This is a genomic window from Streptomyces sp. RB17, assembly GCF_009604455.1.
Lineage (GTDB): Bacteria > Actinomycetota > Actinomycetes > Streptomycetales > Streptomycetaceae > Streptomyces.
This window is the reverse complement of sequence record NZ_WEGL01000003.1, coordinates 1-56,833: the sequence shown is the minus strand read 5'-3', so window position 1 is coordinate 56,833 and position 56,833 is coordinate 1. Positions and strand designations below refer to the sequence as shown.

Below are 56,833 nucleotides of genomic sequence, written 5' to 3'. Positions count from 1 at the left end.
AGGTCACCGGGTTCTTCGACAGCCGCATCACCGCCAGGACGATGCCCAGGACGATGCCGATCAGCATCGACAGGACCGTCAGCAGGAGGGTCTTGCCGACACCGGTCATGATCCGGTGGTCGAAGAAGTACTCCGGCACCGCATGCCAGTTGATCTTTCCCTGGCTGAAGGCGTAGATGATCGCCACGAGTATCCCGATGGCGATGAGGGCGGATATGTACCGCCCGTAGTGCCGGACCGGGACGGCCCTGATGGCCTCCGGGCCGGCCGGGGGAACGGGGTTTTCCCCAGCGCCCTCCCCGGGGCCCTTTCCGGCCGTCTTCTCGATGTCAGTCACGCGTGTTGCCTCTCAGTGGCCGCTTCTGCCTCCGCTGCTTCCGCGGGTCACTTGCCGCCGTTGATCGCGGACTCCTTGACGGCGCCGTCCTGGGCACCCCACTTCTGGAGGATCTTGGCGTACTCGCCGTTCTTGATGATCGCGTTCATCGCGGCCTGCAGCGCGTCCCGCAGCTGGGTGTCCTTCTTGGCCACGGCGATGCCGTACGGCGCCGCCTCGACCTGCTGGCCGACGACCTGGAAGTCCTTGCCGCCGCCGGAGGTCTTCACCGCGTACGCGGCGACCGGGAAGTCGGAGGAGGCCGCGTCCACACCGCCCGAGCGCAGCCGGGTCTGGGACTGCTGGTCGTCGTCGAAGGGCTCGATGGTGAGCTTCTTGCCGCCCGGACACTTCTTGGCCTCCTGCTTGGCCAGGTCCTCCGAGACGGTGCCGCGCTCCACGGCGATCTTCTTGCCGCACAGGTCCGACCAGCCGTTGATGCCCTGGGTGTCGCCCTTGCGGGTGTAGATGGAGACACCGGCGGTCAGGTAGTCGACGAAGTCGACGCCCTCGCCGACCTTCTTGCCCGTGTCCGGGTCGACGCCCTCCTGGCGGTTCTTGTTGTCGGTCATGGCCGACATGGCTATGTCGTAGCGGCCCGAGCGCAGGCCGGTGAGCAGGGCGTCGAACGTGCCGTTCTGGAACTCCAGCGTCACGCCGAGCTGCTTGCCCATGGCCGCCGCGAGGTCCGGGTCCAGACCGACCGCCTTGCCGGAGGAGTCCTTGAACTCCACCGGGGCGTACGCGATGTCCGAACCGACCTCGATCTTGCCCTTGTCCCGGATCTCCTTCGGGAGCTTGTCGGCCAGGGGGGCACCGGCCGTGGACGCGCTGTTGGAGCCCTTGTCGTCGTTCTTGGTCTGGTCACCGCAGCCGGTGAGCAGCAGGGCGCCCGCGACCGCGATCACACCGGCCGCTGCCAGACGGGAGCGTGCGGCGTTCGTACGACGGGTGGAGCTTGCGGTCATCGTGGTTCCTCCGGCGGATGGGAAAGGTGCCGATGGTCAGCGAGAGCACACACCTTCGGGTGTCGCGACCTCGTGGGTTTACCGCATCTTGCCATTCGGACTACGCCATCCAGGGGGGCCGACATGTCAAAATCGGATAACGGGTCACCCCCGAACCGCATCAGGTCGGTACATCCTTGGTCGTTCACCACCGAACCATCTGCGGGAATCCAGTCATCCGGCCGGAGAATCTTCGGCACGTCTCACGATGTGGTCAGCGCGGGCGCCTGCGTACCAGCGTCTTCACGCGCCCCGCGCGGTTGTCAGCCGCGTGTCACCTCGGTGTGGCTTTCCGGTTCCGAGATGTGACCTTGCACCTAATGGACTCGTCGTGGGCACCGTCCGTCCGGTAAGAAGGTTCTTTACACCCCTCATCCGGGGCTCAGGGCGCGTGTGCGGCGCGCCCGTCGCGTATGGCCCGTACGTATCAGCAATCGGGCGGTACGCGGTGCCCGCCCACCCCTCACCAGGAGTGGTCGACCCTCAAACCATGCATACCTAAGGGGTACAACAAAGTGGCAGCGGAGATCGTCAATCCTCGCAGCGACAGCAAACCGGACCAGGACGGCGGGGCCGAGCCCCTCGATTCCTTCGATCCGGTGTTCGCGCTGCACCGCGGCGGCAAGATGGCTGTGCAGGCCACCGTGCCGGTCCGCGACAAGGACGACCTTTCCCTCGCGTACACGCCCGGCGTCGCGCGCGTGTGCACCGCGATCGCGGAACAGCCGGAGCTGGTCAACGACTACACGTGGAAGTCGTCGGTGGTCGCCGTCGTGACCGACGGTACGGCCGTGCTCGGACTCGGGGACATCGGTCCCGAGGCCTCCCTCCCGGTGATGGAGGGCAAGGCGATCCTGTTCAAGCAGTTCGGCGGCGTCGACGCGGTGCCGATCGCGCTCGACTGCACCGACGTGGACGACATCGTCGAGACCGTCGTCCGGCTCGCCCCGTCCTTCGGCGGAGTGAACCTGGAGGACATCTCGGCACCCCGGTGCTTCGAGATCGAGCGCCGGCTCCAGGAGCGCCTGGACATCCCGGTCTTCCACGACGACCAGCACGGTACGGCCGTCGTGACGCTCGCGGCGCTGCGCAACGCGGCGCGGCTCAGCGGGCGCGAGATCGGGCAGCTGCGGGCCGTCATCTCGGGCGCCGGCGCGGCCGGTGTGGCCATCGCCAAGATGCTGGTCGAGGCCGGCATCGGCGACGTGGCGGTGGCGGACCGCAAGGGCGTGGTCTCGGCCGACCGGGAGGACCTGACCCCGGTCAAGCGGGAGCTCGCGGGCTTCACCAACAAGGCCGGCATCAGCGGCTCGCTGGAGGACGCCCTCGCGGGCGCGGACGTCTTCATCGGCGTCTCCGGCGGTACGGTCCCGGAGGAGGCCGTGGCCTCCATGGCCGAGGGCGCCTTCGTGTTCGCGATGGCCAACCCGAACCCCGAGGTGCACCCGGAGGTCGCCCACAAGTACGCGGCCGTGGTCGCGACCGGGCGGTCCGACTTCCCGAACCAGATCAACAACGTGCTGGCGTTCCCGGGCATCTTCGCGGGCGCGCTGCAGGTGCGGGCGACTCGGATCACCGAGGGGATGAAGATCGCTGCCGCCGAGGCGCTGGCCGCGGTGGTGGGGGATGACCTTGCCGCCGACTATGTGATTCCGTCGCCGTTCGACGAGCGGGTCGCTCCGGCGGTTACCGCGGCGGTGGCGGCCGCTGCTCGTGCCGAGGGCGTTGCTCGTCGCTGACGTTGCGTTGAATGGCCCCGTCCGTTTGGGCGGGGCCATTTTCTTTCCCGCCCGCATCTGGTGCTGCCGCAGGTGGCCTTGACGGGTCGGTGCCGGGCTGCGCTGCATGGGTGGCCGTGGGCAAGAGGGCATGTGTCACAGGCCCCCGCGGTTCCGTCGGCTGGTTGGCGCACCTATCGTCGGCTGCATGTTCGCTGCCTACGCCGCCCGAATCGACCGCGACCAGCCGCTCGACGGCCTGGAGTTGGGGGAGCGTCCGGCTCCCGAGGCCCGGCCCGGCTGGAGCACCATCACGGTGCGTGCCGCCTCCCTCAACCACCACGACCTCTGGTCCCTGCGGGGCGTCGGCCTCGCGGAGGACAAGCTGCCGATGATCCTCGGCTGCGACGCCGCCGGCGTCGACCAGGACGGCAACGAGGTCGTCCTGCACTCCGTCATCGGCCAGACCGGCCACGGCGTCGGCCCGGACGAGCCGCGCTCCATCCTCACCGAGCGCTACCAGGGCACCTTCGCCGAACAGGTCGCCGTGCCGACCTGGAACGTGCTGCCCAAGCCCAAGGAGCTGTCCTTCGCCGAGGCGGCCTGTCTGCCGACGGCCTGGCTGACCGCGTACCGGATGCTGTTCACCAACGCCGGGGTACGGCCCGGGGACTCGGTCCTCGTGCAGGGCGCGGGCGGCGGTGTCGCCACGGCCGCGATCGTGCTCGGCAAGGCGGCGGGGCTGCGCGTGTTCGCGACCAGCCGGGACGAGGCCAAGCGGAAGCGGGCGCTGGAGCTCGGGGCCGTGGAGGCGGTGGAAACCGGGGCCCGGCTGCCGCAGCGGGTGGACGCCGTCATCGAGACCGTCGGCGCCGCCACCTGGTCCCACTCGGTGAAGTCGCTGCGGCCCGGCGGCACGATCGTCATCTCCGGCGCCACCAGCGGGGACCGGCCCGCGCACGCCGAGCTGACCCGGATCTTCTTCCTCGAACTGAAGGTCGTCGGCTCCACCATGGGCACCAAGGAGGAGCTGGAGGACCTGCTCTCCTTCTGCGCCGCCACCGGGGTACGGCCCGTCATCGACGAGGAGCTGCCGCTGGACCGGGCCCGAGAGGGCTTCGAACGGCTTGCGTCCGGCGAGCAGTTCGGGAAGATCGTGCTCACCAACTCCTGAGGTCCTTCGGGACAGCGGTCGTCGGGCGGGTCCGGGTGTCCGGGCCCGCCCTTTCGCATGCCGGGCCATGTCAACCGGGGTTGACATGGGGGTGATGTCAACGTAGGTTGACATCATGACCGAAGCAACCGATCTTGCCGAGCGCGCCGGCGACCGTGATCCGCGGGTCGGACTGCGGGCCGTGTCCGCGCTGCGCAGGCTGCTGGAGCAGCTGGAGGCGGTGCAGGTGCGCAGTGCGCGCAATCAGGGCTGGTCGTGGCAGGAGATCGCCGCGGAGCTCGGCGTCAGCAGGCAGGCCGTGCACAAGAAGTACGGGAGGCAATGATGTTCGAACGCTTCACCAAGGACGCCCGCGAGGTCGTGAAGGGCGCGCTCGTCCACTGTGAACGCTCGGGTGAACAGACCGTCGGTGCCGAGCACCTGCTGCTCGCCCTTCTCGACCGTGAGGGCAGCCGTGCCTCCTTCGCGCTGGCAGCGCTGGGGCTCGGGGAGCGCAAGGCGTCCGTACGGGAGGCGCTGGACGAGGCGCGGCGGCGGGCCGGGCTGTCGCGGGCCGACTCGGACGCGCTGGCGGGCCTGGGGATCGACGTGTCGGAGATCGTCGCCCGGGTCGAGGAGGCGCACGGTGCCGGGGCGATGTCCGGCGACCCGGAGGACCGGCGCCGGTGGCCGGGACGGCGGCCGGGCTTCGGCCGGGGTGCCAGGAACGTCCTGGAGCGCTCGCTGCGGGTCGCCGTCGGGCACCGCGACCGCCACATCGGGGACGAGCACCTGCTGCTGGCGCTGACCCTCCTGCCCGGGGTGGTGGGCGAGGTGCTGGCGGACCACGGGGTGACACACGCGTCGGTGACCCGCGTGCTGTACGGCGCGGGGGAGGCACAGGCCGGCTGAGGCGCGGCTCGGCCGAGGCACCGGCCGGTCGCCGTCCCGCCTTCGCGGTAGGCAGCGGCCGGGGGATGGGCAGGCGTTCCCCCCGGACCGGCTGCCCGCCCCGCCCCCCTGCGCCGCCAACCCGCCCCGCTTGCTCAGGGCTCAGGCCGGCTGCTCGCCCTGCTCCCCTGTGCCGGCAACCCGCCCCACATGCTCGGGCCGGCCCGCTCTGCTCCCTCCGGTGGGGTGCCCGCCCTGGCTGGCTGCCTGCCCTGCTCCCTCTGGCTGCCTGTCCTGCTTCCTCGGGCCGGCTGCTCGCCCTGCTTGCCCAGGCCGGCTGTCCGCCCTGCTTCCCCCGGCGGTCTGCTCGCCCTGCTCCCCCGGGTGGGCTGCCTGTCCTGCCCTCGGGCAGGCAACCCGCCCTGCTTCCCCCGGCGGTCTGCTCGCCCTGCCCCCCCGGGTGGGCTGCCTGTCCTGCCCTCGGGCAGGCAACCCGCCCTGCTTGCCCAGGCCGGCTGTCCACCCTGCTCCCCCCGGCGGGCTGCCCGCCCCGCTCCCCCGGGTGGGCTGCCTGCCCTGCTTCCTCGGGCGGGCTGCCCATCCTGCTTCCTCGGGCCGGCTGCTCGCCCTGCTTGCCCAGGCCGGCTGCTCGCCCTGCTTGCTCAGGCCGGCTGCCCACCCTGCTTGCTCAGGCCGGCTGCCCACCTTGCTCCCTCGGGCCGACGGCCGTCCTCCCCGTCAGGCCTTCGGTGTCCGCAGGAGTGCGCCGATGTGGGCCGCCGCTGTGGACAGATGGCGGCGGGCCTCCCGGAGCTGGGTGGGGGTGACTCCGTGGTCGCGGGCCGCGTCGCGGATGTCGTCGCGGAAGCGGTCCAGGAGACGGTCCAGGTCGCGCGCCGGGTCGCCGGTGGCGTCCTCGTGGGCCCAGGTGGGTTCGTACTCGGCCGGGAAGTCCTCGTCGGGGGCGACGTAGTGCGCGTCCGACGGTGTGTCGGCGGGCTTCGCGGCCGGTTCCCCGGGGGTGCGGGGGGAGCCCCAGGCCTTGCCGAAGTCGCCCAGTTCCCTGGCCAGTTCGGACAGGCCCTCGCGGACGCCCGTCGGCCAGTCGCCCTGGGCGAAGTGGTCCTGGACGCGGTCCTGGACCTGGCGGGCGATGCGCTGCATCTCCTCCTGCGCCTGGGCCCGCGCCCGCGCCTGTGCCTCCTGGGCCTGACGGCGGGCCCGCTGGGCCTCCTCGCGGGCCCGGCGGCTCTCGTCCTTGGCGCGGCGGGCCTGTTCCTTCCACTCCTGCTTGACCCGGCGCATCTCCTCCTTGGCGGTCTTCCAGGCCTCCTTGTCGCCGAGGTCGCCGTACTCCCCGTAGGAACCCGCGCCGCCGCCCGCCTTCGCGCCGCGACGGGCCTCGGACGCGGCGGCGCGCATCTCGCGGCGCAGATCGCCGGCCGCACCGCGCACGTCGGCCTTTATCTCGGCGGCCAGTTCGGCGACCGACTCGCGGATCTCCAGCTCCAGGTCGGCCAACTCACCGCTGCGGTCGGCCAGTTCGGCGCGGCCCGCGTCCGTGATGGCGTACACCTTGCGGCCGCCCTCGGTGGTGTGCCTGACCAGGCCCTCGGCCTCCAGCTTGGCCAGCCGGGGGTAGACCGTGCCCGCCGAGGGCGCGTACAGCCCCTGGAAGCGTTCCTCGAGGAGCCTGATCACCTCGTAGCCGTGGCGCGGGGCCTCGTCGAGCAGCTTGAGCAGGTACAGGCGGAGGCGCCCGTGGGCGAAGACGGGGGGCATGTCAGAGCACCTTCTTGTCGGTCGTGCCGTCGGCCGGGGCGTCGGTGCCGTCGGAGGCGTCGGCGCCCTGGCCGGAGACGGAATTGTCCCCCGGAGCGGCCGCGGCTCCGGCGGCGGGGGCGGTGCCGGCGTCCCGTGGGGTCCCGGAGGGCTCGGTGGGCCGGGTCCCCCACGAGGTGTGCGCCTCTTCCTCCTCGCGCGGCGGGCGGCGCAGCAGGGCGATCGAGCCGGAGACCGTGGTGGCCCGCAGCCTGCCCGTGCCCGCGCCGAGGCGGCCGGTGATCTTGTGGGCGCCCCACTGGCCGTGCACCCGCAGTCCGTCGAAGGCGTTGGAGATCGTGCCGCTCGCCGTGTTGGCCTCCACCTCGGCGTCCGCCGGGTGCGGCAGGCGGATGGCGATCTCACCGGAGACGCTGGTGAGGCTGACCTCGGTCGGGCCGTCCGGGTCCAGGTCGATGATCATGGAGCCGCTGACGGAGTCGGCGCGGACGGAGCGGCCGGAACCCTCGACCACCGTCAGGTCCCCCGAGACCGAGTTGAACCGCAGGTCGCCGGTGACCGCCTGGGCCTCCAGGTTGCCCGACACGGTGTCCGCGCGGACCGGGCCCGAGACGCCGACCAGAGTCGTGTCACCGGTCACTCCCTTGACCACCGCTGGGCCGCGGATGCCCGAGACGACCGCACCGGCGCCGACCACGCCCACCTCGACGCGGGTGTCGGCGGGCACCGCCAGGGAGACGACCGCGCTGCGCCGCCAGCCCTTGCGGTCGAGCCACTTGAGGAAGCCCTTCCAGGGCAGGTCCTCGTAGGCCACCGTCAGGGTGTCGCCCTGCTGGGTGACCACCAGGGGTGGGCCTTCGATCTCCGAGATCTCCAGGCGGGCGGAACCTTCGTCCGTGCCCACCACGTTCACCGTTCCGTTGACGATGCGGACCTGGAGGTCGCTCACGCGGGAGTCGAAGGTCAGCTTCTGGGGCTCGTCGACGGACCACTCGGGCATGGGAGACCTCCTAGGGCCAGGCACGGGTATGACACGCCATATCGCGTCCTCTGTGAAACACGATATATCGTGGCCGTCGGAAGTCAAGGCACTCTTTCGCGTGAGTGCCCACGCCTCATATCGGGCGTGAGGTGGGCGAACTGCCTAGCGTGTGGGCATGCCGACGGACGCGTTCCAGGGCGGACAACGGGCCGCCGCCGCCACCGGGGCCCTGCTGCTGTGCCGGGCCGAGCCGGAGTCCGTCGCGCTTCTCGCCCCGCTGCTGCACGAGCGGATGGCGCTCCTGCGCGCGGGCGAACGCTGGACCGTCCTGGTACCGGAGGGGCGTCCTTTCCGGGGGACCGGTGCCGGGAGCGACCCGGTCGACCGGGTGCTCACCGGATGGGCCTCAGCGCTCGCCGTCGGGTCGTCCTGGCCCGTGCTCGCGCTGTGGTGGGACGCCGACCGGGTCGGTTACACCCTCGCGTCGGGCTTCCGGCGCCCCGTGGGGTACGTCTGGCTGGCCGACGGCAGGCCGGCGGGGGAGGACGAGGCCATGCGGACCTTCGCGGCTCGGCTGGGGCTGGATCCGGTGCTGGACGTCCAGGCCCTGGACGGGCTGACGGCGCCGGCCTCCGACGCGGACGGGCGGGCACGGATGCGGGGGCTGATCGCCGTCCTCACGCGCGCGGGTGTCGCGTTGCCCGCGGGTCTCGTGCCGGGGGAGAGCGCCGAAGGGCTGCTGGAGGCGGCGGCGGGGGCGTCGGGCGGGGTGCGGTGGGTCGAGGGGGCCGGGTGGCGGGAGGCGGTGGTGCGGACGGAACCCGTGCCGGGTGAGACGAGCCGCGGCGCAGAGCCCGGGCTCGGCGTGTGGTTGCCGGGTTCGGGCGATCCGCGGGCTCGGTGGCTCGGGATGGCACAGGTGGGGGTGGGAGCGCCGGTCACCGTGTGGGGGATCTGGCGACGGAGCGCGGGATGGGTCGCGGCGGGGGTACTGCTGCTGGCCCACGGCGCGCTGGGGATGGCGTACGAGGGAATGCGCGGGCATGGCTGACAGCGCGCCCCGGGGCCACGGCGCGGTGCGCTGCCGCCGGTCGGCCTCCGGGGTGCCCTGAGCTGCGCCTGAGCGGGGGCGGGGCCAGAGGGGGTATCCCCAGTGCGCACCCGTGCCGCCCTGGCGGAGGCACGACTGCCCACAGCCTCCGGACCCCTGACGGTCCACCCCCGAACATTGCATACGCTGTAGTTGCAGCCATCACCGGCACGGATGTTCACGCAGGAGACGCACCCCATGTACTTCACGGACCGCGGTATCGAGGAGTTGGAGAAGCGGCGCGGCGAGGAGGAGGTCACCTTCGAGTGGCTTGCCGAGCAGCTGCGCACGTTCGTGGATCTCAACCCCGACTTCGAGGTGCCCGTAGAGCGGCTGGCCACGTGGCTCGCCCGGCTCGACGACGAGGACGACGAGTAACGACTCTCGACCACGTCCACGAAGCGGCAGAAGAGGCAAAGGGCCCGGTACCGAGGAAGAACTCGGTACCGGGCCCTGAGCGTCGGCTGAACCGGCGGAGGCCTACGCCTCGAACACCTCACGCACCAGCTGCTCCTGCTCGGCCTGGTGGCGCTTCGCGGAGCCCACCGCCGGCGAGGAGGAGTGCGGACGCGAGATGCGCCGCAGGCGCTCGCCGTGCGGGACGTCCGCGCCGACCGCGAGGTCCAGGTGGTCGATCAGGTTGAGCGCGATGAACGGCCACGCACCCTGGTTCGCCGGCTCCTCCTGCGCCCACAGGTACTTCTCGGCGTTCGGGTACTTCTTGATCTCCGCCTGGAGCTCGGCACCCGGCAGCGGGTACAGCCGCTCGATGCGGATGATCGCGGTGTCGGTCACGCCGCGCTTCTGCCGCTCGGCCTCGAGGTCGTAGTACAGCTTGCCGGCCACGAAGACGACCTTGCGGACCGCGGCCGGGTCCGCCGTCGCGTCGCCGATGACGGGACGGAACTGACCCGACGTGAACTCCTCCGTCTTCGACGCGGCGGCCTTCAGGCGCAGCATCGACTTCGGGGTGAAGACGATCAGCGGCTTGTGGTGCGGGTTGTGCACCTGCCACCGCAGGAGGTGGAAGTAGTTCGACGGCAGGGTCGGCATGGCGACCGTCATGTTGTTCTGGGCGCAGAGCTGGAGGAACCGCTCGACACGGGCCGAGGAGTGGTCCGGGCCCTGGCCCTCGTAGCCGTGCGGCAGGAGCAGGGTGACGCCGGACGTCTGGCCCCACTTCTGCTCGGCCGCCGAGATGTACTCGTCGACCACCGTCTGGGCGCCGTTGACGAAGTCGCCGAACTGCGCCTCCCACATCACGAGCGCGTCGGGGCGGGCCAGCGAGTAGCCGTACTCGAAGCCCATGACCGCGTACTCGGACAGCAGGGAGTTGTAGACGTTGTAGCGCGCCTGCTCCTCGGCGAGGTACTGCAGCGGGGTGTACTCCTCGCCCGTCTCGCGGTCGATGAGGACCGCGTGGCGCTGGCCGAAGGTGCCGCGCTGGGAGTCCTGGCCGGACAGCCGGACCGGGGTGCCCTCCAGCAGCAGGGAGCCGACCGCGAGGGTCTCGCCCATGCCCCAGTCGATCGTGCCGTCCTCGACCATCGTCGCCCGGCGCTGCAGCTGCGGCAGCAGACGCGGGTGCACGTGGAAGGAGTCCGGGATGTTGACCTGGGACTCGGCGATGCGCTTGACGACCTCCGAGGAGATCGCGGTGCTCACGGCGACCGGGAAGTCCGCCTGCGGGTCCGACACCGGGCCGGTGCCCTGCTGGGCCGTGACGGCCTCGCGGACCTCCGTGAAGACCTTCTCCAGCTGCCCCTGGTAGTCCTGCAGGGCCTGCTCGGCCTCTTCCAGGGTGATGTCGCCGCGACCGATCAGGGACTCGGTGTAGAGCTTACGCACCGAGCGCTTCTTGTCGATCAGGTCGTACATCAGCGGCTGGGTGAAGGCCGGGTTGTCCGACTCGTTGTGACCGCGGCGCCGGTAGCAGATGAGGTCGATCACCACGTCCTTGTTGAACGCCTGGCGGAACTCGAAGGCCAGACGGGCCACGCGGACCACGGCCTCCGGGTCGTCGCCGTTCACGTGGAAGATCGGGGCCTCGATCATGCGGGCCACGTCCGTCGCGTACATGGAGGAACGCGAGGACTCGGGGGCCGCGGTGAAGCCGACCTGGTTGTTGATGACGATGTGGACCGTGCCGCCGGTGCGGTAGCCGCGCAGCTGCGACATGTTCAGGGTCTCGGCCACCACGCCCTGGCCCGCGAAGGCCGCGTCGCCGTGGATCGCCACCGGCAGGACCGTGAAGTCCGTGCCGCCCTTGTTGATGATGTCCTGCTTGGCGCGGGCGATGCCCTCGATGACCGGGTCGACCGTCTCCAGGTGGGACGGGTTGGCGGCCAGCGAGACCGCGATCTGCTCGCCGTCCAGGCCCGTGAAGGTGCCGCGGGCGCCCAGGTGGTACTTCACGTCGCCGGAGCCGTGCATCGACTTCGGGTCGAGGTTGCCCTCGAACTCGCGGAAGATCTGCGCGTACGACTTGCCGACGATGTTGGCGAGGACGTTCAGGCGGCCGCGGTGGGCCATGCCGATGACGACCTCGTCCAGGCGGGACTCCGCGGCGGAGTCGATCACCGCGTCGAGCAGCGGGATGACGGACTCGCCGCCCTCCAGCGAGAACCGCTTCTGGCCGACGTACTTGGTCTGCAGGAAGGTCTCGAAGGCCTCCGCCGCGTTCAGCCGGCGCAGGATGCGCAGCTGCTCCTCGCGCTCCGGCTTGGAGTGGCCGCGCTCGACCCGGTCCTGGATCCACTTGCGCTGCTTGGGGTCCTGGATGTGCATGAACTCGATGCCGGTGGTGCGGCAGTACGAGTCGCGCAGCACGCCGAGGATGTCGCGCAGCTTCATCATCGACTTGCCGGCGAAGCCGCCGACGGCGAACTCGCGCTCCAGGTCCCACAGGGTGAGGCCGTGCTCGACGATGTCCAGGTCGGGGTGCTTGCGCTGGCGGTACTCCAGCGGGTCGGTGTCGGCCATGACGTGACCGCGGACCCGGTAGGAGTGGATCAGCTCGAAGACGCGGGCGGCCTTGGTGACGTCGTCGTCGTGGGACGCGTCGATGTCCCTCAGCCAGCGGACCGGCTCGTAGGGGATGCGCAGCGCCTCGAAGATGTCGTCGTAGAAGCCGTTCTCGCCGAGCAGCAGGTTCGCGACCTGGCGGAGGAACTCGCCGGAGGCGGCGCCCTGGATCACCCGGTGGTCGTAGGTCGACGTGAGCGTCATGACCTTCGAGACGCCGAGCTTGTTCAGGGTGTCCTGGCTGGTGCCCTGGAACTCCGCCGGGTAGTCCATGGAGCCGACGCCCATGATCACCGACTGGCCGGGCATCAGACGCGGCACGGAGTGGACGGTGCCGAGGCCACCGGGGTTGGTCAGGGAGACCGTGACACCGGTGAAGTCGTCCATCGTCAGCTTGCCGTCACGGGCGCGGCGGACGATGTCCTCGTAGGCCTGCCAGAACTCGAAGAAGTTCAGCGTCTCGGCCTTCTTGATGGCGGCCACGACGAGCTGGCGGTCGCCGTTGGGCTTCACCAGGTCGATGGCCAGGCCGAGGTTGACGTGCGGCGGCTTGACGAGGGTCGGCTTGCCGTCCTTCTCGCCGAAGGACCAGTTCATCGCCGGCATGGCCTTGATGGCCTGCACCATCGCGTACCCGATGAGGTGCGTGAAGGAGATCTTCCCGCCCCGGGCGCGCTTGAGGTGGTTGTTGATGACGATCCGGTTGTCGAACAGCAGCTTCACCGGGACCGCGCGGACCGAGGTGGCGGTCGGCAGCCCCAGGGAGGCGTTCATGTTCTTGGCGACGGCGGCGGCCGGGCCGCGCAGGGTCACCAGCTCGGGGCCTTCGGCGGCCTCGGCGGCGGGAGCGGCCTTGGGCTTCGGCTGAGCGGGCGCCTGTGCGGGCTGCGCCGGCTTGACCGGGGCCGGGGCGGCCGCCTTCGCCGCGGGGGCGGGGACCTGCGCGACGGGGGCCGGAGCGGCCGGAGCGGCGGCCTGCGGGGCCGGAGCGGCCGGCTGGGCCTGGGGAGCCGCGGGCTGGGCCGGAGGGGCCGTGGTGGTCTCTGCGGCCCCCGCGGCCGCAGTACCCGCCGCGGCCGGGGTGGCAGGAGCACCCGGCTTGTAATCGGCGAAGAAGTCCCACCAGGCGCGGTCTACCGAATTCGGGTCCTGGAGGTACTGCTGATAGATCTCGTCGACGAGCCACTCGTTCGGACCGAACGCGGCGGCCGGGTTCTTCCCGGCTTGGTCGTCGGTGGAGACGCTCGGGTTACTGGGGGACTGTGGCGACACGGCGGCAACCGCCCTCTTCCGCTTCACAAGGTGATGGACAGCGGAAATAAAGGCTACGCCTCCCCGGCCGCGAAGGTCAGGTCGAGCAAGGTCATCGTCGCGTAAGTCACATCAGAAATCTTGTTTCAGGGCTTGATATGGCGGGAAACAAGCGTGGTTCCGCATGTGGGAGGGTGCACCGGCCCCGGCCCTGCGCGTCTTCGTTCGACGGCTCGCGCGGGCCTGCTCCTGATCACACGTGTCCAGCTGCACGGCACCGGTGCGGACACTCGTGGATCTTGTGCTTCCGGTTCGAACTTTACGTCAACTTGAGACGGAAGACAGTCCCGGGAGAGTGACGATGATCCGGCAGCCCCGCTCGGATTCGGCCACACCGATCCGGCCGCCGTGCAGATCCACCGCCCAGCGGGCGATCGCCAGACCGAGCCCGGTGCCGCCGTCGCTGCCCGGCCCGTGCGGCCGGGTCACCGCGCCCCGGTTGAACCGCTCGAACACCCGGTGCCACTCCGACCGCGGTATCCCGGGGCCCTCGTCGAGGACCTCCAGCGCCAGCGACTCCGGCTGCGGCCCGCGCCGCGCCCGCACCGTCACCCGGCCGTGCGGGGGGCTGTGCTTGACCGCGTTGTCGATCAGGTTGGCGACGACCTGGTGGATCCGCTCGGGATCCGCGTGCGCGGTCAGCTCCGGCGGGGAGACGTCCAGGTGCAGATGGACGTCGGTACGGGTGTGGCTGCCGGAGCCGGAGGCGATGCCCGCGCGTGCCGAGGCCACCATGTTGGCCTCCTTCAGCACGCCCGAGAGGTACGGCCACACCTCGAAGCGCCGCTTCTTCAGCGGTACGACGCCGTTGTCGAGCCGGGACAGGTCCAGCAGGGTCTCCACCAGCCGGCCGAGCCGCTCGGTCTGCTGCAGGGCCGTCCGCATGGTCTCCGGGTCGGCCTCGGTGACCCCGTCGACGATGTTCTCCAGCACGGCACGCAGGCCCGCGATGGGGGTGCGCAGCTCATGGGAGACGTTCGCGACCAGCTCCTTGCGCTGGCGGTCCTGCGCCTCCAGCTCGTCCGCCATGACGTTGATCGTCCGGGCCAGGTCGCCCAGCTCGTCCCGGCGGCCCTCGCTCACCCGGCGGGTGTAGTCACCCTCGGAGATCGACCGCGCCACCGCGTTCATCTCGTCCAGCGGCATGGTGAGCGAATGCGCCACGAACTGCGTGATCAGCAGCGTGGCGATCATCGAGAAGACCGTGATGAAGCGCAGCTCGGTCTTGGTGTGCACCGCGATCACCGACAGACCGGTGGTGATCAGCACCGAGATGACGACGAGCGCGCCCAGCTTGGTCTTGATCGAGAACGGGCGCACGCCGCCCCAGGGATCCTCCCCGGGGCTCCTCCGCGCGGCCTGGCGCCCGTCACCGCTCATGGGGTGGGCGTCTCCAGCGCGTACCCGACGCCGTGCACCGTACGGATCCGCTCGGCGCCGATCTTCCGGCGCAGCGCCTTGATGTGGCTGTCGACCGTACGGGTGCCGGAGGCGTCCGCCCAGTCCCACACCTCGGCCAGCAGCTGCTCCCGGGAGAGCACCGCGCGCGGGGTGTTCGCCAGGCACACCAGCAGGTCGAACTCGGTGGGCGTGAGGTGGACGTCCTCGGACTTCACCCGGACCCGGCGCTGTGCGTGGTCGATCTCCAGCTCGCCGAGCCGCAGGATGCCGGAGCGCGGGGTGGTGGCGGCCAGCGCGGCCCGCTCCACCCGGCGCAGCAGCACGTGCACGCGGGCGGCCAGCTCCCGCATCGAGAACGGCTTGGTCATGTAGTCGTCCGCGCCGACCCCGAGACCGACCAGCATGTCCGTCTCGTCGTCACGCGCGGTCAGCATCAGCACCGGCACCGGGCGCTGCGCCTGCACCCGCCGGCAGACCTCCAGGCCGTCGAAGCCCGGCAGCATGATGTCGAGGATCAGCAGGTCGGGCTGCCAGGCCTCGGCCGTGTCGACGGCGGCCGGGCCGTCCGAAGCCGTCTGTACGAGAAATCCCTCGGCGCGCAGCCGGGCCGCGATGGCGTCGACGATCGTGGGATCGTCCTCGACGACCAGTACCCGGCGCTGTGCGCCCGGGGTGGTCGTCGCCGCGCCGCTCTGGGAGGTGTGTGTCTGCTCCATCGCCCGCCCCTGCTTGTTGCTTTCCGGAACCCGTGGGGTGATCCCATGACTGCGATTGACGCTTGAATGATCCGCGTCAGGGCAGCACATTACGGGGATCCCCCATGCTGTCGCTATCCAGGGCGGACAGCGAGGTGCACGGCGTCCGGAACGCCCCGGGCAACGGGCACCTCTTCGGTACGCACCTGCCGGAACCCGGCATTCCGCAAGCTTCCTTCAAATTCCGGAGAGGGTTCGGCGGACCATACCGCGAGCACCCCGCCGGGGTTCAACACCCTTGCACAGGCGGCCAGTCCGGCCGGTGAGTACAGGGTGTGGTTGTCGTCCGTGACGGTCCAGCCGGGGCCGTTGTCGATGTCCAGGCAGAGCGCGTCGAACGTGTCGGATGTCTCATTGACGAACGCCACGAGATCGTCCCGCACGATCTCGGTGCGCGGGTCGCCGATCGCTCCGGCGGAGACCTCCGCCAGCGGCCCGTCCCGGTGCCAGTCGATGACGGCGGGTTCCCGCTCGACGACGGTGATCCGCCCCCATCCGGGATCCGCCGCCGCATGTGCGAGTGAGAATCCCACCCCCAGCCCGCCGATCAGCACTTTCGGCTCCGGCCGCCCGTCCAGCGCCTGGTGGGCGGCGTCGACGAGCAGCCGCTCCGAGCGCCCGTCGGAGGTGTCCATCAGGAAGCAGCCGTTGGCGATGATCTGCAACAGCGCTCCGTGCCGGCGCAGCACCACCTCGCCGTACGGGCCGTCGCGTCGGTCGAGGACCACGGGGGAGTCGTACACGGCAGTCATACCCCCATCCTGCTTGAACGTGCCTTGACCTTCACGGCAATTAAAGGTGTCGCACTGGTGTGCGCACCGTACAGGGCGAGGGGCGGACGCAACCGAAACGTAGGAGGTTGCTGTGAATCCGGTCTCGCGTGGCGTCGGTCATAGACAGCGGCCCCTGGAATCCGAAGGGTTGGGCGGAACGGAAGGAGTGCCGCATCGTGGAACGGACCGCGACGGGCCCTGGGGTGGCCGCGTCCCCGCCCCTTTCGGGCGTGACCCTCGCGGACGGCACCGCCGCCGTCCAGGCCCCCGCGATCGCGGACCTGCTGGACGGTGTGCCACGCCAGCGGCATGCCGCGCCGCCCGCTCCGGCTCCCGAACCGGTCTTCGCCGATCCGCGCCCCACCGCACCACTACTCCCGTTTCCGCTCCCGCGGCTGTGGCGCCTGCTGCCCACTCCCACCGGCACCCCGTTCACCTTCGGCTACACGGCCGTGCTGGCCGTCACCTCCCTGTTCGCGGCCCTGGCCGACCCCGCCCTGGTGCACGCCCTCTACCAGGACTCCAGCACCGATGTGGCCCACCTGGTGCGCATGCCGGGGGTGGTGCTGCCGGCGAGCGCGCTGTGGATCGCGGGCGGTGTCCTCTCGCCGTACGCGCTGGCGTTCGTGCTGGTGCTCACCGCGCTGGAGCGGCGGACCGGCGGCGCGCGTGCGGCCTGCGTCTTCCTCGCCGGGCACGTCCTGGCCACGCTCGCCACCGAGATCCCCGTGGGCCTGGCCGTCCTGGCCGGCCACCTCCCGCCCACCTCGCTGCACCGCCTCGACTACGGCATCAGCTTCGGCGTCGCCGCCAGCATCGGCGCCCTGTGCGGCCTGCTCCCCCCCTGGCTCCGCTGGCCCCTCCTCACCCTGACGGCCGCTGAGCTCCTGAACGACCTGGCCGCCTTCGAGGACCCGATGACGAACTGGGGCCACCTGATCGCGCTGACGATAGGCGTGGCGAGCTGGCCTTTTGTACGCCGGTGGCAGAAGGCGCCCCGCTAGGGGCCGCGACGAACTGCGCGAGTGCACACCGCCGGCCCGCAGTCGCGCACGCTCATTCCCTGGCACCCCCATGGGCGCAACTGATCGCTGAGAGCGAACAAGCCGGGGGAACACCAGCCCACTTCCCCGCGGTTGAGTCGGCATAGCTCAACTTGACTGCCGAAGGGGAGATCATGGCTACTGAGTCACCGGCGTTCACGCTCACCCTGCCCGTGCTGCCGCTCGACGACGAGGTCGTGCTGCCCGGCATGGTGGTTCCGCTGGACCTGAGCGACGCCGAGGTACGGGCCGCGGTGGAGGCCGCGCAGGCCGCCGCCCGCTCGGAACCCGGCAAGCCCAGGCTGCTGCTGGTGCCACGCATCGACGGCACGTACGCGAAGACCGGTGTGCTCGGCACGGTCGAGCAGGTCGGCCGGCTGGCCGACGGTGACCCGGGGGCTCTGATCCGCGGCCGCAGCCGCGTGCGCATCGGCGCCGGCACCACCGGTCCCGGCGCGGCCCTGTGGGTCGAGGGCGCCCGCATCGACGAGAGCGTGCCCGACCCGCTGCCGGGCCAGGTCGCCGACCTCGTCAAGGAGTACAAGGCGCTCGCCACCACCTGGCTGAAGAAGCGCGGCGCCTGGCAGGTCGTGGACCGCGTCCAGGCCATCGACGACGTCTCCGCGCTCGCCGACAACTCCGGCTACTCGCCGTTCCTCAGCACCGAACAGAAGGTCGAACTGCTGGAGACCGCCGACCCGGTGGCCCGGCTCAAGCTCGCCACGCAGCACCTTCGCCACCACCTCGCCGAGCAGGACGTGGCCGAGACCATCGCCAAGGACGTCCAGGAGGGCGTCGACAAGCAGCAGCGCGAGTTCCTGCTGCGCCGTCAGCTGGAGGCCGTCCGCAAGGAACTGCGCGAGCTGAACGGCGACTCCAAGGATTCGGCCGAGGAGTCCGACGACTACCGCGCCCGCGTCGAGGCCGCCGACCTGCCGGAGAAGGTCCGGGAGGCCGCGCTCAAGGAGGTCGACAAGCTGGAGCGGTCCAGCGACCAGTCCCCGGAGGGCTCCTGGATCCGCACCTGGCTGGACACCGTCCTGGAGATGCCCTGGAACGAGCGGACCGAGGACGCGTACGACATCCAGGGCGCCCAGGCGATCCTGGACGCCGAGCACGCGGGCCTCGAGGACGTGAAGGAGCGCATCACCGAGTACCTCGCGGTGCGCAAGCGGCGCAGCGAGCGCGGGCTGGGCGTCATCGGCGGCCGGCGCGGCGGTGCCGTACTGGCCCTGGTCGGACCGCCCGGCGTCGGCAAGACCAGCCTCGGCGAGTCGGTCGCGCACGCCATGGGCCGCAAGTTCGTCCGCGTCGCCCTCGGCGGCGTCCGCGACGAGGCCGAGATCCGCGGCCACCGCCGTACCTACGTCGGCGCGCTGCCCGGCCGGATCGTGCGGGCGATCAAGGAGGCCGGGTCGATGAACCCGGTGGTCCTGCTGGACGAGATCGACAAGGTGGGCTCCGACTTCCGCGGCGACCCGGCCGCGGCCCTGCTCGAAGTCCTGGACCCGGCGCAGAACCACACCTTCCGGGACCACTACCTGGAGGTCGAACTCGACCTGTCGGACGTGGTCTTCCTGGCCACCGCCAACGTCCTGGAGGCCATCCCGGAGGCGCTCGCCGACCGGATGGAGATCGTCCGGCTCGACGGCTACACCGAGGACGAGAAGGTCGTCATCGCCCGCGACCACCTGCTCCCGCGCCAGCTGGAGCGGGCGGGACTGGCCGAGGACGAGGTCACGCTGGACGAGGGCGCCCTGCGCAAGCTGGCCGGCGAGTACACGCGCGAGGCGGGCGTGCGCACCCTGGAGCGGTCCATCGCCCGGCTGCTCCGCAAGGTCGCGGCCCAGCACGAACTCGGCCGGCGGGAGCTGCCGTTCACCGTCCGGGACGAGGACCTGCGCGCGCTGATCGGCCGCCCGCACCACGTGCCCGAGTCCGCTCAGGACCCGGCCGAGCGCCGTACGTCCGTCCCCGGCGTGGCGACCGGTCTCGCGGTCACCGGCGCCGGAGGTGACGTGCTCTTCGTGGAGGCGTCCCTAGCCGACCCGGAGACGGGCGCGGCGGGCCTGACCCTGACCGGACAGCTCGGTGACGTGATGAAGGAGTCGGCGCAGATCGCGCTGAGCTTCCTGCGCAGCCACGGCGCCGAACTGGAGCTACCCGTGGCCGACTTGAGGGACCGGGGTGTGCACATCCACTTCCCGGCGGGCGCGGTCCCGAAGGACGGGCCGAGCGCGGGCATCACCATGACCACCGCTCTCGCCTCCCTCCTCTCCGGCCGCCTGGTCCGCACGGACGTCGCCATGACCGGTGAGGTGTCGCTGACCGGCCGGGTGCTGCCCATCGGCGGCGTCAAGCAGAAGCTGCTCGCCGCCCACCGCGCCGGGGTGACCACCGTGATCATCCCCAAGCGCAACGAGCCCGACCTGGACGACGTCCCGGCCGAGGTGCTGGACAAGCTCGACGTCCACGCCGTGACCGACGTCCGCCAGGTCCTGGAACTGGCACTCGCGCCCGCGACGAGCGGCGCGGCGCCGGAGGTTCCCGTGGCGGCGTGACGGACGCTTCGGGAAAGGCGAGGCCCGGGTTTCCTGAGGGAGGCCCGGGCCTTCGCCATGGGTGCGTACGGGGTCTCCGGCATGTGCCCATGAACGGATGACTCGGTAGAATTCAGGCGTGAGTTGGCCCCCCGAGACCCCCTCCGGTCTGATCGGGGCCGAGATCGCGGGCTACAAGGTGGAGCGCGAGCTCGGTCGCGGTGGCATGGCCGTCGTCTACCGCGCCAGGGACCTGCGTCTCGGCCGGACCGTCGCCCTCAAGCTGCTCGCCCCCGAGTACACCAGGAACGACGCCTTCCGCCGCCGTTTCGCCCAGGAGTCCCGGGTGGCCGCCGCCATCGACCACCCCAACATCGTCCCCGTCTTCGAGGCCGGCGAGTTCGACGGGGTCCTCTTCATCGCCATGTGCTACGTCTCCGGGCAGGACCTGCGCGCCCTGATCGACCGGGAGGGCCGGCTGGCGGTGCCGGTCGCGCTGCGCATCGCGGCCCAGCTGGCCTCCGCCCTGGACGCGGCCCACGCGCGCGACCTGGTGCACCGGGACGTCAAACCCGGCAACGTCCTGGTCGCCGAGGTCGTCGACAGTGATCACCCCGAGCACGTCTACCTCACCGACTTCGGGCTGGCGAAGAAGTCGCTGTCGCTCACCGGCTTCACCTCCGCGGGGGAGTTCGTCGGCACCCTCGACTACGTGGCGCCCGAGCGGATCGCCGGGCGACCGGTGGACGGCCGGGCCGACCTCTACAGCCTGGCCTGTGTGGTCCACGAGATGCTCACGGGCGCCCCGCCCTTCCGGCGCGAGGACCAGCTCGAACTGCTGTGGGCCCACCAGTACGACCCGCCACCGGCGCTCAGCGAGCAGCGGCCGGACATCCCGGCCGCCGCCGACGACGTGCTGAAGAAGGCCCTGGCGAAGGCCCCGGACGACCGTCACGGCACCTGCCTGGAGTTCGTCGTGGCGCTGCGCGCGGCCGTCGCCGAGCACGTGTCCCGCCGTCGTACGCCGACCCTGGTGGACCGCGTTCCGCCACCGGACCCACCGGCCTGGGCCCGGCCGTTCCTCGGCTGATCCGCGCCGCTTACGCGGGCTTTACCCGACGCCTGTGAGGGCGTCAAGTCCCGAGTCCTCGGAACGTGACCCCGATTTCCCGTTCGGGCCTACTTGAAGCACGGCCTCACCGGAACGGAAATGAGGCGGTCCGAGGGAAACGGAAATCCTCCGGTGATCCTCTCGGGAAATCCTCACAGTAATTGGGAGAAAGCTCATGACTCGTAACGCGCAGATCCACGACGACGCCCGTCCGAAGCGCCGCGGACTCCGTTTCGCGACCCTCGCCGCCTCCGCCGCGCTGGTCACCGGAGGTGTCCTCCTCCCCGTGGCCGGCGCGACGGCGGCCCCTATGCCCACGTCCACGGTGGCCTTCGTCCACGGCGGCGGCGCCGGTGGCGCCGGTGGTGACGGCGGTGGCGGCCTGGTCGGCGGCGGCGGTGGTGCCGGCGGCTCCGGCGGCGGCAGCGTGCTGGGCACCGGCGGTGACGGCGGCAAGGGCGGCAAGGGCGGCGACGGCCTCCTGGCCGGTGGTGGCGGCGGTGGTGGCGGTGGTGGCGGCGAAGGCGTCATCGGCGGCAAGGGCGGCGACGGCGGTGCCGGCGGCTTCGGTGTCCTCTCCGGCGGTGGCGGCGGCAGCGGCGGTGGCGGTGGCGACGGCACCCTCATCGGGGGCAAGGGCGGCAACGGCGGTAAGGGCGGCAACAGCGTCTTCCAGGGCGGTAGCGGCGGGAAGGGCGGCAAGGGCGGCTTCGGCGGCCTGTTCGGCGGCGCCGGCGGGTCCGGCGGGGCCGGTGGCGCCAGCCTCTTCTGACGGTCTCCCGCGACCGGCTCCTCCGACTGTCGACGGGGTGGAGGCCGCCCAGGCCTCCACCCCGGAACCCCCCACCTCACAGCCTTCGATCCGAATCGGAGACCCCGATGTTCACAAGCCCGTCCCGGCGTCCGCTCCTCCTCGCGGCGGCCTCCGTGGCTCTCGTCACCGTCACCGCGTGCGGCGCCCAGGCAGCGACCCGTACGGCCCCGGCCCCCACCGGCTACACGGCCCTGGCCCACCGGGCCGGCCACTGCGGAGAGGGGGGCGAAGGCGGCAAGGGCGGCGCGCCCGGCCGGCCGGGTCAGCCCGGCAAACCCGGCAAGCCGGGCTGCTTCTCGCTCCGCGACCTGCCCGACAAACCGACGTCGGAGCTCTCCCGGCTGGACAAGGCGCGGATCGCGCTGGCCGTGCTCACCGGCCGGGTGACCCGGTCCGACGCGGCCAAGAAGTACAGGATTGCGGAGAAGGAAATCAGCGCGTGGGAGCGTCAGCTCCTGAACGGCGACTGGCTCGCATTTCTGCAACCGGAATCTTCCTGAGGAATCGAGAAAAAGGAAACCCGCATGCGCAGGAACTCCTGGAAATTCGGTATCGGCCTCGCGGTCTCGACCGTGATGATCACCGGGGGCGCCATGGCCCCGGCCGCGATGGCCGGCACCGGCCCCGTCGGCGGCGGATCCGGCAGCGGCCCGCCCGGCGTCGGCAGCGTCAATCCGGGCCACGGCGGCATCCACGTGGGCAACGGCAGCGTCCGCATCGCCGACTCGATCTGCGCGGGCAACTGCAACGGCACCGTCAACGGCACCAAGGGCGCGGGCGGCGGCATCTGCGCCGGGCTCTGCAACGGCAGCGCCAACGGCGGCGACGGCACGGCCGGCACACCGGGCCGGGCCGGCGGCAAGGGCGGCGACGGCGGGATCTGCGTCGGCGTCTGCTCGGGCAGTGCCAACGGCGGCGACGGCGGGAACGGCGGCGCCGCCGTGGGCACGGGCGACGGCGGCGACGGCGGGCGGGGCGGCAACGGCGGGATCTGTCTCGGCGTCGGCTGCGAGACCGGCGGCAACGGCGGCCGCGGGGGCGACGGTGGCAGCGGCTGAGTCAGCCGGTGGCCGCGGCGACCGACTGCTCGGCCCACACCGTCTTGCCGATCCGGTCGTGCCGGGTGCCCCAGCGTTCGGCGAGCTGGGCGACCAGCAGCAGGCCCCGGCCGCCCTCGTCGAAGATGCGGGCGCGCCGCATGTGCGGGGTGCTGCCGCTGGAGTCGTACACCTCGCAGATCAGGGTCGCGTCCTGGTGGATCAGCCGGAGCTGGATGGGCGGGCGGCCGTAGCGGATGGCGTTGGTGACCAGCTCGCTGACCATCAGCTCGGTGGGGAAGGACGCCTCGTCCAGGCCCCAGGCGGACAGCTGGTCGCAGGCGAGGCGGCGGGCGCGGGCGACGTCCTCGGGGTCGTTCTCCAGCTCCCAGGCGGCGACCCGGTCCTCGTGCAGGACCCGGGTGCGGGCGACGAGCAGGGCGATGTCGTCGTCGGGGCGATGGGTCAGCAGCTCGGTGAGCACGTGGTCGCAGACCGCGTCCAGTGACCGCGCGGGCCGGACGAGCGCGGCGAACATCTTGTCCAGCGCCTCGTCGATGTCGTGCTCGCGGGCCTCGAACAGCCCGTCGGTGTACAGGGCGAGCAGGCTGCCCTCGGGCAGTTCGGCCTCGATGGCCTCGAACGGCAGCCCGCCCAGCCCGAGGGGCGGGCCCGCGGGCACGTCCAGGAAGCGCACGGCGCCGTCCGGTGTGACCACGGCGGGCGGCGGATGGCCGGCCCGGGCCAGGGTGCACCGGCGGGAGACCGGGTCGTAGACGGCGTACAGACAGGTGGTGCCGATGCCGCCGGCGGTCTCGGCGGTCGGGTCCGTGCTGCCCTCGTCGGCGGCGAGCCGCAGCACCAGGTCGTCGAGGTGGGTGAGGAGTTCGTCGGCCGGCAGATCGACGTCGGCCAGGGTGCGTACGGCGGTGCGCAGCCGGCCCATGGTGGCCGAGGCGCGGATCCCGTGGCCCACCACGTCCCCCACGACGAGCGCCACCCGTGCCCCGGACAGCGGGATCACGTCGAACCAGTCGCCACCCACCCCGGCCCCGGTCGCGGCGGGCAGATAGCGGGTGGCGATCTCCAGGGCCGCCTGGTCGGGCAGTGTGTGCGGGAGCAGGCTCTGCTGGAGGGCCATGGTGGTGGTGCGGGTCCGGGTGTAGGAGCGGGCCTGCCGGATGCCGGCGGCCGCCTTGGCCGTGAACTCCTGGGCCAGCCGCAGATCCTCCGGGCCGAACGGCTCCCGGTCGGGGCGTCGCCCGAAGAGCGCCACCCCGAGGGTGCTGTCCTGGGCGAGCAGCGGCACCGCCAGCAGCGAGCACGCCCCGGACGCGCGCAGCCACGCCGCCCCCGGGTCCACCGCCGCCCACTCGGCGACGAGCGGGTCCGCCGTGTCGTACAGCAGCGGCCGGCCCGCCGTCAGAGACCGGGCCGGAGGGGAGGCCGGCGGGCAGATGACCGCCTCGCCGATGCCGCTGCCGTAGGCCGGTCCGACGCCCTCGGGTACGACGCGCAGCGCGGCGCGGCGCAGGACGACCGGGCCCTGCCGCGGGGCGGGTTCCTCGCCCGCGGCGCGGGGGGAGTCGAGCAGGTCGACCGCCATGACGTCGGCGAGCCGGGGAACGGTGACCTCGCCGAGCTCCTGCGCGGCGCGGGCCTGGTCGGCGGCCGCGCCCACGCGCGTGTCGCTCTCGGCCGACGGACGCTGCCGGGCGGCGGAGTGCTGGGTGGGCGTCTGCGTGGACAGGCAGACGGCGCGCACCCGGGCGTCGGCGTCCTTCAGCGGGGTGAGCACGGCACCACGGCCCAGTTCCGCGCCGAGCCGGTCCGGGACCTGCTGCGGCCGGCCGGTCTCCAGCGCGAGCCGCATCGACCGGTCGGCATCCTCGCTCGCGGTGCCGGGCACGATGTGCGGCAGCCGCAGCCCGCGCATCGCGGCCTCGGGCAGGGCGAGGGCGTGCTCCATCCGCCGGTTGGCGCGCACCAGCCGCAGCTCGGCGTCGAAGATGGCCAGCGGGAAGGGGGACTGAAGGAACGTCCACTCCTCCAGCGGTTCGCCCCGGGGCGGCTGCGCGCGTGCCGTCACGGCGCTCACCACGAGCCAGTCGGTGGCCCCGGTGTCCGAGGTCCGGCGGTGCGCGAGCACGCCCAGCTCCAGCAGTCGGCCGTCGCGGTGCCGCAGCGGCACGGTGCCGTTCCAGCGGTCCCGGCCGGCGAGCATCCGCCGGGCCGCCGAGCAGTCGGTGGCGAGGAGCGCGGTGGCGGGCCGTCCGACGACGGCCGGTGAGTCGTAGCCGAGCAGCAGCTCGGCGCCTTCGCTCCACCCCGTGAGGATGCCCTGCTCATCGATGGTGGCCGTGGCCGTGTACGTCGACTGTCGCTCCGGTCGCTCCATCGCCGCTCATCTCGCCCTTGCTCGGCAGGCTCTCCTGACCAGCATGATCCCGGGCGGCGCGGAGCACCAACGCAGGGCCGCGGCAAGAAATCCGCGGTCGTCCGCAACCGGTCGGGGGTGTCCTGGCGTGAAGGAGACAAATGCCCTTATTCCGGCATTACCCATCCTGCTGGGGGGTGACAACAGAGAGGACCCCGATGACTGGCGTCACGGCCCGGCCGCTGACCGACCGCGAACTGGAGACGCTCCGGCATGTCGCGGCGGGCCACACCTATCTCCAGACGGCCCGTGCCATGGGTGTGTCCCGGCACACCGTGGACACCTATATGCGCCGCATCCGCGCCAAACTCGGCCACACGAGCATGGCCGAGCTGACGCGGATCGCGATCTCGCTGGGTCTGTGAGGGCTCAGCGTTCGGCGGGCTCGGCCGTTGGCGAGGGCCTGCACCCGGTCGAGCGCCCCGTTGCTGTGCTTGTCCGGGGGCGACCCCCGGACCCCCGGCCGGGAGGGTGCGGCACTATCCGTTGGCGAGGGCCTGTACCCGGTCGAGCGCCCCGTTGCTGTGCTTGTCCGGGGGCGACCCCCGGACCCCCGGCCGGGAGGGTGCGGCACTATCCGTTGGCGAGGGCCTGCACCCGGTCGAGCGCCCCGTTGAACTTGTCGTGGTCGCCGACGGTCGGGCCGGAGGACGTGTACTGCCACATCGTGTAGTACGACCAGCCGGCCGGCAGCGTCCCCGGGTCCGAGGCGTAGCGGGCGATCCACAGCGGGTTGTTCGCCGCGAAGCCGCCGTAGTTGCCGGTGCAGTCGCTCCACCAGCTGGTCGCCGTGTAGATCACGGGGTAGCGGCTGGTGAGCGAGTGGTAGGTGTTGATGAAGTCGGCGATCCAGCTGACCATCTGGCTCGCGGTCTTGCCGTAGCACTCGGCGCCGTACGGGTTCCACTCGATGTCGAGCGCGCCGGGCAGCGTCTTGCCGTCGCGCGACCAGCCGCCCCCGTGGCTGACGAAGTAGCTCGCCTGGGTGGCGCCGCTGGTGGTGTCCGGGGTCGCGAAGTGGTAGGCGCCGCGGATCATGCCCACGTTGTACGAGCCGTTGTACTGCTGGGCGAAGTACGGGTTCGTGTAGTACGTGCCTTCCGTCGCCTTCGTGTACGCCCAGCGCACTCCGCTGTTCCACAGGGTCGACCAGGCGACGTTGCCCTGGTAGCCGGCGACGTCCACGCCCTCGGTCTGGGTGACGTCACCGGAGGTGGGGGCACCGGCCTGGCCGTCGTGCGCGAGGACGCCCATGCCCATGTGGGCGGAGCCGCGGCTGGGGGTGGTCGCGGCGTGGGCGGAGGTGAGCGGGAGGGTGAGGGAGAGCGCCGCGAGCAGGGCCGTGACCAGGATGGCGAGGGGGCGCGGGCGGAGGGAGCGGGCTGAGCGGTCGGAGCCGGGTCTGTGCACGGGCATGACGTGCCTCCGGGGAGCGGGGTGGGGAGAACGTGGCTGTGACCGTGTACCGGGATGCCGCACTGGCGTGGGCATGCCATTCATTGCCTGGTAAAGAAGCTACGCACGTAGATGACGGCGTGGGAAGGGGGTCCGGGCGCCGCCGTTGGTCTAGCCCTGCGAAATACTTACAGAGCTGCGGCAATGACGACTTTTGGCAGAAACTTTCAGGACCGCGAAACCGAGCAGGGGTGCTGACGTGCACGAGGACGGAAACGGCGACGCTCATCGCGGCGCCCAGGAGATGACGCCCAGTGGTGCAGACCAGGAATTCCTGGCACTGGAACGGGAGTTGACCGTGCTGCTTCGGCGGGCCCGGGCCAGCCAGGGCGAGATGGCCCGCGAGGTCCATCCCGACCTGGAGTCCTCCGCATACGGCCTGCTCATCCGGCTGGACGAGTGCGGCGGCCGGCGGGCCACGGAACTCGCCGCCTACATCGGCGTCGGCAAGGCCACCATGTCGCGCCAGCTGCGCGCCCTGGAGGAGCTGGGCCTGATCGCCCGCGAACCCGACCCCGCCGACGGCCGTGCCTGGCTCGTCACCCTGACCGAGGAGGGGCGCGGCCGGGTCGGCAAGGTCCGCGAGGCGCGCCGCGCCCGCTACGTCAGGCAGCTCGCCCACTGGGACCGCACCGAGGTCGCCGAACTCGCCCGACTCCTGAACCAGTTGAACGGCGTCATGGAGAAGTAGGGCGGGGGCGGGGGCGGGCAGGGGGCTCACCGCCGGGGCCCGGCGGGGGCCCACAGCCGGGGTCGACGGCGGCGCGCGCTCGCACCCGGAGCCGGAGTCGACGGGGGCTGGTGGCCGGAGTTGGTGGGGGTTCCGCAGCCGGGATCGGCGGGCGGCTCACGGTCGCGGCCGACGTGCGCTCGGACCCGGAGTCCACGCGCGTTCGCATCCGGAGCCGGAGTCGACGGGGGCTGGTGGCCGGAGTTGGTGGGGGTTCTGCAGCCGGGATCGGCGGGCGGCTCAGGGTCGGCAGCCGGCGTGCGCTCGGACCCGGAGCCCGTGCGCGTTCGCATCCGGAGCCGGAGTCGACGGGGGCTGGTGGCCGGCGTCGGTGAGGGGTCTGCAGCCGGGGACGGCGGGCGGCTCAGGGTCGGCAGCCGGCGTGCGCTCGCGCCCGGAGCCCGTGCGCGCTCGCACCCGGAGCCGGAGTCGACGGGGGCTGGTGGCCGGCGTCGGCGAGGGGTCGGCAGCCGGAGCCGCCGGGCGGCTCACGTCGGAGGGGGCGTGTGCTCATACCCGCAGCTGGCGTGCGCTCGTAGACGGAGCCGGCGTGCGCTCGCGCCCGGAGCCCATGCACGCTCGGACCGCGAATCATGCGTGCTCGCACCCCGAGCCGCGCGCCCGCGCACCCGCAGCCCATGCCCCCTCGCACCCCGAGCCGGCGCGCGCTCGCACCCGCAGCCCACGCGCCCACGCACCCGGAGCCCATGCCCCCTCGCGCCCGAAGGCGGCGCGCGCTCGTGGCCGAAGCGGCGCGGGGGTCAAAGCTCCACGTACACCGCCGTCGCGTCATCGTGTGTCTTGCTGCGTCGCAGGAACGCCCGTTCCTCGCGGTCCGCGGACTCCAGTTGCCGTACCCGGTCCACCAGTGACCGGGCGCCCTCCTTGGCGACCAGTTCGAACAGGGCCTGCCAGTCGCCCTCGCGGAACTTCTCCGTCCAGCGGGTCGCGCCGTCCGTCAGCGCGGCCAGGGCGCGGACCTCGCCCCGCGGCACCGTGCCGGTGACCGCGCGGGCGGCCACCGAGGGATCGGCGGCGGCCGTGAAGAAACCGCCCTCCTTGTTGCGCAGGGTGGCGTCCACCAGGGCGTCGGTGGCGAGCGCGGAGCGCGGGAGCCGGGCCAGCCGGTCGTCGAGGACCGGGGTGACCGTCCCGTCGGTGCCCTGCAGCAGCAGCGCGGAGTCGGAGAGCACCAGGTACTCGACGGTCTCGGCGGACCAGCGGGCCACGGCGACGGTCGCCTGGGGGGTTCGCGGGTGAGAAAGCTCACAGGTTTGCACATGGGCCCCGGCCGTGCGGCCGATCGCCCGCGACAGAATCTCCGGGAGCGTCAGATCTCCGCTCGAAACGGTCAGTTCGGTCAGCGCGCCACCCAGCCGCGCGGTGAACCAGGGAACGGAATGCAGACACCCCGTCTCACCTCGTGGCGGAGTCACTCCGTCCAGGACGATCACACAACCACCCTGTCCGGAGGCGGGTAGTCCGACACCGGCGAAGTCCTCGTTGGGTCGGTTCGCGTCGCCGGGTTCCGAAACGAGATCAGTTCGCATCCAGCCAGTCTGCACGAGCTCTTCACAGGATTCGCCAAAGTCTGGCAGTCGCCGCCGAATTGGAACAACCCCGCAGGTCAGCCGCCTGGTTTGAGGTGGAATGATCCACTCCGGGAAGGCGTGGCGGCGAATACTGTCAAAGCCTGTCCCGCTCGTCCAACCGGCATGCCGCACCAGGGCGCCGCACGCGCCGGAGGAACTTGCCCGCCAACTCCCCTCCGATGTTCACTCCTTCGGGTGGCGGGTCAGGTGATGCGAGACCACTGCCCACCGGCGCTGGGAGGGTCGGGAACCGTACCAACCGGGTGTACGCACCACTTGGCACCGAGATGACGGGACGCCACCCGGGTCCTTGGCCAGTCGAGTTCAGGAATGCGAGCACCGGTGCAGAAGAAGCGGCCTCGGCGCACAGGCAGGCAGACGGCCCCCACGGGGACCGAACCGCAGACCCCCGTGGGCACCGGCCGCCCCACCCATGTGCGCACCCGACTGATCGTCGCCGTCGCCGTGGTGGCCGCCGCCGTCGCGGGAGCCGGCGCGCCCTCGCTGCTCACCGCCTCCCAGGACGTCAGCGACTCCCAGGACCTGGTGACGCTGGCCGGCCGCACCCAGGACGCCCTCGCCCTCGCGAACTCCCTCGCCGACGAGCGCGACGAGGTCACCTCCTACATCGCTGCGGGCCGCCCCGAGTCCAAGGCCCCCGCCGAGGACCGCAGCGCCCGCGTCGACCGCCAGGTCGAGGACCTGCGCGCCGAGGACGACACCCCGGCGAGCCTGCGCGGCGACCTCGACGGCATCGCCGCCGTCCGCCGGGCCGCCCTCACCGGCAAGACCACGGCCCTCCAGGCCCACCAGGCGTACTCGACGGCCATCACCGAACTGCACCGGCTCGCCGAGCAGCTGGCCGACCGGACGCCCCCGCGGGCCGGCTCCGGCGCCCACGCGCTCGCCGAGCTGGACACCGCCGTCCAGCAGTCCGCCGCCGCCCGCGGCCTGCTGCTCGCCGCGCTGAACGTGCCGTCCTCCACCCGGACGGTGATCAACCCCGTCACCGGCCTGCCCACCACGACCTCCACCACCTCCGCGGCCGACCGGAAGCAGCGCGACCAGCTGACCGCCGCCGCCCAGCAGGCCCGGCTGCGCGCCGACGCCGCCCTCGCGGACTTCCGCGCGACCGCGCCCAAGACGGCCGTCGACTCCTACGACTCCACGGTCACCGGTTCCGACGTCAACTCGGCGGAGAAGCACCTCGCCACGCTCACCGACCAGCCGACACTGGCCGACAGCGAGCTGACCACCAGCACCAAGAAGCTGGACGCGGCCCTGTCCGCCCGCGTCGACCTGATGCGCGGCGCGGAATCGGCCCTCTACGACCACCGCACCAAGGACCTGGCGAAGCTCCGCGACGACGACGTCGCGGCGCTGGAGATCCGCATCGCCGTGCTCGGCGCGCTCATGCTGGTCGCCGTCGGCCTCGCCACGGCCATGGCCCGCACCCTGACCCGCCCGCTGTCGGTGCTGCGCCGCGGTTCGGCCCGCCTGGCTCAGTCCGAGGACCCGGCGGCCCAGGAGCCGATCACCTTCACCGGCCGCAACGACGAGTTCGCCCAGGTCGTCCGCTCGGTCAACGCCCTGCACGCGCACGCGGCGGCCCTGTACGAGCGTGTGTCCACGCTGGAGACGGACCGCAAGCACCTGATCGGCCAGCGCCAGAAGATGGCCGACGCCCGCGAGGCCCTGCAGGCCGAGCTGATGCGGTCCGCCGACCGGCTGGAGCGGCTGCGCACCAGCATCGGCGGTACGTTCGTCAACCTGGCCCTGCGCACCCTCGGCCTGGTCGAGCGCCAGCTCGCGGTCATCGAGGGCCTGGAGGAACGCGAACAGGACCCGGACCGCCTCGCCACGCTCTTCAAGCTCGACCACTTCGCCACGGTCATGCGCCGTCACAGCGAGAACCTCCTGGTCCTGGCCGGCGCCGAGCACGTCCAGCAGCACCACGGCCCGGTGCCGCTGGTCGACGTGGTCCGGGCGGGTGTCAGCGAGATCGAGCGCTACGAGCGGGTGCGTATCGCGGCGCTTCCCCCGCACGCGCACGTGGCGGGCTTCGCGGCGGACGACCTCTCGCACCTGCTGGCCGAGCTGATGGAGAACGCCTCGTCGTTCTCCCCGCCGGACCTGCCCGTCGAGGTCTCCGGATGGCTGCTGGAGAACGGCGAGGTCATGCTCTCCGTCCAGGACGAGGGCATCGGCATGGCGGCCGACCGCCTGGACCTGCTCAACACCCGCCTGGCCGGCTTCGACCCCGAGACCCACTACGACAACGAGGGCGACGCCGGCCTCGGCCTCGGCCTGTACGTCGTCGCCCGCCTCGCCCACCGCCACGGTGTCCGGGTACACCTGCGCGAGCAGAAGCAGGGCGGCATCGCCGCGGTGGTCGTCCTCCCGGCCACCCTCCTCAGCGATGCCCCGCCCACCGCCCTGCCCCCGCAGACCTCGTCCCTGAGCGGCACGGGCAGCTTCTCCCTCCCCGGTGCCGACGCCGAGGTCAACTCCAACGTCCTCCACGGCCGCGCCAAGCACACCGACCCGCTGGTCGCCCTGGCGGAGCAGGCGGTCAGGGGAGCGGCTGCCTCCGGCGGTACGACGGAGGGGAACGCTTCTGGGAACCCGGTCACGGAAGGCGCCGCCGACACTCCGCCCGACGAGCCCGCCGGCCCGGTACAGACTCCCGCGGGCGAGACCGGCACCGCCTTCGGCACGCTCACCGACCAGCCCGCCTCCGCCGAACCGGCCGGTGAGCCGCAGCACACCTTCGGCGCCTCGGCGAAGGACCCGGCGAGCGGCGCCTTCGCCGTCTCGGCCGGCGATGCGGCGCGGGATGCCGCCGCCGGTCCGGCGCGGGATGCGGTACGGGATGTCACCGGCGGTCCGGCGCGGGATGCGGTACGGGATGTCACCGGCGGTCCGGCGCGGGATGCGGTACGGGATGTCACCGGCGGTCCGGCGGGGGATGCGGTTCGGGAGTCCTTCGGCGGTGTGGCTGGGGATGCGGTTCGGGATGTCACCGGCGGTTGGGCAGAGGACGCCGTGCGGGATGCCTTCGGCGGTTCGGCCAAGGGCGCGGTGCGGGATGCCGCCGGTGGTTCGGCCGAGGATGCGGTCCGGGAGTCCTTCGGCGGTGTGGCCGGGGGTGCGGGGCGGGATGCCTTCGGTGATTCGGCTGGGGATTCTGTGCGGGATGACGCCGGCGGTTCGGCGTGGGGTGCGGGGCGGGAGTCCTTTGCCGGTTCGGCCGAGGACGCCGTGCGGGATGCCTTCGGTGGTTCGGCCAAGGGCGCGGTGCGGGATGCCGCCGGCGGTTCGGCCGAGGATGCGGCTTCGGGGTCCTTCGATCGTTCGGCCGGGGACGTGGTTCCGGGTGGCGCAGGCGGTTTCGCCGAGGGCGCGGAGCGCGACGTGCGGGACGCCTTCGGTGGTTCGGCCGAGGATGACGTGTGGGATGCCTTCGGCGGCGGGCGGGGGGTGACCGGCGGCTCGGTGGAGCAGGCGGTGCACGAGCAGGCCGCGCCGGTCGCCCAGGACGCGGAGACCCGCCCGAAGGCCCCGGCGGAGACCTTCGCCGAGTCGACGATGGAACTGCTGCTCCCGGACCTCACGGCGCAGCCCACGGGCCCGTCGGCCACCGACGTCGGACGCGCCCCGCAGGGGCCACCCGCGCCCCACGACGACAGCCGCACGGGCGGTGCGGGTGGGGCCGACATCCCCGCCGAAGGCGAAGCCGACCCGGAGGAACAGCTCACCAGCAAGGGCCTCCCCAAGCGCACACCCAAGATCACCGCACCCGCCGCCCCACCCCGCCAGCGCACCGCGAGCATCGACGCCGAAGCCCTCCGCAGGAGGCTCGGCGGCTTCCGCCAGGGCGCCCAGGCCGGCTACCGCGACGTAGAGGCAGAGATCGAAGCACGTACCGAAACAGCCACGGGGGGCACAGCCGAGGAGGCAAGCAGTTGACCGCGCCCAGTACGTATGGACTGAGCAGTGAAGCCCGCAACCTGCACTGGCTGCTGACCAACCTGGTCGAGGAAGTCCCCGGCATCCAGTCCGTCGCCGTGGTCTCCTCGGACGGCCTGCTGCTCCTGTCGTCCGACCCCACCCTCCCCCACGCTCGAACCCACTCGCGCGGGGGGACCCCCATCGCCGCATCCCGCGACAAGCGGCCGGCAAAGGGCCCGAGGGGTTCCTCCGCCGACCTGGCCACCATCGTCTCCGGCATCGGCAGCCTCACCGTCGGCGCCGCCAAGCTGATGGCCTTCGGCGGCGTCAAGCACACGATGATCGCGATGGAGGAGGGCAGCCTGTTCGTGATGTCGATCAGCGACGGCTCGCTGCTCGGCGTGCACGGCAGCGCCGAGTGCGACATGAGCGTGGTCGCGTACCACATGGCGCTGTTCGTCGGCCGCGCCGGCCACGTCCTCACCCCGGAACTCCGCAGCGAGCTGCGCAAGTCCCTGGAGGCCGAGTCGGCGGGGAGCGCCCGATGAGCGGCACCGCGAAGCATCTCCCCGTGCGCGGCGGCGACCGCAAACCCGCCCGCGTCCGCCCCTACTCGCTCACCGGCGGCCGCACCCGCTTCGGCCACGTCCTCCTCGTGGAGACGTTCGTCGCGGCACTCGAAGCCCCGGAGGAGCGCAAGGAACTGACGAACGGCGCCCTCACCACCCGGGTCATGCCGGAGATGCGGGCCATCGTCGAACTGTGCCGCCGTATGCGCACGGTGGCCGAGATAGCCGCGCTGCTGAAGATGCCGCTCGGCGTGGTCCGCGTGCTCCTGAGCGACCTCGCGGACCAGGGAAAGATCCGTGTGTACGGCACCGGGACCGGTCACGGCACCGGCCGCCCGGACCGCGCGCTGCTGGAAAGGGTGCTGAGTGGACTCCGTCGTCTCTGACACCGCCGCCTCCGCCGTCGGAGGCACCCCTCTCGTCGCCGGATTCACCGAGCCCGACGAGGACCTCAGGTCCTGGCAGACGGACCGCACCCGCGCCCCCGTCGCCACGAAGATAGTCGTGGCGGGAGGCTTCGGTGTCGGCAAGACCACCCTGGTCACCGCGGTCTCGGAGATCACGCCCCTGCAGACCGAGGCGCTGATGACCGAGGCGAGCGAGGAGACCGACGACCTCACCGCCACCCCGGGCAAGCTCACCACCACCGTGGCCATGGACTTCGGCCGCATCACGCTCGACGACGACCTGGTGCTCTATCTGTTCGGCACGCCGGGCCAGCAGCGGTTCTGGTTCATGTGGGACGACCTCGTGCGCGGCGCGATCGGCGCGGTCGTCCTGGCCGACACGCGCCGGCTGAAGGACTGCTTCCCCGCGCTGGACTACTTCGAGAGCTGCGGACTGCCGTACGTCGTCGCGGTCAACCACTTCGACGGCAGCGAGCTGTTCGAGCCGGCGGACGTACGGGAGGCGCTGACGATCCCCGCGCACGTCCCTGTCATGATCATGGACGCGCGGCGCCGTATCTCGGTCATCGAGACGCTGCTGTCCCTGGTCGGCCACGCGCTGGACGAAACCCCCGAGTAGTCCCCGAGTAGTCCCTGAGCAGTACCCGTTAGGAGTCCCCACCCGCATGCGGAAGATACTCGTCGTCGGAGCCGGCCAGTCCGGTCTCCAGCTCGCCCTCGGCCTGCAGTCGCACGGCTACGAGGTCACCCTGATGTCGAACCGGACCGCGGACGAGATCCGCACCGGCCGGGTCATGTCGACGCAGTGCATGTTCCACACGGCACTGCAGCACGAGCGCGATCTCCAGCTGAACTTCTGGGAGTCCCAGGCCCCGAAGATCGAAGGGCTCGGCGTCTCGGTCGCGGCCCCCGGCTCGCACGACCCCGGCCCCACCCAGCGGGCCATCGACTGGGTGGGCAGGCTGCAGGGGTACGCGCAGTCGGTCGACCAGCGGGTGAAGATGGCCGGCTGGATGGAGACCTTCGCCCAGCGCGGCGGCCAGCTGGTCATCCACGGTGCGGCGGTCGGCGACCTCGACTACTTCTCCCGCACGTACGACCTCGTCCTGATCTCGGCCGGCAAGGGCGAGCTGGTCCAGATGTTCGGCCGCGACGCCTCGCGCTCCCCGTACAGCGAGCCGCAGCGCGCACTCGCGGTGGCGTACGTCCACGGGCTCGGCCCGCGCCCGGAGCACCCGGAGTTCGACGCGGTCCGCTGCAACCTGGTGCCCGGAGTCGGCGAGCTGTTCATCATGCCGACGCTCACCACGTCCGGCCGCGCCGACATCCTGTTCTGGGAGGGCATACCCGGCGGCCCGCTCGACGTCTTCAACGGCGTCAAGGACCCGGCGGAGCACCTCTCCCTGACCCTGGAACTCATGGAGAAGTTCACGCCCTGGGAGTACGCGCGGGCGACGAAGGCCGAACTGACCGACGCGGGTGGCACGCTGGCCGGCCGCTACGCCCCGACGGTGCGCAACCCCATCGGCCGGCTGCCCGGCGGCGGGCTGGTCCTCGGCGTCGCGGACGTCGTCGTGGCCAACGACCCGATCACCGGCCAGGGCTCCAACTCGGCCTCCAAGTGCGCGGCCGCGTACCTCGCCTCGATCCTGGAGCACGGTGACAAGCCGTTCGACGAGGAGTGGATGCAGGCCACCTTCGACCGGTACTGGAACACCGCGCAGCACGTCACCAAGTGGACGAACGCGATGCTCATGCCGCCGCCGGAGCACATCCTGAACCTCATCGGCGCGGCCGGCCAGCTCCAGCCCGTGGCCGACCGCTTCGCCAACGCGTTCAACGACCCCTCCGACTTCGAGAACTTCTTCTACGAGCCGGAGAAGACGGCCGCCTACCTGGCCTCGGTGACCGGGGCCTGATCATCCGGTCGTACGGCACCGAGTACCGGATTGGACGCCAGCGGTGACATCTGGATCCTCTCTCCCGGTCTCGGTGCCTGTACGACCTTGCCGGCGCCCACGTACATGGCCACGTGGGTCGCGTCCGGGAAGTACACCACCAGGTCACCCGGCCGCAGTTCGCCCAGCGGGATCCTCTTCAACCGCCGCCACTGCTCCTGGCTGGTGCGGGGAATGGTCCTGCCCGCGTGTTCCCAGGCCTGGGTGGTGAGGCCCGAGCAGTCGTAGGAGTCGGGGCCCTGCGCGCCCCACCGGTACGGCTTGCCGAGCTGGTCCATGGCGTAGCGGACCGCGCGGGCGCCCTCGGGGGAGGCGCGGCGGGCCGCGGGGAGGGAGCCCGAGGTGGCCAGCTTCTGCTGGGCGGCGGTGACGCCCCGCTGTTCCAGCGCGGTGACCGCGGACAGCTGGGCCGGGGTGAGGGAGGCCAGCAGCCGAGTCACGTCGTCCAGCCTCTTCTGCACGTCGTCGCGCTGCTCGCGCTGCCGGTCGGCGAGGGTGAGCTGGGTGTCCAGGGCCTTGCGGGCCGCCCGGGCCAGGGCGTCGCTCTGCTTCTCGGTGGCGGTCAGCCGGTGCACCGTACGGGCCTGAGCGCGGGCCAGCTCGCCGATGACATGGCCCTCGTCCAGCGCGTACTGCGGATCGGGCGCGAGGAGCAGGCGGGCGTACGGGCCCAGGCCGCCGGTGCCCTGGTACTGCCCGCGGGCCAGTCGGCCGGCGTCGCTGCGGCTGTCCTGAAGGGCGAGGCGGGCGCGGGCCAGCCGGCCGTCGAGGCGGGACACCTCGGCGCGCTGACGCTTCAGCTTCTCGGCGGTGGCGTTGTAGGTCTCGGTGGCCTTCTCGGCCTGGCGGTACAGCTGTTGAAGGTCCGTCAGCAGTTGGGACGCGGGACGCTGCGGAGCGGCAACGGGCCGTTGTGGAGCCGCGCCGGGCCGCTGCGGGTCCGGTGCGGCCGCGGCGGGTGCGGGCACGAGGACGGCCTGGGCCGCCAGCGCGGTCGTACAGGCCAGGCGCAGAAGCATTCCTGACACGTGATCACCTCGGATGCGGGGAGGGACTCCCGGCGGGCGGGCTGGTCGCCTCCTATGGCACCGCGATAATCAGATGTATCCGTGCGGGGCGCGCGCCCGGCGTGCGCGGTTCGGCGCACGCCTGTCACCCGTTCGTGTCGTCCGGCTCGCCCGGCGGGGTGGCGGCCGGCTTCGACCAGGGCCACCGGAGCCTTCCGCCGGAGGTGTCGTCCGGGTCGTACCGGTACTTCCACCCCTGGATCAGGCCCAGCCTCTTGCTGTGCCCCCTGGGCACCCGGCGGTAGACGAGCACCGTGGGCGGGCCGCCGTCCGGGTCCGGCACGGGGATGCGGTACGTCTTCGGCGGGTGCCCGGTGGGCCCGAGCAGGACCGGCAGCACGCGCCCGTCCATGGGGCCGCCCTCGAAGGGGGTGTCCTGACTCTTCACCGCTCCAGTCTCAGCCTTCCTCGCCGAGCGCGCCGACGACGGCGGCCGTCTGCGGGTCCCGGCCCGCGGTGACCGTGAGGACGGCCACGAACTGCTCCACCAGCCAGGCGCGCAGCTCCTCCACCGGGGGCTGCTTGTCCTCGTCCAGCCAGATCAGGGAGGCCGCCTCCACGGCCGTGATCCACGTCCGGACGGTCATGCGCAGCCGGGGGCCGGGTTCGGCGACGCCGAGGTGGCCGTAGATGTGCTCGGCGGCGGCCCGCCGTACCCCGTCGACGATGGCCGTGGTCCGCGAGGTCTCCACCACGCTGCCGCCCTGCAGCAGCGCGCTGAAGCCGGTGTCGTGCTCGTCGACGAAGCTCAGATAGCGCTCCAGGGCGCGGGACAGGCGGGGCAGCAGCGGGCCCTCGCGCGGCTCGTCGAAGCACAGCTGGAGCTCTTCGGCGGCCGACCGCAGCGCGGCCTCGTACAGCTGCTGCTTGCCACCCGGGAAGTACCGGTACACCAGGGGGCGCGACACTCCGGCGGCCTCCGCCACGTCGTCCAGCGACACGTCCTCGGGGGCACGGTGGGCGAAGAGCGACAGGGCGGCGCCGAGCAGCTGGCTGCGCCGCTCCTCGACACTGAGCCGACGGTAGGCGGGGGTGGCGGCGGACGGGGTCATGCCGGGAAGCCTAATCGCCGCCGGCGTGCGGGGGCGCAGGCGACGGCCGGGGCCGGCCCGAAGGCGCACCGCAATTCCGCGGCGAGCGATCCCGGCCGGGTGGGCCGCCGCGCCGGCGCCGTACGGGTGTCTTTCGGTCAACTGCGAGCGAAATTGCCTGTTGTCACATGCCTCGTATCCACGGCTAAAGTGATCATGCGCGCGACGGATCTTGACCACTCCGGCGCCGTGTACGCCAGTCCGCAGGCGACCGGGGGAACGGTCTCGACGGCTTCGCCAGGACCTCGGCGTCCTCTACCACTCCGACCACTGTGGAGAAACTCTCTTGATACGCAGATCTCTTGCCTCCGCCCTCCTGGCGGCGGCCTCTACGGGGACCCTCCTGCTGGGCACCGGCCCGGTGGCGCACGCGGCGGAACCCACCGCGGAGCCGCCGGCCACGGCCACCCAGGAGCCCACCGCCGAGCCGACGGCGGACCAGCCGACGGCAGACCCGGTCAAGCCGGTGATCGCCGAGTACGACGGGCGGAAGATCAACCTCGCCAAGTCCTGGGAAGGCGCCAACATCTGCACGGAACTCCCCGGCGGAGAGTTCCACTGCTACGACACGGACGCGCAGTCCCTGAAGGACCCGGCTCTGCCCGCCAAGGTCCGCAAGGACAGCCTCAGGGCCGCCAGGCTCGCGGCCGCTTCCGACCCGCGCGACAACTGCGCCTCCGACTACTGGTGCCTGTACGCGGACGCCGACTACAAGGGCCGGCGCCTGCAGTTCTCCAGCGACGGCAAGAAGAACCTCGCCGACTACGGATTCCGCGACCAGCTCAGCTCGGTCTACTACTGGGTGGCCCGCTGGCCGCTCAACTACGGCACCGCGAGGCTCTGGGACTCCCGTTCGTGGCCGCTGGACGACCGGCAGCGCGACCTCATCCCCCCGGGTGGCTGGTCGAACCTCAAGAATCTGGGCTACCCCGGCGGCGGCGACTGGAACGACAAGGTCGACGTCTTCGAGGTCCAGCGCTGACGTGCGGGCGATGAGCCTGCCCGGGGCGCGCTGAGGAGTCGGGGCGGCTGCTACGCCAGCAGCCCCGACGACCTCCACAGCCGTCGCCCCACACCCCGCAGCACCCCGATGTCGTCCAGGAAGTCGGTCAGCCGCTTGGCGCCGGTCTGCATGACCTCCCGGCGATGCCCGCTCGCCTTCACCTGGGCCATCGCCTCCCGCTTGTCCAGCCCCACGTTCGTGTAGACCTCGGGGTTCACGAACGCGACCGAGAACACCCGCGCGAACTCGCCGGACGTGACCCGGGTGAACTCCTGGGACCACTTCGGCGCCGTCACCATCTGGCGCCGCAGCTCCTCACGGGCGTACCGGACGTGACGCGCCTCCTCGACCACGTGGATGCGCGTCACGCCCCGGATCAGCGGCTGGATCCGCTCGTCCGGGAAGGTCAGCCGCTGCATCCAGTCGAGGACCTCCTCGCCGAGCAGCGTGGCGGTGAAGGAACCGGGGGTCGTGGAGATGGTCTTGAACAGGCGGCCGAGGTTCTGGTGAACCCTGCTCACCGGGTACCAGGGCGTGCCGCCGTGCGAGATCAGGCGCGCGAACATTTTTGAGTGCCGGCACTCGTCCTCGATCTCGGTGAGGGCATACCGCACGTGCGCGCTCGTCGCCGCCTTGTCGTAGATGTGCCGGACGAGCAGCTGCATCAGGATGATCTCGAACCAGATGCCGAGCGAGGCCAGCGCCGCCGCCTCGTGCTGGGAGAGCAGGATCCGCTGCTCCTCGCTCATCCGCTTCCACATCGGCGTGTCGTAGAGCGAGACCAGCTCCGGCGGCCAGAACCACTTGCCCTCCTCGAAGGGCGCGTCCCAGTCCAGCTCCTTGTCCGGGTCGAAGGAGTGCTTGGCGGAGGAGACGAGCAGCCGTTCCGCCACCTGCTCCCGGTCCTTGAGCAGGCCGAGCGCATCGCGCAGACCGTCCAGCGCGTCCGCTTCCGTCAGGGTCGTCATGGCTCCCTCTCCTCGTTACCGGGGGGTAGTCGTCCTGTCTCTTATGAGACTGCCTGTCAGCAAGGCCGTCAATCCCCTGCGCGCCACTTGTTGACTTCACGTCTACGTGTGAGCCTGCGAGGTATGCCGACCCATGACTTGTACGCCAACGGCCCCGGTGACTCCCCCTGGCAGGTGCCCGCGACCGGCGCCGCCCGGTTCAGCTGGGAGTACGACGCCGGCCGCGAACGCCTGCTCGCCCTGTACCAGAAGGGCAAGGACAAGCAGTGGGACGGGCGGACCCGCATCGACTGGGACCTCGAGGTCGACCCGTACGACGCGCTCGGCACGCCCGAGGAGGCCATGTCCCTCTACGGCACCAGGTACTGGGACGCGATGACGGAGAAGGACAGGGGCGAGCTGCGCCGGCACTACGCATCCTGGCAGTTCAGCCAGTTCCTGCACGGCGAGCAGGGCGCGATGATCTGCGCGGCGCGCATCGTGGAGTCGGTGCCCGACCTGGACGCCAAGTTCTATTCCGCCACCCAGACCATGGACGAGGCCCGGCACGCCGAGATCTACGGCCGGTTCCTGCACGAGAAGATCGGGCTCGTCTATCCGATCAACGACAACCTGCAGTCGCTGCTCGGCGACACGCTCCGCGACAGCCGCTGGGACATGCCGTACCTGGGCATGCAGGTCCTCATCGAGGGCCTGGCGCTGGCCGCGTTCGGGATGATCCGGGACACCACGAACAAGCCGCTGCCCCAGCAGATCCTGACCTACGTCATGCAGGACGAGGCCCGGCACGTGGCCTTCGGCCGGCTGGCCCTGCGGGACTACTACAAGCAGCTCACCGACGCCGAACTGCGCGAGCGCGAGGAGTTCGTCATCGAGGGCTGCTACCTGATGCGCGACCGGCTCCGGGGTGTGGAGGTCCTGGAGAACTTCGGCATCCCGAAGGCCGAGGCGGAGGCGCTGAGCGAGCGCTCCGAGTTCCTCCAGCTGTTCCGCAAGCTGCTGTTCAGCCGGATCGTGCCCTGCGTCAAGGACATCGGGCTGTGGGGCAAGCGGCTCCAGCAGGCCTATGTGGACATGGGCGTCTTCGAGATGGGGGACGCCAGCCTGGATCTGCTGATGGCCCAGGACGAGGAACTGGCCGAACAACTGGACGCCCAGCGCTTCGCCGCCGAGGAGCGGGAGCGGATCACGGAGGTGCGGGAGGCGATCGAGTCGGGAGCATCGGAGAGCTGAGGCGTCGGGCGGCCGGGGCGTCGGAGAGCTGAGGCGTCGGGTGGCCGGGGCGTCGGAGAGCTGGGGCGTCGGGTGGCCGTGGCGTCGGAGAGCTGGGGCGCCGGAGGGCTGGGGCGGACAGGTGGCCGTGGCGTCGGGCGGCCGGGGCGGCGGAGAGCTGGGGCGTCAGGTGGCCGTGGCGTCGGGTAGCTGGGGCGGCCGAGAGCTGGGGCTGGCAGGTGGCCGTGGCCTCGGGTGGCCGTTGCCTCGGGTGGCGGGGGCGGTGGCGGGCCGGCGGGTGATCGTGGTGGCGGAGAGCTGGGGCGTCGGAGGGCTGGGGCGTCGGGTGGCTGGGGCGGACAAGTGATCGTGGTGGCGGAGGACTGGGACGGCGGAGAGCTGGGGCGGACGGGCGGCCGGGGCGTCGGAGGGCTGGGGCGTCGGCCGGCCGGGGCGGCGGAGAGCTGGGGCGTCGGGTGGCTGGGGCGGTAGAGGGCAGAGGCGACGGGCAGGCGAGAGGGACGGGCAGTCGAGGCGGACGGCCGGCGGCCGAAGTCGGCGGGCTCTTCGCCCGGGTGCAGTAACGGGGCGTTCACCCCGGTGCAGTAGCGTTCCGGCGTGTCCATGCCTCCGCCGCCGCAGCAGCCGTACCCGAACGGCCAGCCGTACCCCAACGGCCCCCAGCAGCCGCCGAACCCGTACGGCCCGCCTCCGCAGGCCGCCCCGGGGCCGTACGGCCAGCAGCCCCCGCAGGCCGCCCCCGGCCCGTACGGCTCCCCGTATCCGCCCCAGCAGTCCTACGGCCAGCAGCCGTACCCGGGCTGGGGTGGGCCGCCCATGGCCCCGCTGCCGAAGAAGCGGCGGGTCGGGCTGATCCTCGGGATCGTGGGCGGCGCCGTCGTGGCGGTCGTCGTGGCGCTCGTGCTGCTCGGGATGGCCGTGGAGAGCGGCTTCCCCGAGGCGAAGAACAAGCTCACGCTGCCCCGGACGCTGCTCGACGGGAAGTACCGGCTCGCCCAGGACCTGTCCGGCTCCGAGGGCAAGAAGATCGAGGACGAGGCCAAAGGGGCCTGGGACGCCAAGGACCTGCACGGCGTGGTCGGCACCTACGACCTGAACGGCGACGCGGCCAAGGGCACCCTGGTGGTCTCGGGCATGTACGGCCGGTTCAAGAACACCGACGCGGCCCGCCGGAACATGATGAAGGGCGCCGCCCAGGGCGGCAACGCCAAGGTCGCCGTCCCCGCGAAAGACTTCGAGCTGAGCGGCGTGACGATCAGCTGCGAGGTGGTGACGCAGGAGCAGATGGGCACGAAGTTCACCGTGCCCATGTGCGCCTGGGCCGACGGCAACACGGGCGCCACGGTCGCCACTGTGAACACGCCGCTCGCGTCGCAGAGCCCGTCGGACATCGACCTGGAGGCGGCCGCGAGGAACACCCTCAAGGTCCGTTCCGAGGCGGTCACGCCCATCGGCTGACCACCCGGCTCCCCTCAGGACGTGCTGCGGGCGGTGCTCACCGGCCGAGCACCGCCCGCATCACGTCGCGCGCGATCGGTGCCGCGTCGCCGCCGCCGCTGATCTCGCCCCGGTCCGCCGAGGCGTCCTCCACCACCACCGCCACCGCCACCTGCGGATCCAGGGAGTTGTCGGCCTGCGCCCAGGAGACGAACCAGGCGTACGGCACACCGGAGTTGCCGACCCCGTGCTGCGCGGTGCCGGTCTTGCCGCCGACCAGCGCTCCGGGGACGGCCGCGCGGGTGCCGGTGCCCTCCCGGACCACATCGGCCATCAGCTCCTTCAGCCGCTCGGCCGTCGAGGGGTTCATCACCTGCCGCACCGGGTGCGCCCCGCTCCCGGCGAGCGTCTCACCGCCGCGCCGGGTCGTCCGCTCCACCAGGTACGGCGTGCGCAGCTGCCCGCGGTCCGCGACGGCCGCGGCGACCATCGCCATCTGCAGGGGCGTGGCCCGCGTGTTGTACTGCCCGATCGAGGACAGCGCCAGCTGCGCCCGGTCCACGTGCGGGTCGAAGGTGCTGGGCGCTACGGAGAAGGGGATGTGCAGCCCGGGGTCGTCGAACCCGAACGCCCGCGCCGTCGTCACCATGTTCTGCACCCCGACGTCCACGCCCAGCTTGGCGAACACCGTGTTGCAGGACCACTCGAAGGCCAGCCGCAGCGAGGCGTCCCCGCAGCCGTCGGCCTCGTTGGTCAGCCGGGTCCTGGTGCCCGGCAGCCAGTACGGGTCGGGGGAGTCGGTGCGCGCGTCCACGTCGGCGACCATCCCCGTGTCCAGCGCCGCCGCCGCGGTGACCACCTTGAACGTCGACCCCGGCGGATAGGTCTGCCGTACCGCCCGGTTGAGCATCGGCTTCTCCGGGTCGTGGTTGAGCCGCGCCCACGCCGACGCCACCGCCTCGCCGTTGCCGGACAGCTGCCCGGGGTCGTACGACGGACTCGACACCAGCGCCAGGATCCGGCCCGTGGTCGGCTCGATCGCGGCGACCGCGCCCTTGCGCCCCGCCAGCCCCCGGTACGCCGCCTCCTGCGCGGCCCGGTTCAGCGTGGTGACGACGTTCCCGGCCGCACCGAGCCCGCGCGTCACGTCGTTCCACAGCGGCAGCGGCGACAGCCCCGGATCCGTGCCGGAGAGCACCCCGTCCCCGGCGTGCTCCAGGAACGTGGTGCCGTACGACTGCGAGGAGAAGCCGGTGACCGGCGCGTACAACGGACCGTTCTTGTAGCTGCGTTCGTAGCGCAACTGCTCGCCGGTGTCCACGGAGCCGGTGACCGGCGCGTCACCGACCATGATGTCGCCGCGCGGCCGGGCGTAACGGGCGATCTCGGCGCGCCGGTTGGCCGGATTGTCGTCGTACAGCGCCGACTGCACCACCTGCACCCGGGCCGCGTTGGCCAGCAGGGCCGCCAGCAGCAGCGTGCAGAACGCGCAGGCGTGCCGGATGTAGCGCCCCATCGGCCGCCCGTCCCCGTAGTCGCTCAATCCGCCTCCCGGCCGTCGTACTGGCTGCGCGCCGAGTCGCTCACCCGGATCAGCAGCGCCACGATCGCCCAGTTGGTGACCACCGACGAGCCGCCCTGGGCGAGGAACGGCATCGCCATGCCGGTCAGCGGGATCAGCCCGGTGACCCCGCCCGCGATCACGAACACCTGCAGCGCCAGGATCGAGGCCAGCCCGACCGCGAGCAGCCGGCCGAAGGGCTCGCGCAGGGCGAGGCCCGCCCGGTAGCCGCGCTCCACCAGCAGCGCGTACAGCAGGACGATCGCCGCGAGCCCGGCCAGCCCCAGCTCCTCGCCCGCCGTGGCCAGGATGAAGTCCGACTTGGCGGCGAAGCCGATGAGGATGGAGTGCCCGCGCCCGAGCCCGGAGCCGAGGACGCCGCCTGCGGCGAAGGCGAACAGCGACTGGGAGAGCTGGTTCGGGCCCTGCCCGGCCTCGATGGTGGCGAAGGGATGCAGCCAGTCCTCGATCCGCTGGTTCACATGCGGCTCCATCCGCCCGACGGCCACCGCACCGAGGACGGCCAGCAGCACGCCGACCGCGATCCAGCCGGTCCGCCCCGTGGCGACGTACAGCAGCACCACGAACAGCCCGAAGAACAGCAGCGAGGTGCCCAGATCCCGCTCCAGGACCAGCACGCCGACGCTCAGCAGCCAGATCGTCACGATCGGCCCGAGCACCCGCCCGGTGGGGAACTGCAGCCGCCACAGCCGGCGGCCCGTGTACGCGAGTGCGTTGCGGTTGGCGGCCAGGTAGGCGGCGAAGAACACGGCGAGCAGCACCTTCGCGAACTCGCCCGGCTGGATGGAGAATCCGGCGATCCGGATCCAGATGCGGGCGCCGTTGATCGCCGGGAACAGGATCGGCAGCGCGAGCAGCCCGAGCGCGGCGGCCACGCACACGTACGCGTACCGCTGCAGCGCCCGGTGGTCGCGCAGCACCAGCACGACACCGATGAACAGAGCCACCCCGAGCGTGGACCACACCAGCTGGGCCGGGGCCGCCTGGCGGTTCGGGGTCTCCAGGTCCAGCCGGTAGATCAGGACCAGCCCGAGCCCGTTGAGCAGCACGGCGATCGGCAGGAACAGCGGGTCGGCGTACGGAGCCCGGATGCGCACCACGAGATGCGCCAGCAGCGCGAGCACACCGAGCCCGGCGCCGTAACCGACGGCGCCGGGCGGGACGGTGCCGGTCCGTCCCAGCCCCACCGCGCAGTAGCCGTACACGGACAGCAGCACGGCCAGCACGATCAGGGCGAGTTCGATGCCACGGCGCCGGGGGAGGCGTGCGACGGGTGCGCGAGCCTGCGCCGCCGCCACGGTGGTTCCGGCCTTGGTCATGCCCGGAACCTACCCAAATAGGGCCTCTTGTGTGCTGGGCGCGCCCCGAAGGGGCGCGGGGAACCGCGCGAACAACCACACACGACCCGCGCTCCGAAGACCGCCGGTGGTCCCTGGCTCTACCGGCCCTCCACCACAGGCAGGATCAACGTGGCAACGGCCCCACCGTCGACCGCGTTGCCGAAGAAGAGCCTGGCCCCCAGCACCTCCGCCTGCCCCACGGCAATGGTCAGCCCCAGCCCGTGCCCGGTGGCCCCACCCTCCGTACGGAACCGCTGCGGCCCATGAGCGACCAGGTACTCGGGATATCCGGCGCCGTGATCACGTACGGTGACCACGGCTCCGTTCACCGTCAGTACCACCGGCGGCGCCCCGTGCTTGTGCGCGTTCGCCACCAGATTCCCCAGCACCCGCTCCAGCCGCCGCCGATCGGTCTCCACCCGCGCGTCCGCCAGGACGCGCACCTCCGTGTCGGTGCCCGAGGCCCGCACCACCCGCCGGGCCAGCGCGCCCAGCTCCTCGGTGTCCACCGCCGGCTTCTCCCGCCCGGTGTCCAGCCGGGAGATCTCCAGCAGGTCCTCGGTGAGGGTGCGCAGCGCCGCCACCCGGTCCCGCACCAGCTCCGTCGGCCGGCCCGCAGGCAGCAGTTCCGCCGCCGCGTGCAGCCCGGTCAGCGGGGTGCGCAGCTCGTGCGCCACGTCCGCGGTGAACCGCTGCTCGCTCAGCAGCTTGCTCTGCAGGCTCGACGCCATGGAGTCCAGGGCCGCCGCCACCGCGGCCACCTCGTCCTGCGGACGGGACGGATCCTTCGTACGGGGGTCGTCGACGCGCGCGTCCAGGTCGCCCGCGCTGATCCGCCGGGCCACCCGGGCCGTGCCGTGCAGCCGCCGGGTCACCCGGGTCACCGCGAACACACCGACCAGCACCGTCGCCCCGATCGCGAGCACCGACGACCACAGGATCGAGTTGTCGAGCCCGGCGATGGTGCGGGACTGCTGGGAGTAGTCGACCGCCACGGCCAGCGCCCGGTGCCCGGCCACCGGGCCCGCCGCCCACATGGTCGGCCGCCCGTGGTCGCTGGAGACCATGGTGCCGCGCTCGCCGGCCGCCGCCAGCGTCCGCAGCGGCGCGGGCAGCCCGTCGGGGTCCACCCCGGCGTTCGGCAGCAGCGAGTCGCCGGCCTCGTACGCCTCGGTGGCGTCCGCGAGGCGGGACAGGGCCGTGCTGCGGGCCTGGCCGACGGTCTGGTTGGTCACCGAGACATGCACCAGGACGCCCAGCAGCGCGGCCAGGGCACAGCACATCACGGTGATGAACGCGGCCGCCTTCACGGCGAGCGGTCCCGCCCAGCGGGGGAGCGCGAGCCTCATCACACGCTCGCCGAGGAGGAGGCGGACGGGGAGACGGCGGAGGAGGCGGCGGCGGACGGGGAGGCGGCAGGCGAGGCGGACGGCGGGAGGGAGGGGGAGGGCGAGGGCTTCTTGACGCGCCGGCCCTTACCCGTGTGCAGGTACTCGTCGCGGGAGAACACCATCGCGCGCTGACCCGGGTCCCACACCCAGGTCGTGCGGTACTCGTAGCCGGAGATGTCGGCCGGCGAGCGCTCGATCAGCGACCGGCCGGCCAGCTCGACGCCGAGGATCGCGTCGTTGTCGGCCAGCACCTGCACCAGCCTGTGCTTCTCGACGGTGTAGACCCGCACGCCCGTCTGGTTGGTCGGGTAGAGCCGGAAGCCGAGCGTCATGTCGTCCCGGCCGTCGCCGGTGAGGTCCCGGTAGTACGGCGTCAGCAGCGGGCAGCGGGCCCGGTCGCCGCCCGGCCGGCAGTCCTTCAGCCGGTCCACGGTCGCGTGGTACGCCCCCTTCGACCCGTAGTCGTCCGGATGCGCCTTGATCTCGGCCGCGACCACGTCCACCGGGTCCACCGCGCGGATGTCGTCGCGGGGGACCGTGATGCCCTTGACGACCTCCCGGGTCGCCACGGCGTAGGGGTAGGCCGGGCTGGACGCCGGGCGCAGGCCCGGCCAGAGCCTGGCGGGGCTGACGGCGGTCGCGGTCGGGCCCGCGCCCCGCAGCTCGCCGGTGTCCCCGCAGGCCACCGCCGTCACCGACAGCAGGGCGACGGCGGCCGCGGTGAGGGCGGTGCGCGCGGGACGGCGGGCTGGCACGGTGCTCCTGGGGTGTCGGGGGTCGAGGCCCCGTACACCTTATTCGTAGACGAGGAAAATTCTTATGTAAGTCGTACGTAAGTCCTTTTTGCGCCCGTGGGGGGTGGGTGAGCGCTGGGAGAGAGGCTACTCGGCCAGCTCCTCCAGCAGCCGTACCGTCGTCAGGCCCGCGCGCAGGTACTCCACGAACAGCTCGTTGTGCAGCGCCCACGCCGAGCGCCGGGCCCGGATCAGCCGGATCACCTCGTCCGGTGCGGCGTGCCCCCGCTGGACCAGCGCGTGCGCGACGACCAGGCCCGAGCGGTTGTACCCGTGGTAGCAGCGCACGAGCACCCGGCGCCCCGAGTCCAGCGCCTCGTTCGCCGCCCGGGCCAGCCGGATCACCCCGGCGAGCTGCGTCCCGTCCAGCGGGCCGTCCGGGATCGGCCACACATGGTGCTCGACCCCCGGATCGGGGCCGTACCCCGGCAGCCGCAGCAGCGTCTGCACCACATCGAACTCATCACGTACGACAGCGAGCTCCGGCCGTCCCGAGCGGCCCCGGAACTCGTGCCCGCCCATCCACAGACCGGGCACGATCTCGTTCCAGGGGCTCTCCGGAGCCGGTACGTCGGGCTGCTTTCCGCGGATCCGCAACGGCGCCTCCCCAACTCCCCCTCGCGGGGCCGCCCTCCACGGTAACCGGTCTTGCCCCAGGAGCACCCCGCCTGTTCCCATGGTCGAGGGGTGATGGCGCATGAGCGCACTGCGCGTGGTGCCGGCCTATCGGCACGGCCGGGAGCGGCTGTACGTCTGCCGCCCGGACGGAAGCAATGCCGCCTGGTACGACCGTGAGACGGGCCGGGTCAACCTGCTGGGCGAGGACAGCAGGGACGACGTACTGGAAGCCCTGAAACCGTTCCTGACCGGCCCGGTGACCGTGGGCCCGCCACCGGTGCCGACCCCCGCGGAACTGGCCCGGCTGGCCCTGCACCCCGACGACGACCTGGCGCCCAACCGCCCCGGCGAGGCCCTGCTCGTCGCCCTCGACCGCGACCCCGGCCCCGCCCACCGGCTGCGCCCCGACCCGCGCCGGCGCGCCCTGGCCGCCGAGGAGACCGTCGGCGGGGCCCTGGACGCCCTGGAGGGCGCCGGCTGGCACGCTCTCCACTCCGTCCCCCTCCCCGGCGGCGACCGCATCCACCATCTGCTGCTCGGCCCCGGCGGCCTGTACGCCGTACATGCCCTGTACGCCCGCAAGTCCCGGGTCCTGGTCGCCGACCCGATGGTCACCGTCGGCCGCCGCGAGGCCGAGCCGCTGCTGCGCCGGCTGCGCGCGGTCGCCGACCGGGCCTCCTACGCCCTGACCGCCGAGGTGCGCCCGGTCCTGGCCCTGGCGGGCCCGGCCGAGGTGACGGTGCGGGTTCAGCCGAGGACGGTACGCATCCTCCAGGACACCGAGCTGGCGGGCCTGGCCCGGTTCGGCGGGGTGCTGAAGCCGGCGGACGTGGAGGCGCTGCACGGGATGGCGCGGGACCGGAACACGTGGGGGAGGGTGTAGCTCAGGGGAGGGCGGCCGCGGTCTCCGGGGCCAGCAGGGGGGCCATGAGGTCCCCGAGGTCCTGCAGCCGCGGCGCGATGTCGCCCGCCTGGAACTCCAGCTGAGCGGGGTCACGGCAGTCGGCGACCTCCTCCCAGCTCACCGGCGCGGACACCAGGGGGGCCCGGCGGGCGCGCAGCGTGTAGGGCGTGGCCGTGGTCTTGCGGGCCGCGTTCTGGCTCCAGTCGACGAACACCTTCCCCGGCCTGAGGCTCTTCGTCATCCGGTGCACCACCAGCCGCGGCATCGCCCGCTCGGCCTCCACCGCGAGCGCCTTCGCGTACTCGCTGGTCCGCTCGGACGAACCCCCGCGCACCGCCGCCAGCAGATGCAGCCCCTTCGACCCGGCCGTCTTCGGGTACGCCTCGACGCCGTCCGCCGCGAGCCGCTCGCGCAGCCACAGGGCCACCTCGCAGCAGTGGACGACGGTCGCGGGCGCGCCCGGGTCCAAGTCGAAGACCAGCCGGTCGGCCTCGTCCGGGGTCTGCACCAGCCACTGATGGGTGTGGAACTCGGTGACGAGATTCGCCGCCCAGACCAGGCTCGCCAGATCCTGCAGCACCACCATCCGGGCCGGACTGTCCGCCGAGGACCGCGGCACCTCGGCGGTGGTGACCCACTCGGGCGTACCGGGCGGAACGTTCTTCGTGAAGAACAGCTGCCCCTCCGGACCGTCCGGATAGCGCAGGAAGGACACGGCCCGGTCGCGCAGGTGCGGCAGCAGTACCTCGGCGCTGGTCGCGTAGTAGTGAACCAGTTCCGCCTTCGTGAAGCCGGTCTCCGGATACAGCACCTTCTCCAGGTTGCTGAGCGCAACGCGCCGTCCCTCCACCTCTGTGATTGGCGTCATAGGATGACAATCCCAGACATAACGCCGAAAGTGACGGTGTCGGCTCAGGGAAGGGAAGGGTGCGGCACGTGCGGTCCATATGGAACGGCGCCATCTCCTTCGGGCTCGTCACGATCCCGATCAAGCTGGTGAACGCCACGGAGAGCCATGCGATCTCCTTCCGCCAGATCCACACCGAGGACAACGGCCGCATCCGCTACCGCAAGGTGTGCGAGCTGGAGGACCGCGAGGTCAGCCAGTCGGAGATCGGCAAGGGATACGAGGACGCCGACGGCACGATCATCCCGATCACCGACGACGATCTCTCCCACCTCCCCATCCCGACGGCCCGCACGATCGAGATCGTGGCCTTCGTCCCGGCCGACCGGATCGACCCGCTCCAGATGGGCGCGGCGTACTACCTCGCCGCCGGCGGGGCCCCCGCGGCCAAGCCGTACACCCTGCTCCGCGAGGCCCTGAAGCGCAGCAACAAGGTGGCCATCGCGAAGTACGCCCTGCGCGGCCGCGAACGCCTCGGCATGCTCCGGGTGGTCGGCGACGCCATCGCCATGCACGGCCTGCTGTGGCCGGACGAGGTCCGCGCCCCCGAGGGCGTCGCCCCCGACGCCGACGTCACCGTCCGCGACAAGGAACTCGATCTCGCCGACGCCCTCATGGACACCCTCGGCGAGGTGGACCTGGAAGACCTCCACGACGAGTACCGGGCGGCCCTGGAGGAGGTCATCGCCGCGAAGGCCTCCGGCGAGGCACCCCCGCAGACCCCGGCGCCGGCCGCCGGCGGCAAGGTGCTGGACCTCATGTCCGCGCTGGAGAACAGCGTGCGAGCAGCCCGGGAGTCCCGCGGCGAACCGGCGCCCTCCGCGGGCCCGGCCGAGGTCAGACCCCTGCCACGGAGGGCTGCCCCCAAGGCGGCGGGCGGCAAGAAGTCGACCTCCACGGCGAAGAAGACACCCACCGCCAAGAAGGCGGAACCGACCCGGAAGTCGACGTCCAGGGCGGCTCAGGGGGCGAAGACGACGTCCAAGGCGGCTCAGGGGGCGAAGAAGACGACGGCGGCCAAGTCGACGACGACGAAGAAGACGGCGGCCAAGAAGACGGCGTCACGCAAGCGGACGGCGTGAGGAAGGCTCTCCACCCCGCCCGAGGACGGCCAGGACATCGGCCGCATGCGCGTTGAGCCCCGTGGCAGCGCGTGCCCGTGCGGTCCTCCACTGTCGTCAGTGAGTCCGGGCCATCGTGTCCTGGAGTGCGAGCGCGGCCGAGAACAGGAAGCGTGAACTGGAGGCCGATGTTTACTCGCTGGCGGCCACTGGATGCAGCACGGCAGCCGCCTTAGCCATGCTCACCCGTGATGGCTTCCGCGACGCTGAAGACCGCATCGCACTCGGCGCACTGTGCTTTGCCGAAAACGTAAGTCAACTTATGCGCGACATCGGTCTGGCCGTCTGCGAGTGCGCGACTGTGGAGTCTTTGGGCCAGCCCCTCCAGGGCTGAGGCGGCCGCAGGCTGCAGCGGCATCTTCTTTGCGGCGGTCTCGTTCATGTACATGCTGTCCGTGGTTGAGAAGAAGCCGTACTCGCCGAAGGCTATGAAGTTCTCTGTACTGCATGAGGGGCAGGGGACTTCGTATTCGTCGTCGTTCAGTCCGTCGAGCTGTTCGCCCCACACTTCGACCCCCTCGAAGCTGAGGAGTGCGGCCAGCAAGTAGACGTAAGTGCCTGAGTCGTCGCCGAGGGCCGGTTCCCGGAGAGCTTCCTCGGTCAGTTGCACCAGGTCGGACATCTCCGAGGGGTAGGCCACGTGGGGATCTTCATCGCCAAATGGCTGATCAACGCCGGCCACAATGGCGCCGGCCAGGCAGAGCGGCATCTGCCGGTCCACAGGTGACCACCGGCGTGCCATGTCCCGCAGGGCAGGCAGGGCCGCGTAGCTTGCTGAGTAGACGGTGCCCTGATGACACAGCCGGGACCAAAGTTCGGTCCAGCCTGAGTCCTTCGGGGCCGGGCTCACAGCGTCGAGCAGGCCGGGAATGTCTTCTGCCGTGCCGTAGGCGTGGTGAAGCTGGGACCAGTCCGTCATGTCAGCGATCTAAGCAGTTGGGTGCCGCGGACTTCACGGCTGGGGCCGCGCCACTCGCCCTGCCGTGAGGTCAAGCCAAGCCCAGGGCCAGATCCAGTCAGCAACCTGCGACGATGCTTCAAGATCCCGCCCACGCCTCGTCCACAGCCCCGTCACACGGCTACGTCCGGCGGCGTACGTCTGCGTGTACGAGCCGCCGTCCCGGCGCGGGGCCCGGCAGTGGTACGCCGGACGCCTGCGCCTCGGGGCCAGAATGTGGTCAGCCCTGCTTGGCGAGGGCCGGGACGAAGCGGGCCGCGTCGATCGTTCCGACGCCGGTCGCCATGTCGTAGCCCTTCACCGCGGTGTAGCCGGTGACTCCCGCGTAGCTGTTGTTCGTGCCGTCCTTCACGTCCACGATCCCGGTGGACGGGTTCGACGACGACTTCGCGTACAGCGAGTACAGCGCCTGGTGGATGTCCCCCAGCCGGTGCCCGGCAACCTGGTCGGCCAGGGCCACGATTCCTGCGAAGAGCGGGCTGGCCTCGCTGGTGCCGACGTAGACCTCCCAGCCGACCCGCTTGGGGTCGTAGCTGGAGTACACCCATCCGCCGCCCTTCAGCGCGGCGGACATGGAGACGTCCGGGGTGCTGCGGTGATTGCCGGCCACCCCGTTCTGATACGAGGGACGGGCGAAGACGTGGGACTGGCCGCCGCCGCCGGCGCCGTGGTCGTTGTAGACGCTGTCCGGCGCGGTGCGGTTGCCGTTGCCGTCCAGGTGCAGCTGGGTGCCGCCGACAGAGACCACCAGGGGGTCGTCGGTCGGCCAGGCGTTGACCCTGTACGGATAGGTGCTCTGGCCGTTCGCGGTTGTGTCGGTGGGTCCGCTGTCGCCGGAAGCGTCGGTGACGGTCACACCGTGCTTGGCCGCGTCCTTGAAGGCGTACCGCAGGTTCTGGATGCTGGAGAAGTCACCCTTGCCGAAGCCGGGGAAGTTGTTCTCCGCCACGCCCCAGCTCTGGCTGATCACATCGCCCACGCCGCGGTCGATGAGCGACTTCTCGGCGTCCATGACCTCTTTCAGGCCGGTGGTGCCGTCCCCGATCCGGCCGACCCCGGTCTCCGCCAGGACGATGTGCGCGTCCGGGGCGACGGCATGGGCCATCTCCACGTCGAGGGTGGTCTCCCCGGCCCAGCCGAGCTGGTCGGCGTCGCCGGGGTCGAAGCGCGGGACGTTGCCCCACTTGACCACGTCGACATGGGTGCTCTTCATGCCGAACCGGGCGCTGTAGACATCCAGGTCCTTCTGGATGGTCGGCGAGCCGAACGGATCCACGATCACGATCGTGCGCCCCTTGCCGGTCACTCCTGCCTTGTACAGCGGGTTCAGGTTGTACGCCTGGCGGTACTGGAGCGCGTTGTAGCAGTCGAACCCCCACTTCTCCCGGCACTGCGCAGTGGTCATCAGGCTGCCGGGCGCGCTCTTCGACTGCTGTCCGGCCGCCGGCACGGGCTTGACTTCTTGCGCCGGTTGCACGGGTGCAGCGACGGCGACGGAACCAGAGAAAAGCCCTGCTATCGCTGCGAAACTGGTGAGGCTGGTGACCCAGGCTGCGGCGACCGCAGTGCGCCGCCGCGCATGAATCCTGCGCATAGATGCTCCTCGTAGTGGACTAGACCACGCTCGGCCGTGGTCTGCGATCCCACCCCGAGGCCGTCCATGAGGCAAGGGATTGCCCCTGTGTGGCTTGTCACTGCTTCGTCCGCTTCGATCACCTATGTCCATGCCGAGCGTGTCCCGCACGGCCTGGGCAATCCATCGAGGACGTGTATGCCGGCCTGGTTGTCGCACGGCTTCAGTCCGGGTGGCAGCGGGACCCTCGCGTGTTGGGCTGGCTCCTGCGCATTCGTGACTGGTTCAGTGCCCGCTGTGTCGGTTTTATGAGATAGCTCGGCTATGACCGCTTCATGAGATACATCACGGTCTGGCCAAGGCGGCACGGGCGAGCGTCGCTGCCTCGGTGTACCGGCCGAGGAAGGTGGCCTGATGGCTCATCGCCGACAGGATGCTTCCGGCAAGGCGCCGGTCGTTGGCGTCCTGGGCCAGCCGGAGGGCTTGAAGGAAGTAGCGCTGGGCGAGTCCGCGATGGCAGGCGTCGTACGACATCCAGCCGGCGAGAAGGGTCGCCTCCGCCACGGTGGAGTAGAGAGCCCTCCCCACGGCGTCGCTGTAGCTGCCACGCAGCAGCGGCACCACCTCGGCACTGAGGTACTGGATAACGGACCGCCGGGCGTGGTCGCCGCCGAACTGGTCGTCGAGTCTGGCGAACATGTCGGCCGTGGTCTTCACCGTTGCCACGTCCCCAAGTCCCACACGCAGTCCCACCGGCCGACCGGATCGGGGCGCCGGCTCTGGTGCCACCAACCATCGTAAGGACGCTTCGTTCCACGCTGGCTCGGACGCCTCGGACTGCAACAGCGGCTCGTACCGGTTCAGGTCGGCGCTCCATAGCCGGTCAACCGAGTTGATCGCAGCGTCAGGGCTGTCGGGGTAGCTGGCGTCCAGAAGCACGGCCTGCTCTCTGCCGTCCTGTTCCAGCCCCAGCTCATGTGGGCTGGCGCCGTATGCGTCCCCGAGCAGAGCGCCGTAGAACCCCTCCGGCACGCTGTGCCCGTTCTCCCAGCTCGCGATGCGCCGCTTGATGCTGTCGTCCGTGGGAGCTGGTGGCCGCGCTTGGCTGCGGCCTTGCGTAGTTCCCGTACCAATCGCAGTTGGCTCCAGCCGAGTTCGGTTCGGGCCCGGCGTAAACGCTCGCTGACGGGATCCATAGGAGACGGCCGTTCCCTCCTCGTGGCAGTGCAAAGGGGGTGGTGTGTGGGCCTTGACCATCACGAACGTACGCGATTGACAACCCCGTTGGCAGCGGCGAACGGGATTTGTCGCCACCACTTCGGGACGACGGGGGGTGACGGGCCTCCGCGCCACACGTCATCCCTCGTCACCTGTCGTCATCTGCCCTGGTCAGTGCCAGTCGCCGACCCGAGGTGGGAAGAAGACGTGCAAACGATGACCAAGCGAGGCATCGAGTGGCTGTCGGCAGCGGCGGACGACCCGGTGATGTGCCGGGCGCTCTGGGCGGACGACCCGCGCAGCCCGTCGATGATTCCCGCCGGCCGCCTCTTCGACGTGGTGTCGGTGGAACAGCGGCTCGGCCTGGAGACGTTCGATCAGACGTGCCGCCGAGAGTTGCCCTGCGGCCCGGTCATGGTCGACCGTCGGGCCCGCAGGGTCGGCTTCTTCCTCAGCTCCAACAGCCGCGACTGGTTCACCTACTTTCTCAGGCGTGAGACCAGCGAGCCGCCGGAGTACCGCTACCTCGGTCTCAAATCAGTGGTGGTGGTGCCGGGTCCCATGCCTTTGAGCGGCGACCGCTACGAATGGCTCCGTGCCCCGGTACGGCGCCCGGAGGCCGATCCGCTCCGTCCGATCGCCCTGGCAACAGTGCTTGTTGCCGCCGCCGAGCTACTGGCACGCGTCGACCGCTACGGCGATCGGTTCAGCTCCGCCGCTGACGCCATGGCGGCCTACCCGGAGGAGTCGACTTCCGGTGCATGAGCAACCCCGCGGCCGCCTTGACACAGCGCGCTGGTCCCCGCTGGAAAGCGACGGCTGGTACGCCGCTCGCGATGCGACTACGGCCCTCCGCGACGCCTTGATCAGCGCGGGCATGGAGCGCGACTTCCCCTACCTGCGCGCCGACCTGAACGCCTTCGGCCACGGCTTGGTCGAACTGGGACGTGTTTCGCCTGCAACTGCCGAGCACCTGGCCGAACTGCTGCGCCTGGCCCTGGTGAGTGCCGCCGAGCCTCGCCGCGACACCGAGACTGACCACGAGCCGGGGGCAGCGAACTCATGACAGACCGACGCGGAGTAATCGCCCCACGCGCCGAGAACTTGACGGCCGGCGTGAGCTACGTCCGAGGCTGGGGCGAGGCTCGACGCGGCGCCGACCGCCTCGCCGGACAACTCGCTGCGCTGGGGCTGGAGGCAGACTTCCCAGGGCTCGCAGCGGACGTGAATGTGCGCGGTGACGGCCTGGTCCGCCTCGGCACAGTGCGTCCTGAAGCGGCCCTGCTCCTAGCGCGGCTCATCCAGGCCGGCTCGGAGGCAAAGAATTGTGAAGCGCGTCCCTCGGCGCCTGCATCCGCCTGACCCGAGCCACGCTCCCACAGTGAGGATCTAGACAGTGGCCTGCTGCCGGCCGGGACCGGCGCCTCAGCGCCGCAGCCAGGACGACAGCAGGCCACTTCTGTTGCGCCACCAGGCTGGGAAGGCCAGGTGCTCTAGGGCTCATTGCCGGACCGACCTGCGGCGGAGGCCGTGGGGCTAGGCGAAGTCACGAAGATCGACCCAGCCCCAGGGGCCTCGGCGCTGCGGCACTGATGCTGATCGGAAAATCGATGTGCGGGAGGGCAGGCGGCAGCATCCGGGCCGCTTGCGGACCGGATGGCGTGAGACGGGAGGGTCAGGCTGATGCTGGGCTGAGCGCGACTTGGTGGCCGAGGGCCTGG

At 71.6% G+C, this 56,833-nt stretch carries 50 protein-coding genes (1 of these 50 cut by a window edge); 26 read left to right on the top strand and 24 right to left on the bottom strand.

Annotated elements, in window-relative coordinates; all coding sequences use genetic code 11:
- Together SRB17_RS13855 and SRB17_RS13850 are read right to left on the bottom strand one after the other, a co-directional pair.
- Positions 1-337 carry the 5' end (the start) of an amino acid ABC transporter permease gene (locus tag SRB17_RS13855; RefSeq protein ID WP_416237053.1) on the bottom strand. The gene continues 626 nt to the left of window position 1, outside the view, so 337 of the gene's 963 nt are visible here — the first part of the coding sequence; the start codon lies at positions 335-337; its stop codon lies off the left edge, out of view.
- Positions 338-384: 47 nt separating this feature from the next.
- Entirely contained in the window at positions 385-1,344 is a 960-nt protein-coding gene (locus SRB17_RS13850) for an ABC transporter substrate-binding protein (RefSeq protein ID WP_153538479.1), read from the bottom strand.
- Positions 1,345-1,898: 554 nt separating this feature from the next.
- Between SRB17_RS13850 and SRB17_RS13845 the strand changes: the two genes are divergently transcribed.
- The 4 genes from SRB17_RS13845 (at position 1,899) to SRB17_RS13830 (ending at position 5,166) form a co-directional block, all read left to right on the top strand.
- A complete protein-coding gene (locus SRB17_RS13845) occupies positions 1,899-3,122 on the top strand; it encodes an NADP-dependent malic enzyme (protein WP_323375469.1) in 1,224 nt (407 codons plus the stop codon).
- Positions 3,123-3,309: 187 nt separating this feature from the next.
- Entirely contained in the window at positions 3,310-4,275 is a 966-nt protein-coding gene (locus SRB17_RS13840) for a zinc-binding dehydrogenase (protein WP_153538477.1), read from the top strand.
- Positions 4,276-4,390: 115 nt separating this feature from the next.
- Positions 4,391-4,600: a helix-turn-helix domain-containing protein gene (locus tag SRB17_RS13835; RefSeq protein ID WP_121405930.1), complete on the top strand. Its 210-nt coding sequence runs from the start codon at positions 4,391-4,393 to the stop codon at positions 4,598-4,600.
- Positions 4,600-5,166 carry a Clp protease N-terminal domain-containing protein gene (locus SRB17_RS13830; protein ID WP_153539607.1) on the top strand — a complete coding sequence of 189 codons (567 nt, stop codon included), beginning with the start codon at positions 4,600-4,602 and terminating at the stop codon, positions 5,164-5,166. The genes SRB17_RS13835 and SRB17_RS13830 overlap by 1 nt, the downstream gene beginning before the upstream one ends.
- 717 nt (positions 5,167-5,883) lie before the next feature.
- On the opposite strand, the gene SRB17_RS13825 is transcribed toward SRB17_RS13830, so the two are convergent.
- Both SRB17_RS13825 and SRB17_RS13820 read right to left on the bottom strand, forming a co-directional pair.
- Positions 5,884-6,927, bottom strand: coding sequence for a PadR family transcriptional regulator (locus SRB17_RS13825; protein WP_153538475.1), 1,044 nt, complete (start codon positions 6,925-6,927; stop codon positions 5,884-5,886).
- Position 6,928: 1 nt separating this feature from the next.
- Positions 6,929-7,927: a DUF4097 family beta strand repeat-containing protein gene (locus SRB17_RS13820; RefSeq protein WP_153538473.1), complete on the bottom strand. Its 999-nt coding sequence runs from the start codon at positions 7,925-7,927 to the stop codon at positions 6,929-6,931.
- Between the two features lie 157 nt (positions 7,928-8,084).
- Here SRB17_RS13820 and SRB17_RS13815 point away from each other — a divergent pair, with 157 nt between their 5' ends.
- Both SRB17_RS13815 and SRB17_RS13810 read left to right on the top strand, forming a co-directional pair.
- On the top strand, positions 8,085-8,960 hold the full coding sequence (locus tag SRB17_RS13815) for a hypothetical protein (RefSeq protein ID WP_153538471.1): 876 nt from the start codon (positions 8,085-8,087) through the stop codon (positions 8,958-8,960).
- A gap of 237 nt (positions 8,961-9,197) precedes the next feature.
- Positions 9,198-9,377, top strand: coding sequence for a DUF6104 family protein (locus tag SRB17_RS13810; RefSeq protein ID WP_003992906.1), 180 nt, complete (start codon positions 9,198-9,200; stop codon positions 9,375-9,377).
- A gap of 102 nt (positions 9,378-9,479) precedes the next feature.
- On the opposite strand, the gene SRB17_RS13805 is transcribed toward SRB17_RS13810, so the two are convergent.
- The 4 genes from SRB17_RS13805 to SRB17_RS13790 form a co-directional block, all read right to left on the bottom strand.
- Entirely contained in the window at positions 9,480-13,295 is a 3,816-nt protein-coding gene (locus tag SRB17_RS13805; RefSeq protein ID WP_323375464.1) for a multifunctional oxoglutarate decarboxylase/oxoglutarate dehydrogenase thiamine pyrophosphate-binding subunit/dihydrolipoyllysine-residue succinyltransferase subunit, read from the bottom strand.
- Between the two features lie 303 nt (positions 13,296-13,598).
- Positions 13,599-14,714: a HAMP domain-containing sensor histidine kinase gene (locus tag SRB17_RS13800; RefSeq protein WP_153538469.1), complete on the bottom strand. Its 1,116-nt coding sequence runs from the start codon at positions 14,712-14,714 to the stop codon at positions 13,599-13,601.
- The gene (locus tag SRB17_RS13795; protein ID WP_076096483.1) at positions 14,711-15,451 is read right to left on the bottom strand and encodes a response regulator transcription factor; all 741 of its coding nucleotides are present in this window, start codon (positions 15,449-15,451) and stop codon (positions 14,711-14,713) included. Before SRB17_RS13795 ends, SRB17_RS13800 begins: the two co-directional genes overlap by 4 nt.
- Before the next feature lie 113 nt (positions 15,452-15,564).
- Positions 15,565-16,242 carry a spermidine synthase gene (locus SRB17_RS13790; RefSeq protein WP_153538467.1) on the bottom strand — a complete coding sequence of 226 codons (678 nt, stop codon included), beginning with the start codon at positions 16,240-16,242 and terminating at the stop codon, positions 15,565-15,567.
- A gap of 197 nt (positions 16,243-16,439) precedes the next feature.
- On the opposite strand from SRB17_RS13790, the gene SRB17_RS13785 reads away from it, so the two are divergent.
- The 6 genes from SRB17_RS13785 to SRB17_RS13760 all read left to right on the top strand — a co-directional run bounded on the left by SRB17_RS13785 (position 16,440) and on the right by SRB17_RS13760 (position 22,829).
- The gene (locus SRB17_RS13785; protein ID WP_323375461.1) at positions 16,440-17,267 is read left to right on the top strand and encodes a rhomboid-like protein; all 828 of its coding nucleotides are present in this window, start codon (positions 16,440-16,442) and stop codon (positions 17,265-17,267) included.
- A 173-nt stretch (positions 17,268-17,440) separates the two neighbouring features.
- On the top strand, positions 17,441-19,867 hold the full coding sequence (gene lon, locus SRB17_RS13780; protein ID WP_153538464.1) for an endopeptidase La: 2,427 nt from the start codon (positions 17,441-17,443) through the stop codon (positions 19,865-19,867).
- A gap of 118 nt (positions 19,868-19,985) precedes the next feature.
- Positions 19,986-20,936, top strand: coding sequence for a serine/threonine-protein kinase (locus SRB17_RS13775; RefSeq protein ID WP_323375459.1), 951 nt, complete (start codon positions 19,986-19,988; stop codon positions 20,934-20,936).
- 196 nt (positions 20,937-21,132) lie between these two features.
- Positions 21,133-21,729, top strand: coding sequence for a hypothetical protein (locus tag SRB17_RS13770; protein ID WP_153538462.1), 597 nt, complete (start codon positions 21,133-21,135; stop codon positions 21,727-21,729).
- Positions 21,730-21,836: 107 nt separating this feature from the next.
- Positions 21,837-22,271 carry a DUF1153 domain-containing protein gene (locus SRB17_RS13765; RefSeq protein WP_153538460.1) on the top strand — a complete coding sequence of 145 codons (435 nt, stop codon included), beginning with the start codon at positions 21,837-21,839 and terminating at the stop codon, positions 22,269-22,271.
- A 24-nt stretch (positions 22,272-22,295) separates the two neighbouring features.
- Entirely contained in the window at positions 22,296-22,829 is a 534-nt protein-coding gene (locus SRB17_RS13760) for a hypothetical protein (protein ID WP_153538458.1), read from the top strand.
- 1 nt (position 22,830) lies between these two features.
- On the opposite strand, the gene SRB17_RS13755 is transcribed toward SRB17_RS13760, so the two are convergent.
- Positions 22,831-25,206: a SpoIIE family protein phosphatase gene (locus SRB17_RS13755; RefSeq protein WP_153538456.1), complete on the bottom strand. Its 2,376-nt coding sequence runs from the start codon at positions 25,204-25,206 to the stop codon at positions 22,831-22,833.
- Between the two features lie 197 nt (positions 25,207-25,403).
- Between SRB17_RS13755 and SRB17_RS13750 the strand changes: the two genes are divergently transcribed.
- A complete protein-coding gene (locus SRB17_RS13750; RefSeq protein ID WP_153538454.1) occupies positions 25,404-25,610 on the top strand; it encodes a response regulator transcription factor in 207 nt (68 codons plus the stop codon).
- A gap of 208 nt (positions 25,611-25,818) precedes the next feature.
- Here SRB17_RS13750 and SRB17_RS13745 read toward each other — a convergent pair whose 3' ends face one another.
- Positions 25,819-26,661, bottom strand: a complete 843-nt coding sequence (locus SRB17_RS13745; RefSeq protein ID WP_153538452.1) for a lysozyme — start codon at positions 26,659-26,661, stop codon at positions 25,819-25,821.
- A gap of 238 nt (positions 26,662-26,899) precedes the next feature.
- On the opposite strand from SRB17_RS13745, the gene SRB17_RS13740 reads away from it, so the two are divergent.
- The gene (locus SRB17_RS13740) at positions 26,900-27,391 is read left to right on the top strand and encodes a MarR family winged helix-turn-helix transcriptional regulator (RefSeq protein WP_416237052.1); all 492 of its coding nucleotides are present in this window, start codon (positions 26,900-26,902) and stop codon (positions 27,389-27,391) included.
- A gap of 800 nt (positions 27,392-28,191) precedes the next feature.
- Here SRB17_RS13740 and SRB17_RS13735 read toward each other — a convergent pair.
- A complete protein-coding gene (locus SRB17_RS13735) occupies positions 28,192-28,980 on the bottom strand; it encodes a protein phosphatase 2C domain-containing protein (protein ID WP_153538450.1) in 789 nt (262 codons plus the stop codon).
- 372 nt (positions 28,981-29,352) lie between these two features.
- Here SRB17_RS13735 and SRB17_RS13730 point away from each other — a divergent pair, with 372 nt between their 5' ends.
- From SRB17_RS13730 to SRB17_RS13710, 5 genes are read left to right on the top strand one after another with little or no spacing between them, the layout of a single operon-like run.
- Positions 29,353-32,991 carry a nitrate- and nitrite sensing domain-containing protein gene (locus SRB17_RS13730; protein ID WP_153538448.1) on the top strand — a complete coding sequence of 1,213 codons (3,639 nt, stop codon included), beginning with the start codon at positions 29,353-29,355 and terminating at the stop codon, positions 32,989-32,991.
- Complete coding sequence (locus SRB17_RS13725) at positions 32,988-33,521, top strand: roadblock/LC7 domain-containing protein (protein WP_153538446.1); 534 nt, start codon at positions 32,988-32,990, stop codon at positions 33,519-33,521. The genes SRB17_RS13730 and SRB17_RS13725 overlap by 4 nt, the downstream gene beginning before the upstream one ends.
- Positions 33,518-33,928 (top strand): DUF742 domain-containing protein, encoded by a 411-nt coding sequence (locus SRB17_RS13720; RefSeq protein WP_153538444.1) that lies wholly within the window; start codon positions 33,518-33,520, stop codon positions 33,926-33,928. Before SRB17_RS13725 ends, SRB17_RS13720 begins: the two co-directional genes overlap by 4 nt.
- Complete coding sequence (locus SRB17_RS13715) at positions 33,909-34,568, top strand: GTP-binding protein (RefSeq protein ID WP_323375457.1); 660 nt, start codon at positions 33,909-33,911, stop codon at positions 34,566-34,568. Before SRB17_RS13720 ends, SRB17_RS13715 begins: the two co-directional genes overlap by 20 nt.
- A gap of 46 nt (positions 34,569-34,614) precedes the next feature.
- Positions 34,615-35,868, top strand: a complete 1,254-nt coding sequence (locus SRB17_RS13710) for a styrene monooxygenase/indole monooxygenase family protein (RefSeq protein WP_153538442.1) — start codon at positions 34,615-34,617, stop codon at positions 35,866-35,868.
- Here the strand turns inward: SRB17_RS13710 and SRB17_RS13705 are convergent.
- The 3 genes from SRB17_RS13705 to SRB17_RS13695 form a co-directional block, all read right to left on the bottom strand.
- Positions 35,841-36,935, bottom strand: a complete 1,095-nt coding sequence (locus tag SRB17_RS13705) for a C40 family peptidase (protein ID WP_323375454.1) — start codon at positions 36,933-36,935, stop codon at positions 35,841-35,843. The two genes, SRB17_RS13710 and SRB17_RS13705, sit on opposite strands and share 28 nt — an antisense overlap.
- Before the next feature lie 124 nt (positions 36,936-37,059).
- Positions 37,060-37,362, bottom strand: a complete 303-nt coding sequence (locus SRB17_RS13700; RefSeq protein WP_323375451.1) for a hypothetical protein — start codon at positions 37,360-37,362, stop codon at positions 37,060-37,062.
- Positions 37,363-37,372: 10 nt separating this feature from the next.
- Positions 37,373-38,026: a TetR/AcrR family transcriptional regulator gene (locus tag SRB17_RS13695; protein ID WP_153538440.1), complete on the bottom strand. Its 654-nt coding sequence runs from the start codon at positions 38,024-38,026 to the stop codon at positions 37,373-37,375.
- 325 nt (positions 38,027-38,351) lie between these two features.
- Between SRB17_RS13695 and SRB17_RS46285 the strand changes: the two genes are divergently transcribed.
- The gene (locus SRB17_RS46285) at positions 38,352-39,047 is read left to right on the top strand and encodes a peptidase inhibitor family I36 protein (RefSeq protein WP_228396067.1); all 696 of its coding nucleotides are present in this window, start codon (positions 38,352-38,354) and stop codon (positions 39,045-39,047) included.
- A gap of 50 nt (positions 39,048-39,097) precedes the next feature.
- Here the strand turns inward: SRB17_RS46285 and SRB17_RS13685 are convergent, their stop codons facing one another.
- The gene (locus SRB17_RS13685) at positions 39,098-40,036 is read right to left on the bottom strand and encodes an AurF N-oxygenase family protein (RefSeq protein WP_153538438.1); all 939 of its coding nucleotides are present in this window, start codon (positions 40,034-40,036) and stop codon (positions 39,098-39,100) included.
- A 123-nt stretch (positions 40,037-40,159) separates the two neighbouring features.
- Here SRB17_RS13685 and SRB17_RS13680 point away from each other — a divergent pair, with 123 nt between their 5' ends.
- Positions 40,160-41,269, top strand: coding sequence for a ferritin-like domain-containing protein (locus SRB17_RS13680; RefSeq protein WP_153538436.1), 1,110 nt, complete (start codon positions 40,160-40,162; stop codon positions 41,267-41,269).
- 603 nt (positions 41,270-41,872) lie between these two features.
- Entirely contained in the window at positions 41,873-42,727 is an 855-nt protein-coding gene (locus SRB17_RS13675; protein WP_153539595.1) for a hypothetical protein, read from the top strand.
- A 37-nt stretch (positions 42,728-42,764) separates the two neighbouring features.
- Here SRB17_RS13675 and SRB17_RS13670 read toward each other — a convergent pair whose 3' ends face one another.
- From SRB17_RS13670 to SRB17_RS13650, 5 genes are all read right to left on the bottom strand, one after another.
- A complete protein-coding gene (locus SRB17_RS13670) occupies positions 42,765-44,222 on the bottom strand; it encodes a penicillin-binding transpeptidase domain-containing protein (protein ID WP_194294035.1) in 1,458 nt (485 codons plus the stop codon).
- A gap of 23 nt (positions 44,223-44,245) precedes the next feature.
- The gene (locus SRB17_RS13665; RefSeq protein ID WP_153538432.1) at positions 44,246-45,607 is read right to left on the bottom strand and encodes an FtsW/RodA/SpoVE family cell cycle protein; all 1,362 of its coding nucleotides are present in this window, start codon (positions 45,605-45,607) and stop codon (positions 44,246-44,248) included.
- Positions 45,608-45,726: 119 nt separating this feature from the next.
- Positions 45,727-46,977 (bottom strand): sensor histidine kinase, encoded by a 1,251-nt coding sequence (locus tag SRB17_RS13660; RefSeq protein ID WP_153538430.1) that lies wholly within the window; start codon positions 46,975-46,977, stop codon positions 45,727-45,729.
- Positions 46,977-47,774 (bottom strand): hypothetical protein, encoded by a 798-nt coding sequence (locus tag SRB17_RS13655; RefSeq protein ID WP_323375446.1) that lies wholly within the window; start codon positions 47,772-47,774, stop codon positions 46,977-46,979. Before SRB17_RS13655 ends, SRB17_RS13660 begins: the two co-directional genes overlap by 1 nt.
- 126 nt (positions 47,775-47,900) lie before the next feature.
- Positions 47,901-48,410: a protein-tyrosine phosphatase family protein gene (locus SRB17_RS13650; RefSeq protein WP_194294003.1), complete on the bottom strand. Its 510-nt coding sequence runs from the start codon at positions 48,408-48,410 to the stop codon at positions 47,901-47,903.
- A gap of 100 nt (positions 48,411-48,510) precedes the next feature.
- Between SRB17_RS13650 and SRB17_RS13645 the strand changes: the two genes are divergently transcribed.
- Positions 48,511-49,314 carry a nuclease-related domain-containing protein gene (locus SRB17_RS13645; protein WP_153538428.1) on the top strand — a complete coding sequence of 268 codons (804 nt, stop codon included), beginning with the start codon at positions 48,511-48,513 and terminating at the stop codon, positions 49,312-49,314.
- Between the two features lies 1 nt (position 49,315).
- On the opposite strand, the gene ligD is transcribed toward SRB17_RS13645, so the two are convergent.
- Entirely contained in the window at positions 49,316-50,203 is an 888-nt protein-coding gene (gene ligD / locus SRB17_RS13640; protein WP_153538426.1) for a non-homologous end-joining DNA ligase, read from the bottom strand.
- A gap of 68 nt (positions 50,204-50,271) precedes the next feature.
- On the opposite strand from ligD, the gene SRB17_RS13635 reads away from it, so the two are divergent.
- On the top strand, positions 50,272-51,324 hold the full coding sequence (locus SRB17_RS13635) for a Ku protein (RefSeq protein WP_323375443.1): 1,053 nt from the start codon (positions 50,272-50,274) through the stop codon (positions 51,322-51,324).
- A 211-nt stretch (positions 51,325-51,535) separates the two neighbouring features.
- Here the strand turns inward: SRB17_RS13635 and SRB17_RS13630 are convergent, their stop codons facing one another.
- The 3 genes from SRB17_RS13630 to SRB17_RS13620 all read right to left on the bottom strand — a co-directional run bounded on the left by SRB17_RS13630 (position 51,536) and on the right by SRB17_RS13620 (position 54,620).
- Positions 51,536-52,282 carry a hypothetical protein gene (locus tag SRB17_RS13630; protein ID WP_153538423.1) on the bottom strand — a complete coding sequence of 249 codons (747 nt, stop codon included), beginning with the start codon at positions 52,280-52,282 and terminating at the stop codon, positions 51,536-51,538.
- A gap of 259 nt (positions 52,283-52,541) precedes the next feature.
- Complete coding sequence (locus SRB17_RS13625) at positions 52,542-53,771, bottom strand: S53 family peptidase (RefSeq protein ID WP_323375442.1); 1,230 nt, start codon at positions 53,769-53,771, stop codon at positions 52,542-52,544.
- Between the two features lie 468 nt (positions 53,772-54,239).
- On the bottom strand, positions 54,240-54,620 hold the full coding sequence (locus SRB17_RS13620) for a hypothetical protein (RefSeq protein WP_228396066.1): 381 nt from the start codon (positions 54,618-54,620) through the stop codon (positions 54,240-54,242).
- A 708-nt stretch (positions 54,621-55,328) separates the two neighbouring features.
- Here SRB17_RS13620 and SRB17_RS13615 point away from each other — a divergent pair.
- Both SRB17_RS13615 and SRB17_RS13610 read left to right on the top strand, forming a co-directional pair.
- On the top strand, positions 55,329-55,877 hold the full coding sequence (locus SRB17_RS13615; protein WP_153538419.1) for a bifunctional DNA primase/polymerase: 549 nt from the start codon (positions 55,329-55,331) through the stop codon (positions 55,875-55,877).
- Positions 55,870-56,178: a hypothetical protein gene (locus SRB17_RS13610; RefSeq protein WP_323375440.1), complete on the top strand. Its 309-nt coding sequence runs from the start codon at positions 55,870-55,872 to the stop codon at positions 56,176-56,178. Before SRB17_RS13615 ends, SRB17_RS13610 begins: the two co-directional genes overlap by 8 nt.
- Positions 56,179-56,833: the final 655 nt, after the last annotated feature.

Bases quoted from the DNA above. Each gene is read 5' to 3' on its own strand.
- SRB17_RS13665 (WP_153538432.1), bottom strand. From the start codon at position 45,607: ATGACCAAGGCCGGAACCACCGTGGCGGCGGCGCAGGCTCGCGCACCC.
- SRB17_RS13840 (WP_153538477.1), top strand. From the start codon at position 3,310: ATGTTCGCTGCCTACGCCGCCCGAATCGACCGCGACCAGCCGCTCGAC.
- SRB17_RS13735 (WP_153538450.1), bottom strand. From the start codon at position 28,980: ATGCGAACTGATCTCGTTTCGGAACCCGGCGACGCGAACCGACCCAAC.
- SRB17_RS13720 (WP_153538444.1), top strand. From the start codon at position 33,518: ATGAGCGGCACCGCGAAGCATCTCCCCGTGCGCGGCGGCGACCGCAAA.
- SRB17_RS13850 (WP_153538479.1), bottom strand. From the start codon at position 1,344: ATGACCGCAAGCTCCACCCGTCGTACGAACGCCGCACGCTCCCGTCTG.
- ligD (WP_153538426.1), bottom strand. From the start codon at position 50,203: ATGACGCCAATCACAGAGGTGGAGGGACGGCGCGTTGCGCTCAGCAAC.
- SRB17_RS13755 (WP_153538456.1), bottom strand. From the start codon at position 25,206: ATGGAGCGACCGGAGCGACAGTCGACGTACACGGCCACGGCCACCATC.
- SRB17_RS13760 (WP_153538458.1), top strand. From the start codon at position 22,296: ATGCGCAGGAACTCCTGGAAATTCGGTATCGGCCTCGCGGTCTCGACC.
- SRB17_RS13680 (WP_153538436.1), top strand. From the start codon at position 40,160: ATGCCGACCCATGACTTGTACGCCAACGGCCCCGGTGACTCCCCCTGG.
- SRB17_RS13675 (WP_153539595.1), top strand. From the start codon at position 41,873: ATGCCTCCGCCGCCGCAGCAGCCGTACCCGAACGGCCAGCCGTACCCC.
- SRB17_RS13685 (WP_153538438.1), bottom strand. From the start codon at position 40,036: ATGACGACCCTGACGGAAGCGGACGCGCTGGACGGTCTGCGCGATGCG.
- SRB17_RS13670 (WP_194294035.1), bottom strand. From the start codon at position 44,222: ATGGGGCGCTACATCCGGCACGCCTGCGCGTTCTGCACGCTGCTGCTG.
- SRB17_RS13810 (WP_003992906.1), top strand. From the start codon at position 9,198: ATGTACTTCACGGACCGCGGTATCGAGGAGTTGGAGAAGCGGCGCGGC.
- SRB17_RS13765 (WP_153538460.1), top strand. From the start codon at position 21,837: ATGTTCACAAGCCCGTCCCGGCGTCCGCTCCTCCTCGCGGCGGCCTCC.
- SRB17_RS13660 (WP_153538430.1), bottom strand. From the start codon at position 46,977: ATGAGGCTCGCGCTCCCCCGCTGGGCGGGACCGCTCGCCGTGAAGGCG.
- SRB17_RS13710 (WP_153538442.1), top strand. From the start codon at position 34,615: ATGCGGAAGATACTCGTCGTCGGAGCCGGCCAGTCCGGTCTCCAGCTC.
- SRB17_RS13745 (WP_153538452.1), bottom strand. From the start codon at position 26,661: ATGCCCGTGCACAGACCCGGCTCCGACCGCTCAGCCCGCTCCCTCCGC.
- SRB17_RS13730 (WP_153538448.1), top strand. From the start codon at position 29,353: ATGCGAGCACCGGTGCAGAAGAAGCGGCCTCGGCGCACAGGCAGGCAG.
- SRB17_RS13835 (WP_121405930.1), top strand. From the start codon at position 4,391: ATGACCGAAGCAACCGATCTTGCCGAGCGCGCCGGCGACCGTGATCCG.
- SRB17_RS13830 (WP_153539607.1), top strand. From the start codon at position 4,600: ATGTTCGAACGCTTCACCAAGGACGCCCGCGAGGTCGTGAAGGGCGCG.
- SRB17_RS13800 (WP_153538469.1), bottom strand. From the start codon at position 14,714: ATGAGCGGTGACGGGCGCCAGGCCGCGCGGAGGAGCCCCGGGGAGGAT.
- lon (WP_153538464.1), top strand. From the start codon at position 17,441: ATGGCTACTGAGTCACCGGCGTTCACGCTCACCCTGCCCGTGCTGCCG.
- SRB17_RS13825 (WP_153538475.1), bottom strand. From the start codon at position 6,927: ATGCCCCCCGTCTTCGCCCACGGGCGCCTCCGCCTGTACCTGCTCAAG.
- SRB17_RS13630 (WP_153538423.1), bottom strand. From the start codon at position 52,282: ATGACGGACTGGTCCCAGCTTCACCACGCCTACGGCACGGCAGAAGAC.
- SRB17_RS13645 (WP_153538428.1), top strand. From the start codon at position 48,511: ATGAGCGCACTGCGCGTGGTGCCGGCCTATCGGCACGGCCGGGAGCGG.
- SRB17_RS13750 (WP_153538454.1), top strand. From the start codon at position 25,404: ATGACTGGCGTCACGGCCCGGCCGCTGACCGACCGCGAACTGGAGACG.
- SRB17_RS13695 (WP_153538440.1), bottom strand. From the start codon at position 38,026: ATGACCCCGTCCGCCGCCACCCCCGCCTACCGTCGGCTCAGTGTCGAG.
- SRB17_RS13615 (WP_153538419.1), top strand. From the start codon at position 55,329: ATGACCAAGCGAGGCATCGAGTGGCTGTCGGCAGCGGCGGACGACCCG.
- SRB17_RS13795 (WP_076096483.1), bottom strand. From the start codon at position 15,451: ATGGAGCAGACACACACCTCCCAGAGCGGCGCGGCGACGACCACCCCG.
- SRB17_RS13790 (WP_153538467.1), bottom strand. From the start codon at position 16,242: ATGACTGCCGTGTACGACTCCCCCGTGGTCCTCGACCGACGCGACGGC.
- SRB17_RS13815 (WP_153538471.1), top strand. From the start codon at position 8,085: ATGCCGACGGACGCGTTCCAGGGCGGACAACGGGCCGCCGCCGCCACC.
- SRB17_RS13820 (WP_153538473.1), bottom strand. From the start codon at position 7,927: ATGCCCGAGTGGTCCGTCGACGAGCCCCAGAAGCTGACCTTCGACTCC.
- SRB17_RS13770 (WP_153538462.1), top strand. From the start codon at position 21,133: ATGACTCGTAACGCGCAGATCCACGACGACGCCCGTCCGAAGCGCCGC.